The sequence below is a fragment of the Sphingomonas sp. OV641 genome (assembly GCF_900109205.1).
GTDB lineage: Bacteria > Pseudomonadota > Alphaproteobacteria > Sphingomonadales > Sphingomonadaceae > Sphingomonas.
Window position 1 is genome coordinate 1,362,480 of sequence record NZ_FNZB01000001.1, and the last position, 53,908, is coordinate 1,416,387.

Below are 53,908 nucleotides of genomic sequence, written 5' to 3' on the forward strand. Positions count from 1 at the left end.
GCAACTCGTTGCCTAGGCGAAGTTGGAGAGGGGTCGAGCGGGCCGCAGGCCCGCACGGTTTCTGACGAAACCGCCCACCCCTCTCCCAGCTACGACTAAGGCCATGCTGGCCTTAGTCTGCGCAACCCTCTCCCCTCCTGAGGAGGAGAGAGGGAGTGGAGTTGGCAATGGGCTACGAAGGTCAGGATTTCTCGGACATCGCGGGCGGCGTATCGCCAGCGTTCATCGATGCGCTCTATGCGCGCTTCAAAGCCTCGCCCGACAGCGTCGAGCCAGGCTGGCGTGCGTTCTTCGAGGGGCTGGAAACCGCCACTGCCGGGCCGAGCTGGCGCAACGAGCGTTGGCCGCTGACCAGCACCGACGATCTGACCGCGGCGCTTGATCCGACCCAGATGGAGCCGGCGCCCAAGCCCCAGAAGGGCGGCAAGCCGGCGCCTGCCCCGTCGGCAGCTCCGGCTCCTGCCCCCTCGCAGGACGAGATCGTCCGCGCTGCGGGCGACGCGATCCGCGCGCAGCTGCTGGTACGCACCTATCGCGTGCGCGGCCATCTGGCTGCCAACCTCGACCCACTCGGCCTCAACACCCAGCGCGAGCTGCCGGCCGACCTGCGCACCGAATATCACGGCTTCACCGACGCCGACATTGATCGCCCGGTCTACATGGGCGGCACGCTTGGCCTGCAATGGGCGACCATCCGCGAGGTGGTCGACATCCTGCGCGCCAATTACTGCGGCAATGTCGGCCTTGAATATATGCACATCGCCGATGTCGAGGAGCGCCGCTTCCTCCAGGAGCGCATGGAGGGCAAGGACAAGGCGATCGAATTCACTGCCCAGGGCAAGAAGGCGATCCTGAACAAGGTCATCGAGGCGGAGCAGTGGGAGAAGTTCCTCGGCCGCAAATATGTCGGCACGAAGCGGTTCGGCCTAGACGGCGGTGAGGCGATGATCCCGGCGCTCGAAAGCGTCATCAAATACGGCGGCGCGGCCGGCGTGAACGAGATCGTCTTCGGCATGGCCCATCGTGGCCGCCTGAACGTGCTCGCCAACGTCATGGGCAAGCCGCTGCGCGTGATCTTCCACGAGTTCGCCGGCGGGTCCGCGCACCCCGACGACATCGGCGGTTCGGGCGACGTGAAATACCACCTCGGCACCTCCACCGACCGCGAGTTCGACGGGGTGAAGGTTCACATGTCGCTGGTCGCCAACCCGTCGCACCTCGAGGCGGCCGATCCGGTGGTGCTCGGCAAGATCCGCGCGATCCAGACGATCGCCAACGATCTGGACGATCATTCCAAGTCGCTCCCCGTGCTGATCCACGGCGACGCTGCTTTCGCTGGCCAGGGCATCGTGTGGGAATGCTTCGGCTTCTCCGGGATCCGCGGCTACAACACCGGCGGCTGCGTCCACTTTGTGATCAACAACCAGATCGGCTTCACGACCAGTCCGCAGTTTGCACGCTCCTCGCCCTATCCATCGGATGTGGCCAAGGGCGTCCAGGCGCCGGTCTTCCACGTCAATGGGGACGATCCCGAGGCGGTCACCTTCGCCACCAAGATGGCGATCGAGTTCCGCCAGAAGTTCCACCGCGACGTCGTGATCGACATGTGGTGCTATCGCCGCTTCGGCCACAACGAGGGCGACGAGCCGGGCTTCACCCAGCCGCTGATGTACAAGGCGATCCGCAGCCACCCGCCGGTGAGCGAGATCTACGGCAAGCGCCTTGTCGAGCAGGGCGTCGTCGATCAGGCGTGGATGGACGACAACGTCAAGCAGTTCACCACCGTTCTGGAAGGTGAGTTCGAGGCCGGGGCCAATTACAAGCCGAACAAGGCCGACTGGTTCTCCGGTCGCTGGTCGGGCCTGCACGCGCCCGCCGATCCGGAAACCTCGCGCCGCAGCGTGGACACCGGCATCGAGCAGAAGCTGTTCGATTCGATCGGCCGGACGCTGACCACCGTTCCCGACGATCTCGCCATCCACAAGACGCTGGCACGCGTGCTTGATGCCAAGCGCAACATGTTCGCGACTGGCGAGAGTTTCGACTGGGCGACCGGCGAGGCGCTCGCCTTCGGCAGTCTCCTGTCGGAAGGCTATGGCGTGCGTCTGTCCGGGCAGGATTCGGGCCGCGGCACCTTCTCGCAGCGGCATGCCGTGTGGGTCGATCAGAACACCGAAAAACGCTACGTGCCGCTGTGGAACATCGAGCACGGACACTTCGAGGTGCTCGACAGCCCGCTGTCGGAATATGGCGTGCTCGGCTTCGAGTACGGCTATGCGCTGGCCGATCCGAAGACGCTGGTGATGTGGGAGGCGCAGTTCGGCGACTTCGTCAACGGCGCGCAGATCATGATCGACCAGTTCATCGCGAGCGGTGAAGCCAAGTGGCTGCGCGCCAACGGCCTGGTGATGCTGCTGCCGCACGGTTATGAGGGCCAGGGTCCGGAGCATAGCTCCGCACGCCCCGAGCGCTTCCTCCAGCTCTGCGCGCAGGACAATATTCAGGTCGCGAACTGCACCACGCCGGCGAACTACTTCCACCTGCTGCGCCGGCAGATGCACCGTCCGTTCCGCAAGCCGCTGATCGTGATGACCCCGAAGTCGCTGCTGCGCCACAAGCTGGCGGTGTCGACGGCGGCGGACTTCCTGGGCGACTCGCACTTCCGCCGCATCCTCTCCGACACCAACGGGTCGGCAGACGAGGCCACGAAGCGCCTGGTCCTGTGCACCGGCAAGGTCTCCTACGACCTGATCGAGGCGCGTGACGCGGCGGGTGACGAGAACACTCAGATCGTCCGTATCGAGCAGCTCTACCCCTTCCCGACCGAGGCTTTGGCCAAGCGGATCGCGCGCATGCCGAACCTGGAGGACGTGGTCTGGGCACAGGAAGAACCGCGCAACAATGGCTATTGGTTCTTCGTTGAGCCGTTCATCGAGGAAGCGCTGGGTGAAGCGGGCTGTGCGGTGAAGCGGCCGCGCTACGCCGGTCGTGCAGCGGCCGCCTCGCCGGCAACCGGCCTGATGAAGCGCCACCAGGCCGAACAGGGCGCGCTGATCGCCGATGCGCTCGGCCACAGCGTGCGCGAGGAAATCCGCCGCACTCGCGGCGCCGAGACGATCAAGAAGGCCGGCAAGGCAGGCGCGTAAGTTCCACACGCAACCACCCCGGCGGAGGGTCCCATCAGAGTGATACTTTGATAGGTACTCAAGGCCGGGTCCGGTTGCGGCACGGATGTAACCACGCGAAGCGATCTCCAATCGGACGCTTCGTAATTGGGCCCCGGCCTTCGCCGGGATAGAAGGAAACGGGAATGGCAACCGAAGTTCTGGTCCCCACGCTGGGCGAATCGATCACTGAAGCGACGCTCGGCGAATGGCTGAAGCAGCCCGGCGACAAGGTCGCCGCCGATGAGCCGATCGCCAGCCTCGAGACCGACAAGGTGTCGGTCGAGGTGCCGAGCCCGGTCGCTGGCGTGATGGGCCAGCACGCCGTTGCCGTGGGCGATACGGTCCAGGTCGGCGCGATGATCGCGACGGTGGAGGCCGGTGACGGCGCCCCCGCCGCGACGCCCGCGCCGCAGCCGGCTGCAACCGAGAGCCCGAAGGCGGAGGCCCCTGCCCCCGCGGCTGGCGGTTACGGCAACCACGGCGCCACGCCGACCGACAGCAACGCACCCGCCGCGCTCAGCCCGTCGGTTCGCCGCGCGGTGCTGGAGCATGGCGTCGACCCGGCGACCATCAAGGGCACTGGACGCGACGGCCGCATCACGAAGGATGATGTCGCCGCCGCCGCCTCGTCGCGCCCCGCTGCCGCGCCGGCCGCACCCGCTGCCACGCCGACCCCGTCGGTTGCGGCCTCCACCGGCCGCAAGGAAGAGCGCGTGCGCATGACGCGCCTGCGGCAGACGATCGCCAAGCGCCTGAAGGAGGCGCAGAACACCGCCGCGATGCTGACGACGTTCAACGACGTCGACATGACTGCGGTGATCGAGGCGCGCGCCAAGTACAAGGATCTGTTCGAGAAGAAGCACGGCGTCCGCCTCGGCTTCATGGGCTTCTTCGTGAAGGCCGCGACCATGGCGCTGAAGGACATCCCGTCGGTCAACGCCTCGATCGAGGGCGACGAGATCATCTATCACGATTATGCCGACATCTCGGTCGCGGTGTCGTCGCCCGGCGGCCTCGTCGTGCCGGTGATCCGCGATGCTCAGGACCTGTCGGTCGCCGGCATCGAGAAGACGATTGGCGATTTCGGCAAGCGCGCCAAGGAAGGCACGCTGAAGATGGACGAGATGAAGGGCGGCACCTTCACCATCTCCAACGGCGGCGTGTTCGGCTCGCTGATGTCGACCCCGATCATCAACCCGCCGCAGAGCGCCGTCCTCGGCCTGCACCGCATCGAGGACCGCCCGGTGGTGGTCAACGGCCAGGTCGTCGTGCGCCCGATGATGTACCTCGCGCTGTCCTACGATCACCGCCTGATCGACGGCCGCGAGGCGGTGACCTTCCTCGTGGCGCTGAAGAATGCAATCGAGGATCCGACCCGCATCCTGATCGACCTCTGATCCGGCCGGCTATGCCCGCCTGACTAGGGTTTTACTCCCGCTGGCGCCTGCGCCGGCGGGAGTTTATGTCTGGCGCATGTCGATGCGTCTCCTTGCGCCGCTGCTCGCTTCCGCTGCTCTGGCACTCGCCGCCCCCGCCGCCGCTCAATCGACCGCCCCCCTCATGGAGCCGGGCGCGATCGAACGACTGAAGCCCGGCGAATTCCTCTGGGCGCCGCAAATCGCGCCGGCCGGGCCGGTCACGATGATCATCAGCCTGAAGACGCAGCGCGCCTACGTCTATCGCAACGGCGTGCCGATTGGCGTCAGCACCGTTTCCTCCGGCAAGCCGGGCCACAAGACGCCGACCGGCGTCTTCACAATCCTGCAAAAGGATGTCGACCACCACTCCAGCACCTACAACAACGCCCCCATGCCCTACATGCAGCGGCTCACGTGGGACGGCATCGCCCTCCATGCCGGCTCGCTTCCCGGCTATCCGGCCAGTCACGGCTGCATTCGACTGCCGATGGGGTTCGCAAAGCTTCTCTACGGCGTGACCAGGCTCGGGCTGACGGTGGTGATCACCGACGACGCACTCGTGCCGGAGGTGTCGCCCGCCGCGAACCCGATGAAGGCGCCCGCGGCCGACCAGCACGCCAGCCCCACGCACTACAGCTGGAATCCCGAACGTGCCCCCACCGGGCCCGTGTCGATCATCGTGAGCGGACGCGATCGGCGCATGGTGGTGCTGCGCAACGGCAAGCAGATCGGGTCGGCCAACCTTGTGCTGCACGAACCGATCACGACGACCCAGGCCTTTACACTGAGAGCGGTCGACGATGCCGGTCCGCACTGGCTGCGCTTGCCGCTGCCCGGCGGCGGACCTCAGGCGACGGGCGAGCTGACGGCAGATGATCGCAGCAAGGGCCATGTGCCCGATGCCTTCCGCGCCAAGCTGGAAACGGTTCTGACGCCGGGCACGACGATGCTTGTCACGCGTGAGACGCTGGCGACCAGCGGCACTGGCAGCAAACTGGCGGTGCTGGTCACCGATCCGGAATAAACGCTCCCGTCGCGCGCTTCGCCCGCGCGCCGGCGGCCACGCTCCTCCTGCCATCCGCCGCACTCATCGGCATTGCGCGCCACGGCTCATGTCGTAACAGGCGGATAGTTTTAGGAGATGTCGATGCGCCGTACCCTTGCCCTGATGCTGTTGCCGATGCTGCCGCTGGTGCAGGGCGCTGCGCCCGCTCAGGCCCCCGTCTCGGCGCCCGCCGGCCAGCAGGATGCGGCGCTGCTGCAATTCCTGGACGCTGCCTATGATGCGCAGCTCGCCCTCAGCCCGGAATCGCAGACCCAGCTTGGCTTCAAGACGAACTACGATCGGCTTGACGATTATACCGACGCCGCTGCCGTGCGATCGCGCGATCTTTCCGAGCGTCAGCTCAAGGAGATGAAGGCGCGCTTCAAGCCGGAGCAGCTCGGTGAAAGTGCGCGCGTCAGCTACCGCCTGTTCGAATATGAGGTGGAGCGCGGTCGCGAGTCCTTCCGCTTCCGCAAGCATCGCTTCCCCGTGTCGACGAACGGCAGCCCGGCCGGCGACATTCCGGTCCTGTTGATCAACAACCACAAGGTTGAGAGTGTGGCGGATGCCAAGGCCTATGTCGGCCGGCTGCGCGATACGGAGCGCGTGATGCGCGAAGTGGCGGCCACCATGCGCGAGCAGGCCACCGCCGGCATCATCCCGAACAAGGTGAACTTCGCGCCCGCCCGCAACGATGCGCGCAAAGTGATCACCGGCGCGCCGTTCGATGGCGGGCCGGACTCGACCGTGATGGCGGATTTCCGCAAGAAGGTGGCGGCGCTCGATGCGCCGGACGCAACCAAGCAGCAGCTTCTCGCGGAGGCGCAGGCGGCGCTCACCGGGCCGTTCAAGCGCGGCTATGACGTGCTGCTCGTCGCGCTGGATGAGATCGAGCCCAAGTCGAAGGGCAATTTCGGCGTGTGGAGCCTTCCGGATGGCGCCGCTTATTACGAAGATCGCCTGAAGAGCTCGACCACCACCAACCTGACGGCGGATCAGATCCACCAGATCGGTTTGCAGCAGGTGGCGGCAATCCGTCAGGAGATGGAGGCGATCAAGCGCCAGGTCGGCTTTTCAGGAACGCTGGAACAGTTCTTTGACCATATCCGCACCGATCCGAAGCTGAAGTACCCGAACACGGAAGCCGGCCGCGAACAATATCTTGCCGACGCGCGCGCTGTGATCGCGGAGGTCATGAAGCTGGCGCCGCGCTATTTCAGCGTGCTTCCCAAGGCGCCGCTGGAGGTTCGCGCCGTGGAAAAGTGGCGCGAGGGTACGGCGTCCACCGCCTTCTACAATTCGCCTTCCGCCGATGGCACGCGGCCAGGCATCTATTACGTCAATCTGGTTGACATGAACCAGACGCAGAAGGTGCAGGTCGCCGGCATCTCCGTTCATGAAGGCGCGCCGGGGCACCATTTCCAGATCGCCCGCCAGATGGAGCTGACGGGCATTCCCAAGTTCCGCAAGTTCGGCGGCTATGGCGCCTATATGGAAGGCTGGGGCCTCTATACCGAGCGGCTCGGCGACGAGATGGGCGTGTACAAGGATCCCTACACCCGCTTCGGGATGCTTTCGCTTCAGGTGTGGCGCGCGATCCGGCTGGTGCTTGATACCGGCATCCATTCCAAGCGCTGGACCCGCGATCAGGCGATCGCCTATTTCAAGAACAACAGCTCGGTTTCCGACACGGACATCGCGCGCGAGGTTGACCGTTATTTCAACTGGCCGGGTCAGGCGACCAGCTACATGGTCGGACAGCAGAAGATCGTGGAGCTGCGCAACCGTGCGCAACGCGAGTTGGGTGGCCGCTTCGACATCCGCGAGTTTCATGAGGCGGTGTTGAGCCAGGGCGCATTGCCGCTCGATCTGCTGAATGAGCAGGTAACGCGCTACATCGCGGCCAAGCGCGGCTGAGCCGGAGAGCCGGCCGCGCGTGCGGCCGGCTGTTCGACCATCGCCGCTTCACGGGCGCTACCTGGGTCGGGCGAAGCCGCAACAGCTTGGGGCGAAGCGGCGGCGGTGTTTATGCCGCGTGAAAACCGCCCTGGATCTCGCCATCCTCAACGCCGTTGATCGCGGCGATCAGGCGGGGCAGGTCGCTCAGCGATGACAGCCGGCTGTAACGCGGCTCGCTGACGGGCTCTGGCGCATGTTCGTGGCTCCACGCGTTCGGCTGCGGCACGAACGCCGCCCAGGCGCCCGCCTCCAGCGCGGGGTTGATATCCGAACGCAGCGAATCTCCCGCCATGATCGCCTCCATCGGAGAGACGCCGTGCCGCTCGATCAGGCGGCGGAAGGTGCCGACCGTCTTGTCGCTGACGATTTCCACCGCGCGGAAATAGCTGCCGAGCCCGGAGGCGGCGAGCTTCGTCTCCTGATGCAGTAGATCGCCCTTCGTCAGCAGGACGAGTTCACCAATCTCCGCCAGCTTCTCGATCGTCTCGCCTACACCGTCGAGCAGGTCGACCGGGTGGCGCAGCAGGTCGCGTCCGGTTTCCAGGATCCTGGCGATACTTTCCACCGGCAGCGCATTGCCCCCCAGCTCCACCGCTGCCTCGATCATCGACAGCGTGAAGCTCTTCGCGCCATAGCCGTAGTGCTTGAGATTGCGCTCCTCCACGGCGGACAGCGTGGCGCGAGCGATGCCGGCATCGGCGAACGTCGCGATCATCTCGGCGAACGCCCGCTCGGCAACTTCGAAATGCCGCATATTGTGCCAGAGCGTGTCGTCGGCATCGAGCAGGATGAGCTTTATGGCCATGCCCTGCTGTAATTGCCGCCAAGCGGACGGGCCACGGCTAAGTTGGCGGGTGGCCCGCGGACATCTCGCCCACGCGCACCGCCAGCGGGGCGGATCAGGCAGAAGCTGCCGACCCGCCCTGTTCTTGCCAGTAGCTTACTTGTTCCGTGCCACGCACGCGCCGCCATCGGGCCCGACGGCGCCCTTGCACGTGCGGATGGTGGGAAGACGGTCGCTCACCTCGACCAGCCGGTTGGCGCCATCGGCACCGCGCACCAGATCGAACCCGTCGTACAGCATGCCGCTGGCGGTATAGGTGCGGAACACCAGCCTGCCCTGCTCCACGTCCACGATCTGGAACAGCTCGGTCGCTTCGGCCACCCGGTCGGGCTGCTTCAGCGCACGATCGTTCAGGCCGTACATCTTCGATCCCGTGACGGAAACGAGGTACACCGGCCCTTGCGGCGCGCCCTTGGCACGGGCAGCGCTGGCGGCGTCGCGACCTGCCTCTGCGGTCAGGCGGCTGTAGCAATGGTCGTGGCCCTGCAGCACCAGATCCACTTTGCGCCGCTCGAATACGGGCTTCCACGCCGCCTTCAGCACCGCGGTGTCCTTTGGCCGGGCGCAGGTGAAGATCGGCTGGTGAAACAACACCACGTTCCACGTCGCCCGGCTCGCCGCCAGCGTCGCATCAAGCCACTTGGTCTGTGCGTCGAGCGCGCCGAGGTCGAGCGCCGCCGTGCCGTCCAGGATGATGAAGCGGACGCCCTGATAGTCCACGAAATAGGTCGTCGCCTTCACCGGATCGACGCCGTTCGCCGGCAGTGCGAATTGCAGCGGCCAGTAAGGCCCCAGCTTGCGACTTTCCTTGCCGCCCGGCAGCAGCACATCGACATATTCGTGATTGCCGGTCGCGGGCAGTTGCGGAACCTGGCTGTAGTTATAGCCGCCCGCCTGGTTCCACTCACCCCATTCGTCGTCGTGGTCGAGATCGTCGCGCTGCGCGGCGAGATCGCCGGCATGAACGGTCAGCGCGATCTTTCCTTGGGAGAAGCCCTCCCGAATGACCCGCGAGGCATAAGTGAGGATGCCGTTCTGCGTGTCGCCCAGATAGAGGAAGCGGAACGGCTTGAACGTCGCCGCCGCGGTGCGGAACTGGAACCATTCGGTCCAGCCGGCTGCGCCCTTCACCCGATAGGCATAGACCCGATCCGGCTCCAGCCCGGCGAAGCGCACCTGATGATAGTTGGCAGCGCCATTGGCGCTGTCGATCGGCCGGGTGGTGCCGCTGACGGTTCTTGCGTCGCGCTCCAGTGTCGGCCCGTCCACGGCCAGCACGATCTGCGCCTCCGCGCTGGACTGTGCGCGATCGGTGCGGAACGCCACCGCCATCTCGCGCGCAGGATCGGCCCCGGCCGTCAACACGATCCGGTCCGGGATAGAACGCGGCGCATAAGGCGTGCCCGGCGTGCGCGGGATCGGTGCCGTGCCCTCCTGCGCGCCCGCGGGCACGGCGAGAAGGGCAGCGGCGGCGAGCAGCAGTGCGCGCATCAGAAATTCCCCCGAATGCCGAATTTCAGCGTGTAGGAATATTCCTCATACTGCAGCAGGCGGCGCGACACCGGCCCATTCTGATAAGCGACATATTTCGCGTTGTTGATGTTCACCCACTCACCGAAGATCTGGAAATTCGGCGTGATGCGATAGCGGGCGCTGGCGTCCAGCTGGAAATGCTCGCGCACATATCGGTCCTCCAGCGCCACGGCCTGCACTTCATCGAGGTATTTGTCTCGGAAGGTGCCGGCCAGACGGACGCTGACCGGGCCCTTTTCATAGCCGAGCACCGCATTGAACGTATGACGCGATGACGCCGGCAGCGGAATGTCGCGGAGATCACCGGTGTCACCGTCGAACGTCTGCCCGTCCGCATCGGTGAAGGTATAGTTGAAATTGGTCAGCAGGCCGTCCCACGGCGCGGGCAGCATCGAATAGGCCTGCGAATAGCCGACCTCGAAACCGCGGATCTTCGCCTTGCCCATGTTCAGCGGGATGTCCGCTTCGGTAAAGGCGATGCCGCGATAGACGCCATTGTACGGTGCGTCGTCTTCCTCGAACGTCACCGTGGTGATGTAATCGTCGATGTCCTTGTAGAAGAAACCGGCCTGAAGCACGCTCGACTTCGCAAAATACCATTCCGCGCCGACGTCGAGGTTCCAGGCGCGATACGGCTTCAGGTCCGGATTGCCGAACGCCCCTTCCAGATCGTCGCCGTCGCGCTCGATCGCGAAGCGGGGCGCAAGCTGGCCGATGCTCGGTCGCACCAGGCTCTTGAACCCGCCAAGACGCAGGACCAGGTCATTCGTCGCTTCGTAGCGAAGCACGGCGCTGGGCAGCCAGTCGGTATATGCAACGAAGAGGATCGCGGCATGACCGAGCAACAGAAAGCCGATTGGCTCATGGATCGGGGCTGGCGCCATGATCACTACGACATGTGGCTTCTGCCATCCTCCACGATGCGACCACTCCCGCTCGACAGTGCCTACCGCATTGCGCTCATTCTGGAAGAGGCGGACGCAGCATGACCGAAGCCGACGACCCCTCCTACTGGGAGTATGAGGAAAACGATTGCTGGAATTGTGGAGGCGAGGGCTTCGTGTCCTCATGCTTTGAGGAGTGGGCCTGCATGTACCCTGACGAAGGCTGCGACCTGTGAGCGAGATTAGCCTCCATCGTCCTGATCGTCGCATCTGTAATCGCGCTGGCCGTCGGACCTACCGCCCAATCGTTCTGCGTCGCGTCGTTTAGATAAATGCAAGAAGGCATTAGACCGGTCGTGGCGTTGAACAGCCCCGTAGTTGGATTGAACAAATCGATAACGCTGTCGCGAATGGCCGTGGACGCAAACCCGCCCCATGCAAGGTCGCAATATTCCACAGGGAGGCCGTACTTGGCCGTGAGGGCCTGCGCAGCACGAAACACATGGTTAGCGCCAATGTGCGCCCCGTATCCAACGCCGTTGCTATCCCCAACGCTGCATAGCGTTTTCCCGACACCATCAGCCGTGAGATAAGCCACACCCGCAATCGGTGAGCGGTTCGAGAAGGCGGTCGCGTCAAAGCCCGCCTGATTCGAGGTCGCAAAGCTGCCCGGCTTATCACGCCACCGAAACCCGTTCGGCTCATTCTCCCAATTAGAGAAAACATCGGTGCCGTTGCCGAGTAGAACAACTGTGCCAGCTGAAACCTGAGCGCGAATGAGAGCGAGATACCCGGTACCGCCATCGGTGCGGGGTACTGATTGCAACCGGGTATATCTGTTTCCGTAATGCCATGCGCGCTTGTTTACCGCGCTCGCCGGCGAAAGATTTGCAGTCGCCATGCTGCACGATGTCCAAGTGGCTGCATCGGCAGACGCCTTGGTAGTGTCGGGAACCGCAGCCGCAAATACGAAGTACGCCGGGCTTGTCGCATTGGCCGATACGTTCTGCCCGACCGCAAGCAGCGGGTTAACATGTGTGAAAGCACCTGCCAGTTCCAGCAATGCTTCATACGTGGTTGTCCCTCCCGTCACGGTGTTGTTCAAAACTCGGCTGTGAACTATCCTAACTAGCGGCGAAGGAAGTAATACATTGCCCGCGAGCACCACCGTCAATTGGCTCAGGCGCGGCTCCATGTGGTTTTCAGGGCTTACCGGGGCAGCGTGGTAGGCCGGGAAGTCCATGGCCCTGGTCGAGCCGCCGGCGGGATAAGCCGACGTGTCCGCGTAATAGTTAGGATCGAGCGCAACCGTGGAAGACCGCGGATCGGGCGGGAAGATCGTGTTGAGGACCGGCTCCGCACCGCCCTTACGGATTGTCTCGATCACCGCTTCTAGCGCACCGAGCTGCGCCATGATGCCGCCGTTGTCGTGATAGAACAGCGTGCGCGCATCGTTCATGCCGTACATGGTCAGCACGTAGGGGGTGTTGCCCGCCTGGAACGCGGTGGAGGCGTCGAGCTGGCTGGCGATCGTGACCATCGGCGCACCAGGTTGTGCGCGCGTGTCAGCCGCGTAGGTGATGCCCGTACCCGGCACGAACTCATTGAGCGCCGCCGCAGCCACATTCGCCGGAAGATGCGCGGCATCGACGTAATCCGGGTGCGCGTTGGAACTGCCAACCACCGTCACATATTTGGTGATCGCCGTGACCGTGCGGGCGCCGGTGCCGCCGCTGGCATAGGTGACATTGCCCCATGGCTTGTTCGCGAGGTCGGGATCGACCACCTGGCCGCTCGCGTCATCGTCAATGTCCCGCGTGCCGGTCAGGATGAAGCGTCCGCCGCCGGCCGAATACTGGAACGTCGCAATCTTGCCCTTGGTGAGATCGCCAGCCACCGTGTCGTTGCCGGCGCCGTCACGGCCGATCGCGCGCCGGAACCCGCCCGCCTCCAGCCACGCCGGCCCCGTGTTCGTGTCCACGATCAGGACTTCGAACGGCTGCTCGTTGTCGGCGTTCGCCACCTTCGCGATCAGGTCGTTGGGGTTGTTGCCGATCGGGAGGGCTGCGGGGGCGCCGGTGATGGCGTCGGAGATAAGCTCCGTGTTGCCCGCCGCGTCCTTGGCATCCTGCACCAGCGGATCGACCACCACGGCAAGACCCCCGCGCTGCCGACAACATGCAGGAGGAAGTGATGGCTCGCTACTACATCGACTGCGAGTTTGATGGTCACAATGGTCCGCTGCTTAGCCTCGCGATTGTTCGTGAGGATGGATTGAGCGTCCACATCGAAACCACCGAGCGCGCCAGTGATCCATGGGTGATCGAGAATGTCGTTCCGCTCATGGATCTCAACGATGCGACTACCCATCCGCTCGTGTCGTCCGAGCTAGTTGGCCGCCACATCCGTTTCTTTATCGGGCCTGATGCGGCGCCTATTATTGTCGCCGACAGCCCTGTCGATATCGGTCGGTTCTGCGCGGCGGTGATGACCAGCGATACCGGCGGGTATGAGCCCAACCAGTGGTCGTGCTTGTCCTTCGAAGTCCACGATGTGGACTGCTACCCGACGGACCTGCCGGGTGCGGTCCAGCATAACGCATGGTGGGATGCCATGGCGCTCCGGCGCAAACTTACCGGGGCAGTGGCATGACCGCCGCCTCCGAGGCCACGTATTTCGACGGCGCCCACCTCGCGCATGTCGCAGCATACGAGGAACAGCTTCGCCTGGAGCGCATCCGGCGGGAGAACCAGCGGGTGGCGCAAGCGATCCGTGCCGTGTCGCGCTTCCCGACCAGTGAGGCTTATCGCGCTGAGCTTGCCGGGCAGAACGCCGAGTGGCGCGCGACCGCCAACGCCACGATCGACCGGGGCATGTCCTCAATGAACGCGGCTCAGGCTGCGCGTTGGGAACGGGAGGCGCGCCATGGGTGACGACCCCATCATCCTCGGCGCTCCGATGCCAGCTCGGTGCGCGGGCATCCTGCTTGGCGTGCTGGTCTGCGCGCCGATCCTCTATTTTCTGGGAGCTTTCTGACATGGCGACACTCGCCCTTGATATGCCGGCAGAACAGACCGGCACCGAACTTACCGTCGCCGTTCAGGCTAACCCTGGCATCGTGCTGCTCGACACCGAGAAGTTCGACGTTTGGTATGAAAACCTGAAGGCCAGCGCGCCGACCGATGCTGACGTGACTACCCGCAAGGGGCAGGAAGCGTTGCGTTCATTCGCCGCCAAGGTGCGCAGCGAAAAGGCCGCGATCGACAAGGCGCGGCTGCGGCTGACCAAAGAATGGCGCGACATGACCGCGCAGGCCAATGAGGCTGGTAAGACGATCGGCGAGCGGCTGGAACGCTTGGCAGTCGAGGTGCGCAAGCCGCTGACCGATTGGGAGGAAGCGGAGAAGGCGCGGATTGCCGAGTGCGAAGCGACGATTGAGCGCATCATCACCGCTGGCACTGTCACGCTGGACGACACCGCCGCCAGCGTTCGTGAGCGTGGCGCTGCGATCTGGCAGGCCGAGATCGACGCTGAGCGCTTCGGCGCGCTGTTCGATCGCGCCACCACCGCCAAGGATCACACCGTCAGTTTGCTCAAGACGGCGCTGGCCCGTTTGACGCAGGAAGAAGCCGACCGCGCCGAGTTGGAGAAGTTGCGCGCCGCCGCTGCGGAGCGTGAGGCGCGCGAACAGGCCGAGCGCGAAGCCCGCGAAGCTGAAGAGATCGCCGCCGCTGAGGCTAAGGCCCAGGAAGAACGCCGGGTTGCCGCCGAGAAGGCAGAAGCCGAGCGCATCCAGCGTGTGGAACGCGAGGCTGCGGAGCGCGCGCAGCGGGAAGCTGAAGCCGCTGCGCGTGCCGAGCAAGAGCGTCGCGACCGGGAGCACGCCGAAGCCCTTGCTGCTGAGCGCCGCCGGGCCGAGCAGGCAGAGCGAGATGCGCAGGCTGAGCGCGACCGGATCGCCGCCGCCGAAGCCGCCCGCCAGAAGGAAGCGGATCGTCTTGCCGCCGAGCAGGCCAAGCGCGACGCCGACCAGAAGCACCGCACGAAGGTCAAGACTGCCGCCAAGGAGGCGTTGATCACGTGCGGCGCCGACGACGAAACCGCGCGCAAGATCGTAATTGCGATCATCGCCGGTGAAATCCCCAACGTTTCGCTGAGGTTCTGACCATGACGGACAATCCTTTTGCCTTTGATTATCGCGAGCCTGAGCCATCGACGTCGGTTGGAGGCGTTGGCGAGGCCAGTGCGCCAGCCACAATCACCCCCGGTTTTCACCAGATGGACGCCGCGACCTATCACGCGGATCCCGCCCCGACGCCAAGCCTGTCGTCCACGCTGGCCAAGGTTATCACCAGCAAGTCGCCGCTGCACGCATGGCACGCCTGTCGCCGCCTGAACCCGGATTGCGTCTCGGTCGAGCGCAAGGCATTCGACATCGGCACGGCTGCGCATCGCGCGCTGCTGGGTGTCGGCGAAGATTACGTCGCCATCCCCGGCGAACTGCTGGCAACCAACGGCGCGGCCAGCACGAAGGAGGCGAAGGCGTTCATTGCGGACGCCCGCGCGTCTGGCCGCACCCCGCTCAAGGCTGACGAGGTGGATCAGGTCGAGGCGATGCGCGCGGCTGCCGTCGCCAAGTTGAACAGCTACGGCATCCACCTTGACCCGGCGCGGTCGGAAATGGCCGCATTCGCCGAGATCGATGGCATCTGGTGCCGCGCCCTGTTCGATAACGCGCCTGAGGCGACCTACGAACCGCTCTACGACTACAAGACGTGCGAGGACGCGAGCCCGGAGGCGTGCCTCAAGTCGATCATCAACTACGGCTATGACGTGCAGGCGGCCCACTACCTCGCCGTATGGAAGGCGATCACCGGAGAGGATCGCGCCTTCACCTTCATCTTCCAGGAGAAGCCGGCACCGCATGAGGTGACGCTGATCCGCTTGTCCGGCTCGTTCCGCGATCTGGGCGAGAACCGCGCAGCCCGCGCCCGCAAGCTGTGGCGCGAGTGCGTCACCACCAACAACTGGCCCGGATACGGCAACAAGTCGGAGAACGCCCGCGCGACCAAGACGCGCCGCAAGGATGTGCCGTGGGATCCGGCGAGCGACGGCGACCTGATGTTCGAAATGACGGCGATGATCATTCTCGACCCGATCGCGCCCGGTTGCCCGGTCCACCAGATCAAGGTGGCCGATCAGTTCAAGGGGCTGCTCAACCCGCAGCGCCCGATGAGCGAGGCGACCGGCCACGCCATGGCCGAATGGGCCAAGGGGCAGGGTGGTGCGCAGAAGCAGAAGGAAGTGATGGACCTCGCCCGCGAGAAGGCGCGCGGCGGAACGGAGGTGTTCACCGCGTGGTGGCAGAGCGGCGAGGGCAAGGAAGCCCGCCCGACCGTACGCCCGATCATGGACGAGATCCAGGCGCTCTGCCGGGTGGCCGATGAACTGGCGGCGATGCCGGATGACGTGCCATTCGTGCCGGAAGGGCCGGCGGATGAGCAGCGGGGTGACGGGTTCGCTGACGAGATGCCCGACATGGAGCGCGCGTCGTGACGTGGGCCGCCGCCACACGTGCGAGGCAGGAGCGCGCCGAAGCCAAGGCCGCGAAGCTAGCTGATGCGATGCGGATCGCACGGTCGAAGAAGGACGCTGCGCGCATTGCCGGCATCCCGACGCGCACCGCTCGCCGCCTGCGCTGCCGGCTGCCCGCATGAAGACCCGCGCCACCCCGGCGCAGCGTGAGAGCCTGGCTCAACCAGGCGAGCCCGGAGCGCTTCGGGCGGATGGAGGAAATGAAATGATGCACGACATTCTGCACAGCGAAGGCTCTGACAGCATCGTCATCGTGGATCGGGCCACCGGCGACGATATCGCTGAGGTGTTTCACTGCGACCGCCACACGGTCAACCAGACGCGCGATCAGGCGCTTGAGACTGCCGCGCTTTATGCCGCTGCGCCGCTCCTGTTGGCGGCGTTGCAGGAGGTGTTTGCAGACGCTGACTGCACCGGAAAGCTGTCGTGGATGGACCGGGCGGCGTTTGCCATCGCCAGCGCGGCCCGCGTGGTGCCCGAGTGACTTCTCCCACAGGAGCAAGCAGCATGACCGAGGATAGAGCGCCATGCCCGTTTTGCGGCAACGCATCGGTCCAGCTTACATCGATCCGTGACGGCTACGAAGCGTGGTGCAAGTGCGGAGCCAGCATGACGGCGAGCAACCCCGACAGCCGGAACAAGGTGATCGCGAAGTGGAATGCTCGCACGTTCGCCTCCCAAGCATCACAGCCAGCAGAAGGGGATGGCTGGGTGATGGTGCCGCGTGAGAGATTGGCCGTGTTTCAGCGCGTCATATGCGGGGATTGGTGCCAGCCCGACCGGCATATTCCTGAGTGTGCGGAAGCGTCCGCGATGCTCGCCGCCACCCCCAAGGCCCCTGATGCGGGAGAGGTGGGGCCGTGCTTCCTGTGCGCGGGTACGTGCCGAGGGCATTCGCTTGTTGATGAGGCGACCTGGGAGCCTGAAGCCGGATCGGAGGCGCAGCGCATTCGTGATGCCGCCACCCCACCAGCCCCGAACGACGACCTGCGGGCGGCGCTGGAGGCGATCCTTAAGCTGGAAACGCGCGACGTTCACGTCGGATATGACCATGGTAGTGGCGGCGGGAATTACGTCTACGCCGATTTCATTTCGGCAGACGAAGCGTTCGCTATTGCCCGCGCCGCCCTCAAGGAGAACCGCCGTGGCTGACACCGTGAGCGTGACGCAGCTAAAGCCGTGCCCGAATCCGTGGTGCGAGCAGAGCGACCCGGTCGTCGGTGAGCGTCGCGATGTGTGGCGTGCGAAGCGACCGCTGCGAGTGCAATGCCAATGCGGCATGGCTGGTCCTGATGCCGACACTGAAGCAGGCGCCATCACCGCATGGAACACCCGCGCCTCCACGCAGCCCGCACCCGCGTTTCCGAGGGAGGAGGTGGCGGCAGAGGTTCGCGCTCTTCGTGACGCCTTGCTGTGGTATCGCGACAACGCCGCCATGTGCCGCAAGATCGGCAGCATTGGCGAACCCGCACGGAAAGCCCTTGATGCAGATGGCGGTAAGCGCGCGGATGAGGTGATGGACAACAGCCCGGTTCTCGCCGCCCTCCTCCAAGGCAAGCAGCCATGAAGCCCAACACCGCCCGCGTTCGTATCGACCGCGACACCGGCCGACTATGGCTGACCGAGGAACGGTATCGCCAGCCCATCCGCCGCGTGAAGGACATAACCGATGACGTGATCTTCGCCTTCGGTGCCGAGCTCACCGCGATCGAGGGACAGGACAAGCTCGTCTCTGGCTTTCGCATGAGCGACGGCGTGGAGATCAGGATCACTGCTGAATTGGTGGAGGGGGAGAGCGCATGAAATACTACGTCGATTGCGAGTTTGACGGCCATAACGGGCCGTTGCTCAGCTTGGCGCTTGTTTGCGACGATGGATCGAGCATCCACATCGAAACCACCGCCAGAGCCAAAGACCCTTGGGTTGTCGCGAATGTCGTGCCGCTGATGAGCGAGAACGATGCGACCACCCATCCTCTGGTGGAGCCGTATCAGGTTGGAGCGCACATTCGAGCCTTCGTGGGCAGCGATCCTACGCCAACGGTCATTGCTGACAGTCCGGTGGATATCGGACGCTTTTGCCAAGCGCTGATGACTGATGAGCGCGGACAATATGCGCCCAACACTTGGGACCGCTGGGTTTTCAGAGTCCATGATGTGGACTGCTACCCGACCGACCTGCCTGGCGCCGTTCAGCACAATGCATGGTGGGACGCGATGGCGCTGCGTCATAAGTTGGAGAGCCAGCCATGAAGCGCGAATACGTGAACGGCTTCCGCCGCATCGAGAACCCGCCCCGCACATGGCTGCGGATCAACGAGCATCAGGACAAGACACTGCCCGGAATCGGGCCAGAGGTCGAGGCCGCGCTGATCGAGGCGCGCGAACGAGAGGTGAGAGGATGAGTGCGCAACCCAAGCAGCGCTATCCGCGCAAGTCGGAGATCCAGCGCGCGATTGATGCTGGCCGGGCGTGTGGGTTGGATGTGGCCGGCTATGAGATCGGGCCCGGCGGTGTGATCCGCATCATGGAAGCGCGGGCATCCAAGCCGGCGAGCAACGACTTCGACAGGTGGCAGGATCAGCTTTGACCGTCCAATACATCCGCGATCGCAAGAAGAAGCGATGGTATGTCTATGCCTACAAGGGCGGGCCCCGCATCATGCTGCACGAAGGCCCGCGCCGCCCCACGCTTGGGCGCAAAGAGCATGAAGCGATCGCGGAAGCCCTTGCCAGTCGGGGAGCCATCAACCCAGAGACGCTCAATGCCGTTATCCGTGCGTGGCGCAATTCACCGGAATGGAAGAAGCTGAGCGACGGCACGCGTAAGACGTGGGGCCGGCACCTGGATCGCATTGAAGCCAAGTGGGGCGATAAGCCGCTCGCCGTATGGAACGATCCTCGCATGAAGGCGAAGGTGGTCGAATGGCGCAACACGTTTCAGGACAAGCCGCGCACTGCTGACATCGGCGTCACAGTGCTGGTGGCCCTCCTGAAATGGGCGATGCTCAACGGGCAGGGCATCACGATCAATGTCGCGGCGAATATCCCCCAGCTCTACAGCGGGGCCCAGCGGGAAGAGATCGTCTGGACGCCAGAGGACATGCAGCGCTTCGCAGAGAAGGCGATCGAGCTCGAGCGCGAGCATGTGATCGATGGGCTATGGCTCGCGGCTTTGACCGGCCTGCGCCGCGCCGATCTGGTCACGCTCACCTTCCAGCATGTCGGCGAGTTCGCAGTTACCAAGACGGCGCTCAAGAAAAGCCGCGGCCGGCGCCGGAAAGCAACGATCCCGATGACGCCCGATTTAGAGGCATTGCTTGCCGAGTTGCGCACCCGCGATCGTGAGGACGGCGTGGACACCGTGCTGGTCAACAGCTTCGGCCGACCGTGGAGCGGCGACGGTTTCGGCGGATCGTTCAATCGGATCCGCGATGCCGCGCGCATCGAACATGAGGATGAGGACGGCGCGCGCCGGCTCAAGCATCTCCACGATCTGCGCGGCACGTTCTGCACCATGCTGCTGAGCGAGTGCCAGCTCACCGACAAGGAAGCCGCAGACATCATGGCGTGGTCGCCCGACCGCGTGGCGCATATCCGCAAGACTTATGTTGACGACAGTCGGGTGGTCGTGGCAATCGGCGAGCGCATCGCAGGGCGCGCCCGAGCAAAACGGGAGGCAAAACAGCGATGACCAGCTTGACCGAAATGCGCGGAAAAGCTAGTGTTTGCGGGTGTAGCTCAATGGTAGAGCAGAAGCTTCCCAAGCTTACGACGAGGGTTCGATTCCCTTCACCCGCTCCATCCTCCTTTATCGCGGGGCTTCGCCTCGCGCCTGCGGATGTCATCTGAAAGCGACCGCTTGTCCCGCCCTTGTTGGTGCTGCGGCTTGTTGCTGCGTTCGTCCGCGCAAATGGAGCCTTGAGATACTTCGATGACGTCATGCCGGAAAAAGATCGAAGTCCAGATCCTGGACCCGCGGCTACGTGAATGGGGCCTTCCCCGGTATCAGACGGACATGGCGGCGGGTGTCGACCTGCACGCCTGCATCGATGAACCGCTGGTTCTGCAACCGCAGGCGCCGGCAGTGCTTGTTCCCTCCGGCATGGCCGTGTTGATGAACGATCCGGACATGGCCGCGCTCGTCCTCGCCAGGTCCGGCCTGGGGCACAAGAAGGGTCTTATCCTCGGCCAGTCCGTGGGGCTGATCGATGCCGATTACACGGCGCAGATCTTCGTCAGCGCGTGGCTTCGGACCCCGCCGGGCAGCGAGACGCTCACCATCAATCCGGGCGACCGGATTGCGCAGCTGGTGTTCGTTCCGATCATCCGCCCGGAGCTCAGCTTCGTTGACACGCTCAGCGCGACCACCGCGCGCGGCGGCGGCGGGTTCGGGTCCACGGGCTTCGGCACCACCTGATCCCTGCCGCATGAGTTCATGCCCCCTTCTTAAGACTACGGCAGCCGCCCGCGCGGGAAGCCATGCCGCACGGCCAGTCTGACGGCGGCTGCACGATGATCGGCACCGCCCCTCCCTCGCCCGCGGCCCTCACCGGCTGCCCTCTCCGGCTAGACGTGCGCGCCAACCTGCTCGATAGTGGGTGGAGCATGGGCATAAGCGGGACGGTGAAGCAGTGATTGCGATCTCCCTGATGCTGGCCTTGAGCCAGGCGGCGTCGGCTGTCGGCGCGACGCCGGCCGTTGAGCCCGCACAGGCGGGTTCTTCGACGCGTGCGCCCGTCGCTCCCCTGCCGGCCATCCCGGACGAGTTGTCGACCCTGCCGGAGTTGAAGCTGCGCCGCCCGCAACCGGATGCGACCGCCTTGTCCTTCTTCGTGCGGGATGAGGTGCGCGCCGGACGGTGCAGCGCCGACAGTCCGCTCCGCCTCGACCTGGCCGTCCTGGTCACGTCGGGCGGCCAGCTGCGCCGCATCCGCCCCAATGCGATCGGCTGCCCCACCGTGGAGCAATATGCCTCGGGCGTGGTGATGCGCATGGCGCGCGGCAATGTGTCACCACCGCTCGAAGACCGCTGGTACCGCGTGTCGTTCACCTTCGCATGGCAGTGACACTCGGCGAGGAAGAGCGCGCGCGCTATGCCCGGCAGATCATCCTTCGTGAGATCGGCGGCGGCGGCCAGCGCCGGCTGAAGCGCGCCACCGTGGCGGTGATCGGCGCTGGCGGCATCGGATCACCGGCCATCGCCTATCTCGCGGCGGCCGGCATCGGGCGTCTGGTCGTCATCGACGATGATCGGGTGGACCTCTCCAACCTGCAGCGCCAGATCCTCTTTGGTACTGCCGATGTCGGCGCCTTGAAGGCCGAACGGGCCGCCACCGCCGTTGCGCGCCACAATCCGAACGTTGCCGTGGCGGTCGCCCCCGCCCGGATCACCGCCGACAATGCCGCAGCCTTGTTGTCGGGGGCGGATGTGGTGGTCGACGGGTGCGACAATTTCGCGACCCGCCTCGCCGTGGCCGATGCCGCGCTGGCGCGGCGCATCCCGCTCGTCTCGGCGGCGGTCGGCCAGTTCGAAGGTCAGTTGGCGACGTATCGCGGCTGGGAAGCGGGCAAGCCGTGCTATCGCTGCCTGGTGGGCAGTGCGCCCGATCGGGATGAAGCGACCTGCGCGGAGCAGGGCGTGCTCGGGCCTGTCACGGGCGTCCTTGGCAGCATGGCGGCGCTTGAGGCAATCCGGGCGGTGGCGCCGTTCGGCGAAGATCCGGCCGGCCGGCTGACCTTGCTCGACCTGCTGGATCTCCGCTTCCGAACCATCCGGGTGCCAAAGGACCCGGCCTGTCCCGCCTGCGGCGGCGCTTAGTTCACCAGTTCCTTGGCGAACGCCCGAACCGCCGGGCCGATGTCGTCACGGGCAAGCGCCAGCGCAAGGTTGGCCTGGATGAAGCCCGCCTTGTCGCCGCAATCATAGCGCTGGCCGGTGAAGGTATAGCCATGGAAAGGCTGTTTCCCGATCAGCTGCGCCATCGCGTCGGTCAGCTGGATCTCGCCGCCCGCCCCCTTCACCGGATTGTCGAGGATCTTCATCACCTCGGGCTGAAGGATGTAGCGGCCCGGCGTCATCAGGTTCGACTTTGCCGTGCCCTTCTTGGGCTTTTCGATCACTTCGAGCACTTCGGTCAGCGCGCCATCGACCTTGCCCGGGGTGATGATCCCGTATTTGTCGGTTTCCTCGGGCGCCACTTCCAGCGCGCCGATCAGATTGCCGCCGACGCGGTGATAGGCTTCCACCATCTGCGCCAGAAAGCCCGGCGTGCCGACCATCAGCTCATCGGGAAGCAGCACGGCGAATGGCTCGTCGCCGACGATTTCGCGCGCACACCACACCGCATGGCCCAGGCCCAGCGGCTCCTGCTGGCGCACATACACCGGAGAACCAGGCTTCTGCCGGATATTCTCGATCAGCGTCAGGGGCTTGCCCCGCGCCTTCATCGTGGCTTCCAGCTCAAAGGAAATATCGAAATGATCTTCCAGCGCGCCCTTCCCCCGGCCGGTGACGAAGATGATCTGCTCGATCCCCGCCTCGATCGCTTCCTCCACCGCATATTGGATCAGCGGCTTGTCGACGACGGTCAGCATTTCCTTCGGCATTGACTTGGTCGCCGGGAGAAATCGCGTTCCAAGTCCGGCAACCGGGAATACGGCCTTACGCAGCGGCTTGATGGACGACATCGATGATTATCTCCCCGAGCATTTCGCCGTGGGACTTAACGAGACGCTGCGTTGCGGCAAAGCAGGAATTGCGTAGATCCGTTTAGGTCGTCCTTAATTGCTGGGTGTTAGCCCCTTCCCATGAAGACGCTGGTTATCTTTGGTACCCGCCCTGAGGCGATCAAGCTGTTCCCGGTCGTGCGCGCGCTCCAGGCGCAACCTGCGCTGCAGGTGCGCACGTGCGTGACGGCGCAGCACCGCGGCCTGCTGGATCAGGTTCTGGCGATCGCCGGCCTCGCGCCGGACATCGACCTTGATCTGATGGAGCCGGGCCAGACGCTCGATCGCCTGACCGCACGGCTGCTGACCGGCATCGGCGAGGTGCTGGATCGGGAGCGTCCTGATCGGGTCATCGTCCAGGGAGATACGGCCACCGCCATGTGCGGCGCGCTTGCGGCCTATTATCGCAAGATGCCGGTCGCGCATGTCGAGGCAGGGCTGCGGTCCGGCGACATCTACCATCCCTGGCCGGAGGAGGTGAACCGTCGGATCGTGGCGCCGATCGCCGATCTCCACTTCGCCCCCACGCAGACGGCGGCCGAGGCTCTGGCGCGTGAAAACGTCCGTGCGGGCGTGCATGTGACCGGCAATACCGTGATCGACGCGCTGCACTGGACGCGCGACCGGATCGCCGCCGATCCCAGCCTCGCGCAGGATCTGGACGATGTCGCCGCACGCTTCGCCGGCAAGCGCATCGTTCTGGTCACGACCCACCGCCGCGAGAATTTTGGGGACGGCATGGCGTCGATCGCGCGCGCGATCGCCCGCATCGGCGCGCGGCCGGATGTGGCCGTGCTCTTCCCGATGCATCCCAATCCGAACGTCGCTTCCGTCATGGATGCCGTGCTTGGTGAGCGGGCGAACGTCGCCCGCATCGATCCGCTCGATTATCCGCATTTCATCCGTGCGCTCGGCATGTGCGATCTCGCGCTCACCGATTCCGGTGGCGTGCAGGAAGAAGCGCCGGCTCTGGGCAAACCCGTGCTGGTGATGCGCGACACCACGGAGCGGCCGGAAGGCGTTGCCGCCGGCACCGCCCGGCTGATCGGCGCGGATGAAGACCGGATCGTTTCCGAAGTCTTCACGCTTCTGGATGACAAGCCCGCCTATGCCGCGATGGCGCGTGCCCATAATCCCTTCGGGGACGGCCAGGCGAGTGAACGGATCGCAAGGATCATCGCTGATGAAATCAGATAATGAACTGAACGTCGTTGTCCTCGGCCTCGGCTATATCGGGCTGCCGACGGCGGCGGTGATCGCGCGCACGGGCGCAAAGGTGCTCGGGATCGATGTCCACCAGTCGGTGGTGGACACGATCAACTCGGGCCGTGTGCATATCGAGGAAGTCGATCTCGATGGTCTGGTCTCCGGCGTGGTGGCGCGCGGCCATCTGCGCGCCTCCACCGCCATCGAGACCGCCGATGTGTTTGTCATCGCGGTGCCCACGCCGTTTGCGGACGATCGCTCGCCCGACATCGCTTATGTGCTTGAAGCCGCAACCAGCCTCGCCCCGGTTCTGAAGACGGGCGATACGGTGATCCTCGAATCGACTTCTCCCGTGGGCACGACCGAAAAGGTGCGCGACCTGCTCGCCCGCCTCCGCCCGGATCTGCGCGCGCCCGGTCTTGGCGAGGGTGCGGATTATGCGGTGGCCTATTGTCCGGAACGCGTGCTGCCGGGTCGCATCCTCGTTGAACTGATCGATAATGATCGGGTGATCGGCGGCATCACCCCGCGTTGCGCGCGCAAGGCGCTGACCTTCTACCGCCGGTTCGTTCGCGGCGCCTGCGTCACCACCAATGCGCGTGCGGCGGAGATGACGAAGCTGACGGAGAACGCTTTTCGCGACGTCAACATCGCCTTCGCCAACGAACTGAGCCTCGTCGCCGAGACCATGGGCGTGGACGTGTGGGAGGTGATCCGCCTCGCCAACCGCCACCCGCGGGTGAACATCCTTCAGCCCGGCCCCGGCGTTGGCGGTCATTGTATCGCCGTCGACCCGTGGTTCCTCGTCGCGGCCGACCCGGCGAACACGCCGCTGATCCGCACTGCGCGTGAGGTAAATGACGGCAAGACCGACCATGTGATCGCGCGCGCCGCCGCCATGATCGAGGGGAACCCGGGCGTTCCGGTCGCCTGCCTGGGCCTGGCCTTCAAGGCGAACATCGATGATTTTCGCGAAAGCCCGGCGCTGAAGGTCGCCACTGCGCTCGCGGCACGGTTCGGCAATCGCATTCGGATTGTCGAGCCTTATGCGGCGCAGCTTCCCGCCGCCCTGGCCACGACGGGTGCGACGCTGATCGACATCGATACCGCGATTGAACGCTGCCCCGTGATGATCGTGCTCGTCGATCACGACGTGTTCCGCTCCGTCCCGCTGGAGGAGCGTGACGGCAAACAGGTGCTCGACACGCGGGGCATCTGGCCCGATCAGCCGCAGCCCCGCGCATCCAGCCCGCTGCGCATGACCGGTTGACCGGCCGGCAGTTGTTGCGGGTGACCGCCTCCTTGGATAGAGGCTCCGCTCTTCCTAATATATCGGCCGCTTATGCTTTCGCGCCTTTTCACGCGCCGTCGTCCCGAACCGATCCAGGCGGAATTGCCTGAGGGCCGGCGCATCTATGCGATCGGGGATATCCACGGCCGGCTGGACCTGCTCGAACAACTGCTGGCTCTCATCGAACAGGATGATGCCGCACGCGGTCGGGCTCGGACCGGGCTCATCTTTCTTGGTGATCTGGTGGATCGCGGCCCGGATTCGGCCGGCGTCGTGGAACGCGTCCGCCGCTTGTGTGTCGAACGCCCCGACACACGCTGTCTCAGCGGCAATCACGAGGAAATCTTCCTCGGCGCGCATGAGGGGAATGGCGAGTTGGTCCGCCTGTTGCTGCGGGCCGGCGGCTTTGAGACGCTGCTCAGCTATGGGCTGGGTGCGGACGAGATCGAGCAGGCGAATATCGCTGAGCTTGCCGAGATGATCGAGCGCGCCGTGCCCGCCGAGCATGTGGTGTTCCTGCGATCGCTCGACGATTATCTGCTGGAGGGCGATTATCTGTTCGTCCACGCCGGCATCCGGCCCGGTGTGGCGGTGGAGCAACAATCGCCGCGCGACCTGCGCTGGATCCGCCAGCCGTTCCTCGATTTCGCGGGAAACCACGGCAAGCTGGTCGTGCATGGCCACACCATCACCGACGATGTGGTTCAGCGGGACAACAGAATCGGCATCGATACCGGTGCTTACCGGACAGGCCGACTCACCGCGCTGGGGCTGGAAGGTCGCGATCGATGGTTCCTTGACACCGCCGCTGACCGGCCGGAAGCTGTCGACTGATCGAAAATCGCGTTGAATTGTTGCAACACAGCGGGAAATTGGCCAACACCTACCACTCTAGTGCGCTATATCCGTTGCGTTGCGATGCGATCTCTGTCAGATCGGCGCAACGGACAAAAAAGGGAGTTCGTGATGAAGCTTCGTAACTATTTTGCGGCCGTTGCCGCTGCCTCGCTGGCGGCTGCTCCCGCCGTTGCCGCTCCGGCCTCGACCGCCAAGGTCGCTCGCGCCAGCGCTCCGGTTGCTCAGGGTGAGCAGGCTGCTGGCGGCGGCGTGATCGTTGCCGTTCTGGCGGCTGCTGCCGTGATCGCCGGCATCGTCATCATCGCCGATTCGGACGATGAAGCCGACAGCAACTGAGCTCCCGCTCTGTTGAAGAGAATAGCGGCCTTCGGGCCGCTATTTTTTTGCCTGCTTGATGCGACCCCGCCATCGTACCGAGCGGCGTTCCCCAGGATCTTGCCCCTGATCCGCAGATGGGCTCAACAAGCCGCGTCAGAAAACCGGCTGGTCCATCCGACCGCTGCGCGCCCTCTTCCGCCAGAACCGCATCCGCTCCGTAACCGCGAACGTCAGCCGAGCCGATCGTCAGCGCGCGGTTGAACGCGGGGCACCTCTTCCCGCCTGCGCAATGCCTGCGGAACTGCGACGCTAAACCAGCGCCAACCATCATGTGAGGAAATCGAGGCGCGCGGACGCCGGAAGGGTCGCGGCTCACACCTTGCCACGGCCAGGCGGCTGCGGCGCGGAAGCACCAACCGAAAAGCGCCGGCTCGGGAAGTTGGCGGGGAAGGTCGCCCTTCCCCGCCGTTCAATCGTCAGTTGCTGTCCGAATCGTCATCATCATCGTCGCTATCGACGACGAGATAGATGCCGCCTGCCACGATCGCCGCCGCCAGGATGCCCGCGACCACGCCGCCGTTCGCCACCTTCTCCGACGAATCGACCGACGCTGCTGCTCGCGTGGACTGAGCCAGCGCTGGCTTTGCAGCCGTGGCCGCCGTCGCCGCAACCGGCGTCAGGACAAGCGCACTTCCCGCCAGCCCCGTGAGTAACTTCGCAATCATTCCCTTTCTCCCGTTCAGATACGCGCAGCGGTGCGACGCAACATAGGTAACCGCCAGCAACCAATAAGTGCTGACCGGCGTTTCAGTTCCGTAAATCGTTATGGCAATGTACCGATTTTTGCGCGCGTGCGGCACAAAGGAAACAGACCTTCCCGGCCGCCCCCTTCAGAGCTGCCCATAGATCTGTCGCAAGCATAAGCGCTGCGCTTCAGCGATGCTGAAATCAAAAGCCGGAGCTGCTGAACGTAAGGGACGAACGCAAGTCGTCCTGGCAATCACCATGTTGACGGCCAATGCCAGCAAACACTTAGCGAAAGCTGGCGCACCCGACAGGATTCGAACCTGTGGCCTCTGCCTTCGGAGGGCAGCGCTCTATCCAGCTGAGCTACGGGTGCCGGAAAGGAGCGCCTAGCAGCGGTCGGCGGCGGGCGCCAGCGGTTTTACGCAGGTCGCCTTACTTGGCGAGTTCGACCGGCTGGAACGGCGCCAGCCCGCAGCTTGCGCCGCGCATGGGCGGGTTTACGCTGAACACGGTGATGATGTCCTGCGCGCACAATTGGCTGAGCGACGTGGCGTAGCTGAACCGTCGTTCGAACCCGAGCTGGGGGCAGGAGTTCGGCAGCGTGACGCGATAATAGCGGCCGCCGTTCACGCGAAAGTCGATGATCTGGTCGCTGCGTACCAGGCTTTCGCGAATGCTGCTGATCGGGATGCAGGTCTGCGGCGCGCCCGCGGGTGTTGCGGCGGGCACGGCGTTCCGATCCCGCGCGGCACCCGGCGCGGTGAGGGTCGCGATGGCGAGGGCAACCGGAAACAGGATACGCATCGACCTTCTCCTTCTGCCCTCGCCGTGGTCATTCCCCGGCGAAGGCGCTCTTCAGGCGGGAGAAGAAGCCCTGGCTCGCAGGACATTCATCCCCCGTCTCCGTCTCGCGGAACTCCTCCAGCAAGGCACGCTGACGGGTGGACAGCCGCGTTGGCGTTTCAACGTCGATCTGCACCACCAGATCCCCGAAGCCCCTGCCCTGCAGCACCGGCATGCCGGCGCCGCGCTGGCGCAGCTGCTTGCCGGACTGGATGCCAGCCGGGATGCGCAGTTCATGGTTCCGCCCGTCCAGCCCCGGGATGGTAAGCGATCCGCCGAGCGCGGCGGTGGTGAAGCTGATCGGCGCGCGCGCGAACAGCGTAGTCCCCTCGCGCTCGAACAGGCTGTGCCGCTTCACGTGAAGGAAGATATAAAGGTCGCCGGCCGGCGCACCGCGCGCACCAGCCTCGCCCTCGCCGGTCATGCGCACGCGGGTCCCTTCGTCCACCCCCGGCGGGATCTCGACGCTCAGCGTCTTGGTACGCTCGATCCGGCCATCCCCGCGGCAGTCCGGGCAGGGGTCGTCAATCACCTGACCGGAGCCGTTGCAGACCGGACAAGCGCGCTCCACGACGAAAAAGCCCTGCTGTGCCCGCACCTTGCCGTGCCCGGCGCAGGTGTTGCAGGTGTGCGGATGGCTACCGGCACGCGCGCCTGAACCGTGGCACGTGTCGCAGGCGGCCGTCACATCGACCGTGATCTCCGCGGATTTGCCGTGAAAGGCCTCCTCCAGCGTGATCTCCATGTCGTACCGCAGATCGGCGCCGCGGCGCACCTGCTGGCGACCGCCCGGGCGGCCACCCATGAATTCGCCAAAGACGCTCTCGAAAATGTCGGAGAAGCCGGAGAAATCCGCATGGCCGTTGCCTGCGCCGCCACCGCCGTTGCGAAAGGCGGCATGGCCGTAGCGGTCATAGGCCGCGCGCTTCTGCGGATCCTTCAGGCAGTCATAAGCCTCGCTGACCGCCTTGAACTTGGCTTCAGAATCCTTGCACCCGGCATTCTTGTCCGGGTGATACTTCATCGCCAGCTTGCGGTATGCGGACTTGATCGTCCCGGCATCGGCCGAACGCTCGACCTCCAGCAGTTCGTAGAAATCAACTTCGGTCATGCGGACCTCATAGCCCTCTCCCCTCCGGGAAGAGGGTTGAGAGAAGGGCAGTCATCGGCCGTTCCGACCTGCCCCTCTCCCGCCTTCACTTCGTTCGGCTGCCCTCTCCCCGGTGGGAAGAGGGCGAACCCATTACGCCTTCTGATTGTCGTCAACTTCCGAGAACTCGGCGTCGACCACATCATCTTCCTTCGGCGCATCGGTGCCGGCATCGGCGTTCGGGGAAGCCTCAGCCTGCTGCTGCTTCTCGTAGATCGCCTGTCCCAGCTTCATCGCGACCTGCGCCAGCGCCTGGCTCTTCTCGTTCATCGCCTCGGGATCACCACCCTCGACCGCCGCCTTGGCGGCATCGATCGCGGCCTGGATCTCGCCCTTCAGCGCCTCGTCCACCTTGTCGCCATTGTCGGCAAGCTGGCGCTCGGTGGTGTGGATCAGCGATTCGGCGTTGTTCTTCGCCTCGGCACCAGCCTTGCGCTTCTTGTCCTCCTCGGCGAACTGCTCGGCTTCCTGCACCATCTTCTCGATGTCGGCATCCGACAGACCGCCCGATGCCTGAATGCGGATCTGCTGCTCCTTGCCGGTGCCCTTGTCCTTGGCCGACACGTTCACGATGCCGTTGGCGTCGATGTCGAACGTCACCTCGATCTGCGGCACGCCGCGCGGTGCCGGCGGGATGCCGACGAGATCGAACTGGCCGAGCATCTTGTTGTCGGCCGCCATCTCGCGCTCGCCCTGGAACACGCGGATCGTCACCGCCTGCTGATTGTCATCGGCAGTCGAATAGGTCTGCGACTTCTTGGTCGGGATCGTGGTGTTGCGATCGATCATGCGGGTGAACACGCCGCCCAGCGTTTCGATGCCCAGCGACAGCGGCGTCACGTCGAGCAGCAGCACGTCCTTGACGTCGCCCTGCAGCACGCCCGCCTGGATCGCCGCGCCCATCGCCACGACTTCGTCCGGGTTCACGCCGGTGTGCGGCTCCTTGCCGAAGAAGTTCTTCACCGCTTCGCGCACCTTGGGCATGCGCGTCATGCCACCGACGAGCACCACTTCGCTGATGTCGCTGGCCTTAACGCCCGCATCGGCAAGCGCCTTCTTCATCGGCTCGATCGTGCGCTTGATCAGGTCATCGACCAGACGCTCCAGGTCGGCGCGGCTGATCGTCTTGACGAGGTGCTTCGGGCCATTCTGGTCGGCGGTGATGAACGGCAGGTTCACCTCGGTCGAGGCGGCCGACGACAGCTCGATCTTCGCCTTCTCGGCTGCTTCCTTCAGGCGCTGCAGCGCGAGCTTGTCCTTGGTGAGGTCGATGCCCTCATCCTTCTTGAAGCCCTCTGCCAGGTAATCGACCAGCTTGTTGTCGAAGTCTTCGCCACCCAGGAAGGTATCGCCGTTGGTGGCCTTCACCTCGAACACGCCGTCCCCGATCTCCAGGATCGAAACGTCGAAGGTGCCGCCGCCAAGGTCATAGACCGCGATGGTCTTGCCGTCCTGCTTCTCCAGGCCATAGGCGAGCGCCGCCGCCGTCGGCTCGTTGATGATACGCAGCACTTCAAGGCCCGCGATCTGGCCGGCATCCTTGGTCGCCTGGCGCTGCGCGTCGTTGAAATACGCCGGCACGGTGATCACCGCCTGCGTGACCGTCTCGCCAAGATAGCTCTCGGCGGTTTCCTTCATCTTCTGCAGCGTGAAGGCGCTGATCTGCGACGGGCTGTAATCCTTGCCGCCGGCCTGCACCCAGGCGTCGCCATTGGCGCCGCGCACGATGTGATACGGGACGAGCTCGGTATCCTTCTTGGTGATCGGATCGTCGAAGCGGCGGCCGATCAGGCGCTTCACCGCGAAGATGGTGTTGTCGCCGTTCGTCACCGCCTGCCGCTTGGCCGGCTGGCCGACCAGCCGCTCGCCATCCTTGGCGAAGGCGACGATCGACGGCGTGGTGCGCGCGCCTTCCGCATTCTCGATCACCTTGGGCTTGCCGCCCTCCATCACTGCGACGCAGCTGTTGGTGGTGCCAAGATCAATACCGATAACTTTTGCCATGAGTGCTCTTCTAGCCCCTGCTCAAACAAAAAACCTGCCGCTTCGCCCCGTTACGGCGACGGAACAGCGTTGACGAAGCGCGATATAGGTGCCGGTTCCCACGCCGCAAGGCACCTCCCCAGCTTGCCGCCGGAGACGGCGCGGCGTAGCGATCCGGCATCGTTTCGCCTGGGAGAAGCCCTTGTTCCGCACTGCCGCCGCGCTCGCCATTGCCGCTGCCGCCCTCACTGGATGTGCGCCCGAGCCGCAATTGTCCATCAGCGATGCCTGGGTGCGCCTTGCCGCGGTCGACGGGCGGCCCGCGGCCGGCTATTTCACCGTCAATGGCGGGCCGGCGGCGGCAACGCTGGTCAGCGTCCGGACGGATCTTGCCCTGCGTACCGAGCTTCACGAAAGCATGGCGGCGGCGGGCGGCGGCATGACGATGGACGCGATCGATCAGGTGCCCGTTCCCGCACGCGGTGAGGTGCGGTTCGCGCCCGGCGGCAAACATGCCATGCTGTTCGGCGTGAACCCTCAGGTGAAGCCGGGCACTTCGCTTACCCTCACCTTCACCTTTGCCGATTCGACCCGGATACAGCACAAGGCACGCGTCATCGCCGCGGGGGATCAGGCACCGTCTGTCGACTGATCGCCGATGGCGGCTGTACCGGCATCGCTGTGCAATCGCCGGGTCAGATCACTGGTCCGTAACCTTTGCGCGGCATCACTTTTGCGATGATCAAGCTTGCGACATGGCAGAACCGGGTGAGACGCCGGGTGGAAGGGCGCAGCCCCCGGCAGATCGCCGCGCTGACCCTCAAGACGCTCCGCCATGCCGCCCGCAGCTTCAGCCCCGCGGCGGCGCGGGCGCGGCGCGCGGATCAGGCGTTCGACCGGCGCTGGGGAACGGACACGGGCGGGACGATGAACCTGTCCGCGCTGAACGTCGCGCGCGATCGTGCGCTGCTCGGCTTCGGCTATCAGGCCAGCAATGGCGTCGCGTTGACGGAGGCGATGGCCATCGCCGCGGTCGACCCGGCGCGCTTCGCTTTCGTCGACTACGGCTCGGGCAAGGGCCGGGTCGTCATGATTGCCGCAAGACTGGGCTTCGCGCGCGCCATTGGCGTTGAGTTCGCGCCCGAGCTTCACACGGTTGCGCTCGCCAACGCGGATCGCTTCACGGCCGTCAGTGGCGCGCCGATCCGCTGCGACATGGTGCTGGGCGACGCCGGCAGCTTCGACCCACCGCCTGGCCCCTTCTTCGCCTATATCTACAACAGCTTCGGCCCGGTGATCCTGCGCGAAGTGCTGGCCAGGCTGGAACAGCGCGCCGGTGCCGGCGATCCCGTGTTCGCGCTTTACGTCAATCCGCGCCACCGCGAGGCGTTCGAAGACAACGGCTGCTGGCACGTCCTGACCGATCGTGGCGATTGGGTGCTCTACCGCCTCGCCGCCACCGCTGGCTGAAGCGCGCAGGGCGCTGGACCGGCGCGCCGAACTGCCTACCTTGGCGGCGATGACCATCCGGCGCCTCACCGATGGCGAGAAGCAACTCGCCCGCTCCATCTACGGCGATGCCATCGATCTGGAGCAGGTTGAGGTCTGCCACCACCGATGGTGGCCGCTCCAGCCGCGCCATGTCGTGATGGCGCCGCGCGGTCGCATCCACTTCCACCCCCACGGCGGCCTGTACCGCGACGATTTCGCCGCCGCGCCGCTTAGCGAGCAGGGCCTGTTCATCCACGAGATGTGTCACGTCTGGCAGCACCAGCGCGGCATCTTCCTGCCGCTCGCGCGCCATCCCTTCTGCCGCTACCATTACAGCGTGGTGCCCGGGTGGCCGCTCAAGCGCTATGGCATCGAACAGCAGGCGGAGATCGTCCGCCACGCCTTCCTGCTGCGCGCCGGCGCGCGCGTCGTCGGCGCGCCCGACCTTTCGACCTACGAGAGCATCCTGCCCTTCAGCCGCTGCTGAGCGGAACTCAAGGAGCAGCCGCGGCTTTCCCTTTCCGACGCGTGATCGGGGAGCAGGACCAATGAACAGGCGCAACGCGGCGATCGCAGGCGGCATCGTGGCCGGGATCGTGACCACGGCGGCGATGTGGGCGGGGCGGCGCAGCGGCGTGCTCGGCAAGACGCTCGATCGCGACGCGGTCGACTGGATCGACCGCACCACCGGCTCGCGCGAGGTGATCGGCGACGCCGGCACCAGCATGGTGGAGTTCGCCAATCACCTCGGCGCGTCCGCAGCCTTCGGCGGCCTCTATGCGCAGGTTCGGCAATGGGCGCCAAATGTGCCCCCCGCCGCGCTCGGCGCGATGTTCGGCACCGCCCTTTACGTCATCAATATCGCCGGCATCGCGCCACTCCTCGGCATCACCGAGGGCGAGGTCGAGGCCGGCCCGCGCAAGGCGTCCGAACGCTGGGCGCTTCACGTGCTCCAGTCGGTCGTCACCGCGCTCGTCGCCGAACGGCTGACGAGCGAGGGAGACCAGGCGACCACCTGACGCGCGGCGGCTGGTCCGCTCGCTCGTCAGCTCACTTCATCAGCACCAGCTCTTCCGCCATGGTCGGGTGCAGCGCCACCGTTGAATCGAACTGCGCCTTGGTCAGCCCGGCCTTCACGCATACCGCCGCCGCCTGGATGATCTCGGGGCAATCCGGCCCGATCATGTGGATGCCCACCACCCGGTCCGTCTCGGCATCGCACACCATCTTGTACAGCGATCGCTCGTCGCGGCCCGCCAGCACGTTCTTCATCGGCCGGAAGTCGGACGAATAGATCCGCACGGAGCCCAGCTTCTGCCGCGCCTCGCTCTCCGTCATGCCGACGCCGGCGATCGGCGGGTGGCTGAAGCACGCCGCCGGCACGCAATCATAGTCCACCGATGCGCCGCCCTTGCCAAACAGGTTGTCGGCGAACGCCTGCCCCTCGCGGATCGCCACCGGCGTCAGCTGGATGCGGTTGGTCACGTCGCCGACGGCATGGATCGACGGGCAAGTGGAGCAATTGTCGTCGTTCACCGGCACCGCACCCTTGGCGTCAACCTCCACGCCGGCACTCTCAAGGCCGAGCCCGTCGGTGTTGGGCACCCGGCCGGTCGCGTACATCACGCAATCCACCACCACGGGTTCGTGCCCCGTCATGTGCACTTCCAGACAGCCGTCCTCGCGCTTCTCGATCTTCTCGAAGGTCGCGTCGAAGCGGAATTCCAGTCCCTTCATCATGCTGATCTGGAGCAGCCGATCACGGATCTGCAGGTCATAGCCGCGCAGGATGTCCTTGGTCCGGTTCATGATGATGACGTGCGCGCCAAGCTGGTGAAAAATGCCCGCGAACTCGTTGGCGATATAGCCGGCGCCCGCGATCAGCACGCGGCTGGGAATGGCATCCAGGTGAAACACCTCGTTGGAGGTGATGCCATGTTCGGAGCCGGGGAACTCCGGAACATGCGGCCGTGCGCCGGTGGCGACCAGGATGTGCTTGGCCGTCTTGGTCGTGCCGTCCGCCAGGGTCACTTCATTGGGGCCGGCGATCGTCGCGCGCTGGTGGATGATCTCGGCGCCGTTGGACTCCAGCGTCGTCGTGTACGCCTTGTTGATCCGGTCGACCTCCGCCAGCACATTTTCCTGCAGGCACTTCCAGTCGAACGCGCAATCGTCCGGCACGCGCCAGCCAAAGCGCTGCGCATCCTTCAGATCCTCCGCGAAATGCGCGCCATAGACGAGCAGCTTCTTGGGCACGCAGCCGCGGATCACACAGGTGCCGCCGACGCGATATTCCTCCGCCACCGCCACGCGCGCACCATGCGCCGCCGCCACCCGCGACGCCCGCGTGCCGCCGGAACCGGCACCGATGGTTAAAAGGTCGTAATCGAAATCGGGCATCAATTCACTCCACTGGCGTCGAGCGCAGATATGAGCCCGAGGTGCTGGACGAAAGGATCGAAATCCCGATCACTGTAAAGCAGCGGGATACGATCAAGAATGCAGCGCGTGGCGATCAGCGTGTCGATCGTCTTGCGCGGGGTGATGCCGAGCGCGCGGAGCGCGCGAAAATTACGAGCGGCTTCAACAGCCACGATGTCATCGACGATCGCCAGAGCTGCAAACTCTCCGGTCAGCCGCAACAATTGGCGAAATTCACCATCGTGACGGCAGCCCTGCAACACCTCGGTTCGCACCAGATCGCCGACGAGCACTTCGCCAACCCCGATGCGCAGCGCCAACTCATCAACTTGACGCGTCGGTGCGCCGCGGAAGAAGTCGATCCAGACGCTGCTGTCGACGAGGATCAATCGACACGCATCGCTTCGAGATCACCTGACCATTCGAGCTTCCCCCGCAGCTTAAGCATCTCCCGCTGGCGCATGATCTGGACATATCGACGCAGCGCCTCTTCGACGGTCTCGCGCTTGGTCTTGGTCCCGAGTGCCTTCATCGCCTCGGCCATCAGTTCGTCATCGATCTCGATATTGGTCCGCATGTGTATGACTCCGAAGAGTCATACACATAGCGTCTGCGCCCGCTCTATTCCAGCCCGGCGCGCCGGATCAGGTCGGTGGTGGAGGGGTCGAAGTCGCCGCCACCCTTCGCTGCCGCCTTCGCCATTTCCTTGCCCAGCTCCACGCCGAACTGGTCGAAAGAATTGATCCCCAGCAGAACCCCGTTCACGAACACGCGATGCTCGTAAAAGGCGATCAGCGCGCCCAGCGTGCGTGCGTCCAGCACATCGAGCAGGATGGTCGAGGACGGTCGGTCGCCGGTATAGGCGCGCGCCGGATCGTCCGGGTTCGCCCGCCCCTTCATCAGCGCCGCACCTTGCGCAAATGCGTTGAGCAGCAACTGGCGATGATGCTCCTCCGCCAGCGTATCACCAGCCTCGATCACTGCGAGGAACTCGACCGGAACCAGATGCGTACCCTGATGCAGCAACTGGAACACGGCATGTTGCGCATCGGTCCCCACCCCGCCCCAGGTGATCGGCGCGGTCGGCCGGCCGACCGGCTTGCCGTCCACCGTCACGCCCTTGCCGTTCGACTCCATCTCGAGCTGCTGGAGATAGCTTGGCAGCAGGCGCAGCCGCTCGTCATAGGCGAAGGGCGCGCGTGTCTCGCATCCGCGCACCTGTGTGTAATAAAGGTCGGCAAAGGCCGCGAGCACCGGCGCATTCTCGTGCAACGCGGACAGGCGGAAATGGCGATCCATCTCCGCCGCCCCTTCCAGAAGCTCGGCGAACTGGTCCCAGCCCAGCTTGATCGCAGCCGGAAAGCCGATCGACGACCACAAGGAATAGCGGCCGCCCACGCCTTCGGAAAACGGCAGGATGCGCGTCTCGTCCACGCCCCATTCGATCGCCTTTTCCGGCGATGCGGTCAGCGCGATGACGCGGCCATAGGGATCCTCGACGCCATTTTCCTGCATCCAGCCAATCGCGCTGTCCGCGTTCATCATGGTCTCGGTGGTGGTGAACGTCTTGGATGCGACCACCAGCAGCGTCGCCGACGGATCGAAACGGTCGAACACATCCTCCAGCGCGACCCCGTCCACATTGGATACGATCGCCACGTCATAACGCTCGCTGTCCCGTCCCAGCGCATCGACCAGAAGGTCGGGGCCAAGCGCCGATCCGCCGATGCCGACATGCAGCACGTGGCGCACCGGGCCGAACGCCTCGGCTTCGATCGCATCGATCAGCATCCGCATACGGGCATGATATTCCGCCGCGCGCTGCACGCTTTCGGCCTTGCCTTCGCCCCGCTCGGCGGTGTGCTCCACCGGGCGATCCTCGGTCACATTGACATGCGCCCCGCCGAACATCGCATCCCGCTTGCCAGCCAGGTCCGCTTCCTTCGCCAGCTTCTCGAACGCGGCAACGGCGTCGCGCGTCAGGTGCGTCTTGGAAAAATCGAAATGGATACCGGACACGTCGAGCGACAGCTTCGCCAGCCGCTCGGGATCGTCGGCGAATAGCTGCTCCAGCCGGATCTGCGGAAGTGCCTCGATCGTCGACCAATCCGTCATTCTCACTTCTCCACGGTTCGAAGCCGGGCCGTTGCGCCCCGATTGTTACGCCTCCGCGTTAACACGGAACGCGTCCTTAACTACAAGTGTGACACGAACAGGAACACAGGGGTGATCGTTCCAGCGGCTTGACGCGCCGCACGGCATCGGCAACGCCGCCAGCATGGCCGAAACCACTCCCGCCAAGCCCGTGACCAGCGCTGCAAAGCCGCGGTCGGAAGCCAGCGACACGCTTCGCTTCCTTCTGAAGCTCGCGCTGATCGTATGGCTGTTCCGCAGCTTTGTCTTTGCGCCCTTCTCGATCCCGTCGGAATCGATGTTGCCGCGCCTCCTGATCGGTGACTACCTCTTCATTTCCAAATGGAACTACGGCTATTCGCGCTGGTCCATGCCGTTCGGCGTGCCGCCGGTTTCCGGGCGCCTGTTCGGCAGCGTGCCCGCCCGCGGCGATACCGTGGTTTTCCGGTCCAAGGGAGAGGACGACCATGACGTGATCAAACGCGTGATCGGCCTGCCGGGCGACACGATCCAGATGCGCCGGGGCCAGTTGTTCCTGAACGGCCAGGCGATCGCGAAACAGCGGATTGCCGATTTCGTGGTGCCACTCTCGCCCAATTTCGATGAGCGCCACTGCGACGCCACGTTCATCGCCCCCACGCCGCAGGGCGCCACCTGCCGCATTCCGCGCTTCCGCGAAACGTTGCCGGGTGGCCGCAGCTATGAGGTGCTGGATCAGCGGTACATTCCCGACGCGGATGACACGCAGGTCTTCACCGTGCCGGCAGGTCACGTGTTCCTGATGGGCGATAATCGCGACGATTCCGCCGACAGCCGCTTCCCCTCTGCCGAAGAGGCGCTGCCGGGCCAGGCGCAGGGCATGGGCTTCATCCCGCTCGATCGTGTGCAGGGCAAGGCCGTGATCATCTTCTGGTCGACGGACGGCTCCGCCAGCTGGCTGCTGCCCTGGACCTGGTTCACCGCCGCCCGCTGGGATCGGATCGGAGGCGGTTTTGACTGATCTTGCCGCTTGGGTTGAACGCACCTTTGATCACGCGCCACAGGATCTGCCGACTTGGGAACGCGCGCTCACCCACGCCAGCCGCGGCGACGCGCATTATGAGCGGCTCGAATTCCTGGGCGATCGCGTGCTCGGTCTTTCCATGGCGGAATGGCTGTTCGACACCTTCCCCGATGAGCCGGAAGGCGCCCTGTCCAAACGGCTGAACGCGCTGGTCACGGGCGCCGTCTGCGCAGACATTGCCCGCGCGATCGGCGTCCCTGCGCACCTGCGGCTCGGCAAGCAGGCGCGCGACGATGGCGCGAGCGACAGCGACAATATCCTGGGCGATGTGATCGAGGCGCTGCTCGGCGCGCTTTACCGCGAAGGCGGCCTTGATCCCGCTCGCGCCGCCGTGCGCCGCTTGTGGGCGGATCGCATTCACGCCGGCTCGGCCGCGCCGCAGCATCCCAAGTCCGCGCTGCAGGAATGGGCCGCCGCCAACAATCGCAAGCCGCCCGTCTATGAGGTGGTCGATCGCTCCGGCCCCGGCCATGCCCCGCGCTTCACGGTAAAGGCCGCCATTCCCAAACTCGCCGAAAGCGAGGCGCAGGGCAGCAGCAAGCAGGAGGCCGAAACCGCCGCTGCCGAGGCATTGCTGCGCGAAGTCCGGGTCGCGCCGGCCAAAAAGACGCGCAAGAAATGATGCTGGCCAGCACTTAAGTGTCCGCGGCCGATTTTATCCGGTAAAAGGCCGCTCGTGATCCGCAGACATCCACCCCGCGGCCAAATCGCTCCGCTTCTCACCGTCATTTTCTTGCGCCGGTCGGTTTCAACCGCGCGCGCCTCGATAAAGGAATTCGCATGACCCGCTGCGGCCTCGTCGCCGTTCTCGGCGCGCCCAACGCCGGAAAGTCCACGCTCGTCAACGCGCTGGTCGGCCAGAAGGTCGCCATCGTCAGCCCCAAGGCACAAACCACCCGCACGCGCCTGCTCGGCGTCGCGATGGAGGGCGATGCGCAACTCCTGCTCGTCGACACACCCGGCATCTTCGACCCCAAACGCCGCCTCGATCGCGCCATGGTCGCCGCTGCCTGGGGCGGGACCGAGGGCGCCGATGTGCTGGCGTTCGTGGTGGATGCCAAGGGTGGTCTAGGCCCCAAGGTCACTGACATCGCGGAGCAGATCGCGGCTCGGCCGGAGCCCAAGCTACTTATCCTGAACAAGGTCGATGTCGCTGATAAACCGAAGCTTTTGGTTCACGCGGAAAAGCTGAATGCGCTCGTCCCGTTTACGGCGACCTATTTCGTCAGCGCCTCGACGGGCGACGGACTTCCTGAACTGAAGCGTGCGATCGCTGCGGCGATGCCCGAGGGGCCGTGGCATTTTCCCGAAGACCAGGTTTCCGACGCAAGCGAACGGATGCTCGCCGCCGAAGTCACCCGGGAGCAGCTATACCTGCAGCTGCACGCCGAGCTTCCCTATGCCGCGACCGTCGAGACCGAAAAGTTCGTCGATCGCGCGGACGGTGCCGCGGAAATTCACCAGCAGATCCTCGTCGAGCGGCCTACCCAAAGGGCCATCGTGCTCGGCAAGGGTGGCACGCGGATCAAGGAAATCGGTGCCCGCGCCCGCGCCGAACTGGCCGTTCTGCTTGATCGCCCGGTGCACCTGTATCTTCACGTCAAGGTGAAGCCGGGCTGGGACGAGGACCGCGGGGTTTATCGGGATATCGGGCTCGACTGGGTGGACTGAACGGATTGGCGAACCGGCCAAAGTCGCTCGCCAACCTCCTGATTAGTCCGCCAAAGTCTCGTCCACCCATGCCGGCACGAGCTCGGTCGCGGGACCTAGCCGGCTCTGCGCAAACCAGCCGCTGCCGGCGGACCGGTCAAGGTTGAGCTCCAGCGTCTCCGCTCCGAAACGGCGCGCGAGTTGCACGAAACCCGCCGCCGGATAGACTGCCCCAGACGTCCCGATCGAAACGAACAGGTCGCATCCGGCCAGCGCTTCCTCGATCCGCTCCATGCCATAGGGAACCTCGCCGAAGAACACGATGTCTGGACGCAGCGCAGGTTGCTTGCACATGGCGCAAGGCTGACCCGGGGGCATCGGATCGGGCCACGGCGCCCGCGCCTCGCACGCCGCGCACAGGGCAGAGTTCAATTCGCCATGCATATGTAGCAGCCGGCGCGCGCCTGCGCGTTCGTGCAGATCATCGACGTTCTGGGTCACAATCAGCAGGTCGCCGCTCCAGCTGCGGTCAAGCCGGGCCAGCGCCTGATGCGCGGCATTGGGCTGAACCGCCGCCAAGGCCGCGCGCCGCATGTCGTAAAAGCGATGGACGAGCACCGGATCGGCCGCGAGCGCCTCCGGCGTACACACGTCCTCGACCCGGTGGTATTTCGGAACAAGGTCGTCTTCGTAAACCTCCCAATAGGTTTCGCCGCCCTTGGTGCGGAAGGTCGGCACGCCTGACTCAGCGGAGATACCTGCGCCGGTGAGGATGACGATGTTCGAGTGCTTGCTCATCCGGTTGGTATATCCGATCAGGTCAGCATGATGGACAGAGACTTGGCCCGTATTGTCATCGGCTCAGCGTTCCGAGCCTCCCGGGAACTCACGGAGCTTGTGCCTCTCCTGAAAGAGCATGATGACCAAAGCGAGGATCTGCGGCTCGGGCTTGCTTCCGCTATCGCAGAGATCGGGCAGGCCGTGCTGAACCCGCTGTTTGAAGCGTTTCCGGACATGGAAGCGGAAACTGACAACCTGATTGAGCGCTACGGTCGAGCGATCTAATCGTCAGGGGCAAGCGTCGATAATTGTTTATCGGAAGGCCACTCCTCCTCAACCCGGTGACCTTCCCACAAGCCACCCGGGCCACGGAATGTGGAAAGGCCGCTTACCGCCGAAATTCCTGCGCCGGTCAGGATCACAATGCTGTGCACATCGTTCATGTCACCAGCCAATAGTTCATGGCGGGACGACATGCGACATTGATGCATGTCAACCTCTCGACGCCCGTGGTGTCGGGCGGTATCGGGGCGTGGAACAAGCATCAAGGGAAGCACATGACCGCGATCGGCATCTACGGAAGCGCGGGACGGATGGGTCGCGTCATCGCTACCATTGCCGCGGACGAGGGCGCGTCGATTGCCGGCGGCGTGGACGCCCGCGAGGATCCCGTTCCCCTGGCGCATGACTCTGACGTTCTTGTGGATTTCTCGACACCTGCCGCGCTGGAGGCGCATCTGGCCGCGGCGGTGGATGCAGGGACGCCCATCGTGATCGGCACCACAGGCCTCAGCGCGACGCACCACACGCTGATCAACCGCGCAGCGGAGACGATCGCCGTGCTGCAAACCGGGAACACCTCCTTGGGGGTCACCCTGCTCGGCATTCTGGTGCAGCAGGCAGCGCAGCGGCTCGGCCCGGAATGGGACATTGAGATTGTCGAGATGCATCATCGGCACAAGGTGGACGCACCTTCGGGCACGGCGTTGCTCTTGGGCGAGGCGGCCGCTCGGGGTCGAAATACGACGCTGAATGAAGAGCGCGTCGACGGCCGGGCGGGGCTTGTCGGGGCGCGCACGGAAGGCACGATCGGCTTTTCCTCACTGCGCGGCGGCACGGTGATCGGCGATCATCAGGTGGTTTTCGCCGGCGAAGGCGAGCGGATTGAGCTTGGCCATCGCGGTGAGGATCGCTCGATCTTCGCTCGCGGCGCGGTCAAGGCTGCAATGTGGCTCGCGGGCCGGCCAGCCGGGCGCTATGGCATGGCGGAGGTTCTTGGCTTTTGAAAAAGGCCGACGTTTTCGAGTTCTTCCGCCGTCTTGCCGAGGCCAACCCGCATCCCGAAACCGAGCTTGAGTCGGGCAACACCTACCAGTTGCTCGTTGCCGTCGTTCTATCAGCCCAGGCGACCGACGCCGGCGTGAACAAGGCAACGCGCCGTCTCTTCGCCGAAGTGAAGACCCCGGCACAGATGCTGGCGCTGGGCGAAGACGGGCTGAAGCAGCACATCAAGACCATCGGGCTGTTCAACAGCAAGGCAAAGAACGTCATCGCCCTGAGCCAGGCGCTGATGGATCAATATGGCGGCGAAGTGCCGGCCGATCGCTCGGCTCTGGAGCAGCTTGCCGGTGTCGGACGCAAGACCGCCAATGTCGTAATGAACGTGGCGTTCGGTGCGGAGACATTTGCCGTCGACACCCACATATTCCGGGTCGGCAATCGCACCGGGCTCGCTCGCGGGAAGACGCCGTTAGCGGTGGAGCTGAAGCTGGAGAAGGCGGTGCCACAGCCGTTCCGCCTACACGCGCACCACTGGCTGATCCTGCACGGCCGCTACATCTGCAAGGCGCGGACGCCGGAATGCTGGCGTTGTCCGGTAATCGACCTTTGCGCCTTTAAGCCGAAGACCTCGCCGCCTGCCACGAAGAAGAGTGCGCCGGCGGCCGGTTAGCACATGCTGCTACCGCCACCGAACGCCCTTTCTCAGCCGCGCCGCGTCCTCTTGCGCAGGCGTCAGGATGCGAACGCGGCCTTCATCCGCTTGCGTAGCTGGTTGGGCATGAAACGACGGGCAAAGTTCGCCTGCCGCCCGGCTTTCCCGACGATATATTCCCGATCTCGGCCGTGCGTCGCCTGCCAGACAACGTCTGCCGCTTCCGTCACCGTATAGACCGGCGATTGCCCAATCGCGTCCCTGATGGTCCGGTTCGTTCCCGATGATCCGGCGTCGAGGATCGGTGTCTCGACAAAGAACGGCATGACGCATGCGACATCGATGCCGTGGCGCGTGAACTCGGCGTCGAGCGCCTCGGACAGGCCGCGCACGGCATGTTTGGTCGCCGAATAGACCGCTAGGCCAGGTGATCCGACGATCCCGGCAACCGACGCGACATTCACCAACCGACCGCGCGTCGCTTTCAGATAGTCCAGCGCCGCATAGGCGCCGTTGATCACCCCCTTCACGTTGATGTCGACCTGCAGATCCGACTCTTCGGGGCTCACTTCCTCGAACATGCCGTAACGGGCGATTCCAGCATTGTTCAGGAGCACGTCGATCTGGCCGGCATGGGCGGCGAAGCTTTCCAGCGCGCGCGCCCATTCGGCACGATCGCGCACGTCCAGGCGGACCGTGAAGGCAGCCAGTTCCTCGCCGACCCGGCGCATTCCGATCTCATCGATATCGCCGATGCCGACGGTCCAGCCCTCGCGCGCAAACCGCCGTGCGGCAGCCAGCCCAATGCCGGACGCGCCGCCTGTGATGAAGATCGACCTGCCCATATATCCTCTCCCGTGATGGACCGGCAGTAACAAGGCATCTCACGTGCCTTCATCCCCGGCCGGTCCGTTGATCCGTCAGCCTGCGCGCACCTCGCGAAATGGGATGGTGCGATCCACCTCCGGCTCCTTCGGCAAGCCCAGCACCCGCTCACCGATGATGTTGCGCTGGATCTGATCCGTGCCACCACCAATGGAGGTGAAATAGGCGTTCAGCGTCAGGAAGTTCGCATCTTCCGCGCGCGGATGATCGGGACCTTCCAGCAGACTTTCCGGTCCGAGCAACATGGTGCGCACGCGCGCTTCCTCATGAAGGATACGGCTCATCGCCAATTTGCCCAGCGACATGATCGAAGACGACGTGCCCTGCGCCAGTTCGGCCTTCGCGCGGGCCGTATTCAGCTTGTTCAGCACGCGCCACGCGATCGCCTGCGCCACATCCTGCCGCACCACCGGGTCACCAAGCCGCCCTGCCTCGCGCGCCAGGCCGAGTAGCGAATAATCGCCCTTCGGCCCCTCCGCGCCCGATCGTGGCCCGCGCGCACCGTCACCCATCACTGAACGCTCATAGGCAAGCGCGGTCTGCAGCACGCCCCAGCCGCCGTTCAGCGGTCCAAGCAGATTCTCTTCAGGGATGAAGGCATGGTCGATGAACACCTCGTTGAAGTGTGCCTCATCGGTGATCTGGCGTAACGGGCGGACCTCCACCCCCTCCTGCTTCATCGGCAAGAAGAAAAAGCTGATGCCGCGATGCTTCGGCACGTCCCAATCGGTGCGCGCGATCAGCATGCCATAATCGGCGACCCGCGCGCCGCTGGTCCACACCTTCTGCCCGGTGACGCGCCAGCCGCCCTCGACCCTGTCGGCACGCGTGCGCACCGCCGCAAGATCCGATCCTGCGCCGGGTTCGGAGTAGAGCAGGCACATGCCCACTTCGCCAGCCAGCAGCTGCGGCACGATCGTCCGCTTGAAGCTGTCGGTGGCGTGGGCAAGTGCCGTGTTCGCCCACAGGTTGGACCGGTCCTGGCCGGCCCCCGGGGCGCCGACCGCCGCAAAGGCACGCTCCACGATCTTCGCCTGATCGTTTGAAAGCCCGCGCCCGTACCATTCGTTTGCCCAACGCGGCACGGCCCAGCCAGCATCCCGCACTTTCGCCAGCCACTCGCTGCGCGGATCGCGGCCGAAGCTCTCATGATGCGCCGGTACGCCCTTCCAGTGCTCGGCCAGCCATGCCTCGACCTCGGCCCGGAGCTGTTCGTCGGTCATGCTCATGCCTGCGCCTCCAGCGCCCCGATATATGCTTCGCGCCAAACGGTGCTGTCGCCGAACAGCTGCGCGCCGGATCGGGCACGACGCAGATAGAGATGCGCCGGATGCTCCCAGGTAAAGGCAATCCCGCCGTGCATCTGGATACCGTCCTTCGCCACGCGCACGAATGCATCGGCACAGGCGAACGCCGCCAGCGCCACGGCAGCATCAGCTGTTGGTGTATCATCAGCCAGCTGACGCGCCGCATCGCGCGCGGCGGAAGTAGCGGACTCGCTCTCCAGCAGCAGGTCGGCCGCCATATGCTTGATCGCCTGGAAACTGCCGATCGCACGGCCGAACTGGTGGCGATCCGTGGCATAGGCCACGGCAAGCTCCAGCATACGCCGCGCGCCGCCAGCCTGCTCGCCGGCTAGGGCGACGATCCCGAGATCATGCGCCGCCTTGATCCGGCTGGCGTCGCCGATCCGCCGCGCCGGCCCGCGGAAGGAAACATCAGCCATGCGCCGTGTGCGGTCGAACACCGGCAGCGGCGTGAAGTCCGCATGTTCACGCTCCACTGCGAAGATGCCCTGATCGGCCGCGACAAGGATGGTGTCGGCAATCGCCGCGTCAGGCACGAAGCGCGCCGTGCCGGTGACGCACTCGCCCTCAATGCGAACGGCACTTCGGCCAGTCCAGTCGAAACGGTCGAGAAAAGCGACGGCGGCGATCTGCGACCCGTCGGCCAATCCGGGCAGGTCCGGTGCCAGCATGGTGGCGATCACCGTCGAGAGCAAAGGCGCGGGCAGCAAGGCCGCGCCCGCCTCTTCCATCACGAGGCCAAGCTCGACCGGCCCCAATCCTGCGCCGCCTGCGCTTTCCGGCGCGATCAGCCCGACGACGCCAAGATCCGCCAGCGATTGCCAGAGCGCCGGATCATGGCCGCTCTCGCTGTCCATGATCCGGCGGACATCCGCTTCCGTGCAGCGGTCAGCGAGCAAGCGCCGCATGCTATCGACCAGCGCAGCCCGGTCATCCGCGTCGAGCGTACGTGCCGATACGGAAGGGCGGACCAACGTGTCGGTCACGCCGCCTGCCTTCCAGTCTGTGCCTGGGCGCGGCGCTCGCCCTTGGCGACCTCCTTGTGCAGATCCGCGACATAGCGCGCGAAATCGACCTGGATCGTATGCCGCTGCGACTTGTAATAGTCGCCCAGTTCGCGGTCCTCGTCCTCCTTCGTGATCCGCTGCATTTCATCGACTGACGGCAGCGCGTAGCGACCGGTCATGAACCCGGCGACCAGCTTGGACTGCTGCTCCGCGAAATTGACCAGCGTCGGCAACGGCTGGGCCAGCCCCATGAAGAACAAGTCATCGATCCCTGGGATCACCATCCGCTTGAACAACGGGAAGCGATTTTGCGTGTCGGGCAGCAACCTGGGATCGTCGAAGAAGGGAAAGCTGATCTTGTACCCGGTGGCATAGATGATCGCGTCGACCGCCTCGACACTGTCATCCTCGAAGCGGACGCGCGTTCCCTCCAGCGCCTTGATGTTAGGCTTGAACTTGATGTCGCCGCAGCTTGCCCGCGTAAGAAACTCGCCGGAGACGCTGGGGTGGGCGTCAAGCGGCTCATGGTCCGGCTTGGGCAGACCGTAATCTTCCATTCGTCCGACCAGCTTCTTCACCGCCCGCCGCGCCAGCGCCTTGCCGATCTTTCGCGGAATCCAGGTTGGCATCGCCGATTTGTCCATCGGCTTGCCCCCCGCCATCTTGGGCAGCACCCACACGCCCCGCCGGGCAGAAACCCACAAGTTCTTCGCCAGGTGCCGCTGCGACAGCTCGCTGGCAACATCCATGGCGGAATTGCCCATGCCGACAACCACCACGTTCTTGCCTCGGAGATCCACGGGATCGTACGGATCGCGATAGCTGTGAACATGATAATGCGGGTTGTCGAACGTGCCGGGGTAGCTTGGCACATTGGGATCCCAATGGTGACCGTTGCAGACGAACAGCGTCTCATATTCGCGCGTCTCGCCAGTCGACAGCGTGATGAGCCATCCGCCGCCCGCCAGACGCTCCGCCCTTTTCACCTCGGTGTTGAAGGTGATCAGCGGGCGCAGCCCGAAATGGTCGACGTAATCGCGAAAATACTGCCAGAGCTGCGCGTGGCTGGGAAAGTCGGGCCAGTTCGCGGGGACGGGATAATCCTCGAACGCCAGCCGCCACTTGGACGTGTCGATATGCAGCGATTGGTAACAAGCCGACTTGCCGTTCGGGTTTTTATAGTACCAGTTTCCGCCGACATCGTCCGACATCTCGAAGCAATCGAACGAGATGCCTTCATCCTTCAGCCGCTTTGCGGTTGTGAAGCCCGAGCAGCCCGCCCCGATGATGCAGGCGCGTTTCCTCTCCGCCATGTCCCTCTCCCCGGCTGCCTCTTTTCGCAGCCATAACGAAAGTTATGATGGCCGGAAGCGAGCGCCGAATCAACCGGGCCGCACAAAGGAGAGTAGGATGCGGTTCAAGAGCAAGGTGGCGCTCATCACTGGCGGTGGTTCCGGCATCGGCGCGGCGACGGCCCGGCTGATGGCACGCGAAGGCGCGATGGTCGTGGTAGTGGATCTGGCACCTGGGGCGGCACAGGCGATTGCTGACGAAACCGGCGGCCTCGCGCTCACCGCCGACGTCGCCGATCGCGCCGCGGTAGAAGCGTTCGTCGCCCGCACCGCCGAGGAACACGGCCGCATCGACATTCTCGTCAACAATGCCGGGATCGGGTGCTTTGGCCGCACGCCCGAGCTTGAGCCGGAGACATGGGAGCGGGTAATCGCGATCGATCTGAACGCCGTCTTCTACGCCTGTCGCGCCGCCATCCCACATATGACCGGACGCAACAGCGCGATCGTCAACACTGCGTCGATTTCCGGGCTGGGTGGCGACTATGGATTCACCGCGTACAATGCGGCGAAGGCCGGCGTCATCAACTACACCCGCAGCCTCGCGGTCGATCACGCCCGGGAGGGTATCCGCGTCAACTGTCTCTGCCCGGGCCTCATCGCCACGCCGCTCACCGCCGGCGCGAAGGCGATCCCCGGCCTCGAAGCAGGCTGGCACGATACCATCCCGATGGGGCGCGCTGGCACGCCGGAGGAAATGGCCGAGGTGATCGCCTTCCTCGCCTCCGACGCCGCCTCCTATGTCACCGGCGCCGCGTTCGTCGCAGACGGCGGCCAGACCGCCTGGACCGGCCAGCCCAACCTCTACCGCTACGCCGCCGCGGCGGCGGAAGGCGCCGCCGCATGACCTCCAGCTGGTCTCCGCCCGCGGACAGCGGCATCACGATCCGGGACGTGACGGTGAATGGCCATACGTTCGAGGTGGCGGAGGCCGGCAGCGGCGATCACCTGATCCTGTGCCTTCACGGCTTCCCGGAGCTGAATTTCTCCTGGCGCTACCAGATGCCGCTGCTGGCTGAGATGGGCTACCGTGCTTGGGCGCCCAATCAGCGTGGCTATGGCGCGTCTTTCCGCCCCAAAGGCGTCGCGAACTACACCCCCGACAAGATCGTCGAGGACGCCGCGGCGCTGTTCGACGCGAGCGGCGCGAAGAAACTTACGCTGATGGCACACGATTGGGGCGGCGCAATCGCCTGGCTGTTCGCGATCTGGAAGAAGCGCCCGATCGAGCGGCTGGTCGTCATGAACCTGCCTCACCCCGCCTGCTTCGCCGAAGCGCTGAAGCACGGGCCGCAGCGCAAGCGCAGCTGGTACGTCGCCTTTTTCCAGCTCCCCGTCGTCCCCGAATGGTCGCTCGGCCGCAACGATGCGAAGGGCATCCGCGAGGCGTTCCGCGGCATGGCGGTCGACAAGAGCCGCTTTCCCGACGACGTTCTTGATGTCTACGCCAAAGCCGCGCAGCGCCCCGGCGCGCTCACCGCGATGGTAAATTGGTACCGCGCCGCCGCCCGCCACCGGCGATCGATGCCGACCGGCGACGGCAAGGTCGACGTGCCGACGCTGATCGTCTGGGGTGAGGAGGACAAGGCGCTCGGCCTCGAAACGCTCGACGGCACTGACCGCTACGTGCCGGACCTGACGATCCGGCGGCTGTCCGGCGTGTCGCACTGGGTGCAGCAGGAAGCGCCGGAGGCGGTGAACGCGATCCTAACGGAGTGGCTGCCGAGGGCGTGACAGCAGGCCACACCCTCGCGCCACCTCATCCGTCATTTCCGCGAAGGCGGGACCCCGTTCATGCAGCGTTCGTTTTCTCCGCGAGGTGCGGACTTATGGATCCCCGCCTCTGCGGGATGACGACGAACAAGATGTGGGCGCTATCGCCCATTTGTAGCCATTCGCGCGAACGGTCAGTATCGGCTGATGACCATACGAACCGCCGTGCTCGCGATTGTCGCCTCCTTGCTGGCCGGGGCCTTAGTAGGGGCAAGCTTAGCCACGGCCTGCGCCAAGCCGTCCCGATCTGACGACCCGTTTCTGCGAGCGCGAGATTATGCGCTAAGCCACTATGCCAAAGACTTTCCGAAGGGGACCCAACTGTACTACTTCGGTTTCGAAGCGGGCGACGTCTGGCTTGTCGAGCTATCAGACCCTCAAACGATTGGCGGCGGTTCCCGATTTCTCGTTTTCCGCAACAGCGATCGAGTGGAGTTCGCCGGAAGAACCCAATGACTTACCTAGCTCGGAGGCGGGCGGGGCAGTCGATGTCCACCGGCCACCCAAATCAGCCCACGCCTCACCCCATCAGCGCCAGTGCATCGCAATCGATTGCCTGCGCGCATCCGCCGCGCGCCATCGCCAGGAACATCGCGTCCCCACGCTCGGTCCGCTTGGTTGAGGCCGAGGCGAACACCGCGGTCGACACGCCCGACAGCAAGGTCAGCCGGTAATCGCGGTACAGCGCGTCATAGTCATAATCCCGCACGCCATAGCCGCGCAGGCATTCCAGATAATATTCCAGCAAATGCCGCTCATGCTGCCGCCGATCTTCGATCGAGATCGCCAGTCCCATGAAATAGGCGACGTCCACCGCGCCTAACCCGATTGCCGGCGATTGCCAGTCGAGCACGGCCAGCGGCACCTCGCCCCCGCGCGCGTCGAACAGCATGTTGTCGAGCCGGAAATCGCCGTGCGTCAGCGTGAAGCTGGTCGGCTCCTGCACCGGCGCGCTCGCCATAAGAGCGCCATAGCGATCGCAAACCGCCATATATTCGGGCTCCAGCACGCCGTCATAGCGGCGGTGGAACTCGGCCAGACAATCGGGGAAGACCTGGATCACGAACTCGCGCGCGCCGCTGACATTCAGGAACGCATGGTCGCGCAGGCTGGCGTCGTTCCAGCGCGGTCCGTGCAGCGCCGCCGCCTGCTCCATCGCGCGCTCGGCATCGGCGATGTCGCATCCGGTCAGCTGATTGCCCGGCCGCGCTGGCGTCAGATCTTCCAGCAGCAGCGCGAAGGCGCCGTCGGACGGATCATGCTCGGCCGAGACGCACCCGGGCGAGCGGATCGCAACGGTATGCGCCACTTCGCGATAGAAACCGACCTCGCGCTCGTACAGACCGAAGCCTGCACCGGTCTGTCGGCTGGTCGGATCCGCGCTGGCGAACTTGCCAACGAACGATCCCGGCGCGCCCTCGTCCGCGTCATAGCTCACTTCGAACCGGATCGAATCGCCCAACATTCCCACGCCCACCGGGGTCGCGCTGACCGCCGTCACGTTCGCCTCGCGCAGCACGCCGGCGCCGCGCAGCCGCTTGGTCAGCCACGCCGCATCGACTGCCGTCGCCTCCAGATCGCGCGCCATCAGCAGCCCCCGTCGCAGCGGATGACGGTGCCGGTGACGAAGCTGGATGCCGGGCTGGCGAGGTAGAGGGCACTGGTGACGATCTCTTCCGGCCGCCCCGGCCGGCCCGAGGCGCTGTCGGTCTTCTCGCGCGCCTCATCGGTCCACGCCTTCGAAATGTCGGTCAGGAACGGCCCGGCGGCAATCGCATTGACGCGCACCTTCGGCCCGTATTCACGCGCCATGCTGGACACCATCGCATTCAGCGCCGCCTTCGCCCCGGCATAGGGCACCACCATCGGCGTGGGCCGCAGCGAGGCAATGGAGGAAGTCGCGAGGATCGCTCCGCCTTCGCCGCCGTTCGATTCTGGTTGGGCCATCCGATGCGCCACATTGGCCATCAGCCGGAACGGCCCTTTGAAGTTCAGCCCGACCACGCTGTCGAACAATGCCTCTGAGACTTCATGGCTGGGCACCAGCGGCCCCATGCCGGCATTGGCGACCAGGATATCGAGCCGACCGAACGTCTCCCATGCCGCATCGGCCAGCCGATCCATCTCATCCCACTTGCCCGCATGCGCCGGGATGGCGGCGGCGCGGCGGCCCTTCGCCTGCACCTCGGCGACCACCGCCTCGCACGCTTCGGCCTTGCGGCTAGACACGATCACGTCCGCGCCCGCATCCGCGAAGGCCAGCGCCATCTCTCGACCGAGCCCGCGCGAGCCCCCGGTGATCAGCGCGACCTTGCCCGTCAGATCGAACAAGGGGTGCGGTTCCGCCATGCATCTTCTCCTGGTGTCGCCGATCGTAAGCCGGCTGACTTATCTGTTGTTATGCCGATTGCGCGCGGCGCTGCAAGCCGGTCTCGCTGCCACTATATGAACGGGCGATGGGACGGGTTAAGCGCAAGATCGCCATGGCCGCCGCGGAAGCGCGCAGTGAAACACCGTTACCAGCCGCCTGCGCTTTGTGTCGCCGGCCACTTGGCTCGCGGATCGAGTGGCATCACGTCGTCCCAAAAAGCAGAGGCGGGACGCAAACCGCACCGGTTCACCCGATCTGCCATCGGGCGATCCATGCTACTGTCGACAATAAAACATTGGCACGTTTGGCGAACATGGAAGCGGTACGCGCCTTGCCAACGATGGCGCGCTTCCTCGGCTGGATCGCGAACAAGCCAGCGGACTTTCACGCGCCCACCTACCGGCCACGATAGCGAATTTGGTTCACTTGAGGCCGGCGGACCGGATCCGCTCGCCAGCGCAGAGCATCACTCGGTCGCCAGCAAGGTATCCGCGCGCACGAGCGATCGCAGCGCCAGCCCCGCAGTCGCGGCGCGCTCCACCGCAAGCTGCGTCGGAGCTGATATGGTGGCCAGCATCGGGCATCCCGCAAGCACCGCCTTCTCCACCAGCTCGTAGGAGCAGCGGGACGTCAGCAGCGCAAAGCCGCCGTCCCATCCCTGTCCCCGCAGCAGCATCGACCCGATCAGTTTGTCGAATGCATTGTGGCGCCCAACGTCCTCATAGGTCGCGCGCACCTCACCAGCGCGCGAGCAGGCGGCGGCGGCATGAACCGCACCGGTCCGCGCGTTGAGCGGCTGGTGATCCCGCAGCGCGTGATAGGCCGCGAACACCGCGGCATCGTCGCCGTTCCAGCGTGCGGCGGCGGGCAGCGGTCGCAATGCCTGAGCCAGCGTCTCCACGCCGCAAAGGCCGCAGGATGCGTCCGAACTGCGGTGACGTACGCGCTGCGTGATCCGCTCCGCCACACGCCGTGCCAGCGTGATGCGGGCAAGGATCCCCTCTCCCGCATCCTGAACGTCGATGGCGCGGAGGTCATCCGCGCCATCGATCAAACGCTCGCCAAGCGCAAAACCGGCTGCCAGCTCCTCCACCGAAGAGGGCGTTGCCATCAGCACGGCATAGGCCAGGCCGTTGCACTCGATCGCGATCGGCACCTCGTCGGCCAGCGCCCGCGACACTGGCCTGGTCGGCCCTGTGGCAGGCACCTCGATGAAGTGGCGTTCAACCGCCGCCGGCCTAACCTCGCCTGTCATGCTCGGCACCGTGGGCTGCGCATGAGTGCGGCGCAAGCCGTCAACCGGCGAGTTCGTCCTCCAGCGCCGCAATCAGCGCGCGGCTGAACGCGGGAATGTCGTCCGGCTTGCGGCTGGTGATGAGGTTTTGGTCGATCACGACTTCCTCATCCACCACTTCCCCGCCGGCATTCTCCAGATCGGTGCGCACGGACGGCCAGCTCGTCACGCGGCGGCCGTCCACCACATCCGCCTCCACCAGCAGCCAGGGCGCATGGCAGATGGCGGCCACGATCTTGTCGTCGTCCATGAACTCCCCGACGATCGCCACGGCGCGATCCTCCATGCGCATCTTGTCGGGGTTGCCGACCCCGCCCGGCAGCAGCAATGCGTCGAAATCCTCGGTGTCCACCTGATCCAACGTAAGGTCCGGGGTGATCGTCCGCGTCGGATCGGTATCACCTTTCACACCCTGGATCGGATCGGTCTTGATCGAGGCCAAGGCCACCTGTGCGCCCGCGTCGAGCAGCGCCTGACGGGGCTCGAACAGCTCGGCATCTTCAAATCCGTCAGTGGCAATGATGAGCACGCGGGCGTGGGACAGATCGGTCATGTCGGGGGAACTCCTGTTTGCAGGTCCCCCTCACAACCGGCGGCGCATCTGCCCGTTCCGGAACCGCTGCGACCGTCCGCGCATTTCCCGCGATATGTGGAGGTTGGCCGGTGCCGTCGACAAAGATTGTGTATCATGACGATGAGGAACCCGGGATCACCCGGAAGAAGATGCGTCATGGGTGGGGCTATTTCGACGCTGAAGGCAATCGCATCACCGATCGCGACGAGATCGACCGGCTGAACGCGATCGGCCTGCCGCCGGCCTATCGAGATGCGTGGTTCTGTCCCGATCCGAACGGACATATTCAGGCGGTTGGCTGGGACG

At 65.0% G+C, this 53,908-nt stretch carries 61 protein-coding genes and 2 tRNA genes (1 of these 63 running past the window's edge); 40 read left to right on the plus strand and 23 right to left on the minus strand.

Features of this window, described 5'->3' with window-relative positions; all coding sequences use genetic code 11:
• The first annotated feature begins 167 nt into the window (after positions 1–167).
• The 4 genes from BMX36_RS06420 (at position 168) to BMX36_RS06435 (ending at position 7,547) form a co-directional block, all read left to right on the plus strand.
• Entirely contained in the window at positions 168–3,146 is a 2,979-nt protein-coding gene (locus BMX36_RS06420; RefSeq protein ID WP_093064040.1) for a 2-oxoglutarate dehydrogenase E1 component, read from the plus strand.
• Between the two features lie 164 nt (positions 3,147–3,310).
• Complete coding sequence (odhB, locus tag BMX36_RS06425; RefSeq protein WP_093064041.1) at positions 3,311–4,564, plus strand: 2-oxoglutarate dehydrogenase complex dihydrolipoyllysine-residue succinyltransferase; 1,254 nt, start codon at positions 3,311–3,313, stop codon at positions 4,562–4,564.
• 82 nt (positions 4,565–4,646) lie between these two features.
• Complete coding sequence (locus BMX36_RS06430) at positions 4,647–5,609, plus strand: L,D-transpeptidase (RefSeq protein ID WP_093065320.1); 963 nt, start codon at positions 4,647–4,649, stop codon at positions 5,607–5,609.
• Positions 5,610–5,726: 117 nt separating this feature from the next.
• The gene (locus tag BMX36_RS06435; RefSeq protein ID WP_093064042.1) at positions 5,727–7,547 is read left to right on the plus strand and encodes a DUF885 domain-containing protein; all 1,821 of its coding nucleotides are present in this window, start codon (positions 5,727–5,729) and stop codon (positions 7,545–7,547) included.
• A gap of 109 nt (positions 7,548–7,656) precedes the next feature.
• On the opposite strand, the gene BMX36_RS06440 is transcribed toward BMX36_RS06435, so the two are convergent.
• From BMX36_RS06440 to BMX36_RS22060, 4 genes are all read right to left on the minus strand, one after another.
• Positions 7,657–8,394, minus strand: coding sequence for an HAD family hydrolase (locus tag BMX36_RS06440; protein ID WP_093064043.1), 738 nt, complete (start codon positions 8,392–8,394; stop codon positions 7,657–7,659).
• Between the two features lie 135 nt (positions 8,395–8,529).
• Positions 8,530–9,924 carry a purple acid phosphatase family protein gene (locus tag BMX36_RS06445; protein WP_093064044.1) on the minus strand — a complete coding sequence of 465 codons (1,395 nt, stop codon included), beginning with the start codon at positions 9,922–9,924 and terminating at the stop codon, positions 8,530–8,532.
• Entirely contained in the window at positions 9,924–10,850 is a 927-nt protein-coding gene (locus tag BMX36_RS06450; RefSeq protein WP_256210680.1) for a TonB-dependent receptor domain-containing protein, read from the minus strand. The genes BMX36_RS06445 and BMX36_RS06450 overlap by 1 nt, the downstream gene beginning before the upstream one ends.
• 124 nt (positions 10,851–10,974) lie before the next feature.
• On the minus strand, positions 10,975–13,002 hold the full coding sequence (locus BMX36_RS22060; protein ID WP_256210681.1) for a hypothetical protein: 2,028 nt from the start codon (positions 13,000–13,002) through the stop codon (positions 10,975–10,977).
• 41 nt (positions 13,003–13,043) lie between these two features.
• On the opposite strand from BMX36_RS22060, the gene BMX36_RS06455 reads away from it, so the two are divergent.
• From BMX36_RS06455 to BMX36_RS06525, 17 genes are all read left to right on the plus strand, one after another.
• Positions 13,044–13,502 (plus strand): hypothetical protein, encoded by a 459-nt coding sequence (locus BMX36_RS06455; protein ID WP_143058520.1) that lies wholly within the window; start codon positions 13,044–13,046, stop codon positions 13,500–13,502.
• Positions 13,499–13,783 (plus strand): hypothetical protein, encoded by a 285-nt coding sequence (locus tag BMX36_RS06460; protein ID WP_093064047.1) that lies wholly within the window; start codon positions 13,499–13,501, stop codon positions 13,781–13,783. Before BMX36_RS06455 ends, BMX36_RS06460 begins: the two co-directional genes overlap by 4 nt.
• On the plus strand, positions 13,687–15,015 hold the full coding sequence (locus tag BMX36_RS06465; RefSeq protein WP_256210682.1) for a coiled-coil domain-containing protein: 1,329 nt from the start codon (positions 13,687–13,689) through the stop codon (positions 15,013–15,015). The genes BMX36_RS06460 and BMX36_RS06465 overlap by 97 nt, the downstream gene beginning before the upstream one ends.
• Positions 15,016–15,017: 2 nt before the next feature.
• Positions 15,018–16,406: a PD-(D/E)XK nuclease-like domain-containing protein gene (locus BMX36_RS06470; RefSeq protein WP_093064049.1), complete on the plus strand. Its 1,389-nt coding sequence runs from the start codon at positions 15,018–15,020 to the stop codon at positions 16,404–16,406.
• Positions 16,403–16,567 (plus strand): hypothetical protein, encoded by a 165-nt coding sequence (locus tag BMX36_RS21640; RefSeq protein WP_177179038.1) that lies wholly within the window; start codon positions 16,403–16,405, stop codon positions 16,565–16,567. The genes BMX36_RS06470 and BMX36_RS21640 overlap by 4 nt, the downstream gene beginning before the upstream one ends.
• Before the next feature lie 83 nt (positions 16,568–16,650).
• Complete coding sequence (locus BMX36_RS06475) at positions 16,651–16,929, plus strand: hypothetical protein (protein WP_093064050.1); 279 nt, start codon at positions 16,651–16,653, stop codon at positions 16,927–16,929.
• 23 nt (positions 16,930–16,952) lie between these two features.
• Positions 16,953–17,597, plus strand: a complete 645-nt coding sequence (locus BMX36_RS06480) for a Lar family restriction alleviation protein (protein ID WP_143058521.1) — start codon at positions 16,953–16,955, stop codon at positions 17,595–17,597.
• Positions 17,590–18,012: a Lar family restriction alleviation protein gene (locus BMX36_RS21645; protein WP_093064052.1), complete on the plus strand. Its 423-nt coding sequence runs from the start codon at positions 17,590–17,592 to the stop codon at positions 18,010–18,012. Before BMX36_RS06480 ends, BMX36_RS21645 begins: the two co-directional genes overlap by 8 nt.
• The gene (locus BMX36_RS06490) at positions 18,009–18,248 is read left to right on the plus strand and encodes a hypothetical protein (RefSeq protein ID WP_093064053.1); all 240 of its coding nucleotides are present in this window, start codon (positions 18,009–18,011) and stop codon (positions 18,246–18,248) included. The genes BMX36_RS21645 and BMX36_RS06490 overlap by 4 nt, the downstream gene beginning before the upstream one ends.
• Positions 18,245–18,697 carry a hypothetical protein gene (locus BMX36_RS06495; protein ID WP_093064054.1) on the plus strand — a complete coding sequence of 151 codons (453 nt, stop codon included), beginning with the start codon at positions 18,245–18,247 and terminating at the stop codon, positions 18,695–18,697. The genes BMX36_RS06490 and BMX36_RS06495 overlap by 4 nt, the downstream gene beginning before the upstream one ends.
• Positions 18,694–18,849 carry a hypothetical protein gene (locus BMX36_RS21650; protein WP_177179039.1) on the plus strand — a complete coding sequence of 52 codons (156 nt, stop codon included), beginning with the start codon at positions 18,694–18,696 and terminating at the stop codon, positions 18,847–18,849. The genes BMX36_RS06495 and BMX36_RS21650 overlap by 4 nt, the downstream gene beginning before the upstream one ends.
• On the plus strand, positions 18,846–19,034 hold the full coding sequence (locus BMX36_RS06500; RefSeq protein ID WP_093064055.1) for a hypothetical protein: 189 nt from the start codon (positions 18,846–18,848) through the stop codon (positions 19,032–19,034). Before BMX36_RS21650 ends, BMX36_RS06500 begins: the two co-directional genes overlap by 4 nt.
• Positions 19,031–20,137 (plus strand): tyrosine-type recombinase/integrase, encoded by a 1,107-nt coding sequence (locus tag BMX36_RS06505; RefSeq protein ID WP_093064056.1) that lies wholly within the window; start codon positions 19,031–19,033, stop codon positions 20,135–20,137. Before BMX36_RS06500 ends, BMX36_RS06505 begins: the two co-directional genes overlap by 4 nt.
• Positions 20,138–20,173: 36 nt before the next feature.
• Positions 20,174–20,247 (plus strand) — tRNA-Gly (locus tag BMX36_RS06510).
• A gap of 130 nt (positions 20,248–20,377) precedes the next feature.
• Positions 20,378–20,863 (plus strand): dUTP diphosphatase, encoded by a 486-nt coding sequence (dut, locus tag BMX36_RS06515; RefSeq protein WP_093064057.1) that lies wholly within the window; start codon positions 20,378–20,380, stop codon positions 20,861–20,863.
• Positions 20,864–21,095: 232 nt separating this feature from the next.
• Positions 21,096–21,512 carry a hypothetical protein gene (locus BMX36_RS06520; RefSeq protein ID WP_218142139.1) on the plus strand — a complete coding sequence of 139 codons (417 nt, stop codon included), beginning with the start codon at positions 21,096–21,098 and terminating at the stop codon, positions 21,510–21,512.
• Entirely contained in the window at positions 21,503–22,264 is a 762-nt protein-coding gene (locus tag BMX36_RS06525; RefSeq protein WP_371262820.1) for a HesA/MoeB/ThiF family protein, read from the plus strand. The genes BMX36_RS06520 and BMX36_RS06525 overlap by 10 nt, the downstream gene beginning before the upstream one ends.
• On the opposite strand, the gene galU is transcribed toward BMX36_RS06525, so the two are convergent.
• Positions 22,261–23,133: a UTP--glucose-1-phosphate uridylyltransferase GalU gene (gene galU, locus BMX36_RS06530; RefSeq protein ID WP_066776328.1), complete on the minus strand. Its 873-nt coding sequence runs from the start codon at positions 23,131–23,133 to the stop codon at positions 22,261–22,263. The genes BMX36_RS06525 and galU overlap by 4 nt on opposite strands.
• Positions 23,134–23,253: 120 nt before the next feature.
• On the opposite strand from galU, the gene wecB reads away from it, so the two are divergent.
• The 4 genes from wecB to BMX36_RS06550 all read left to right on the plus strand — a co-directional run bounded on the left by wecB (position 23,254) and on the right by BMX36_RS06550 (position 26,863).
• On the plus strand, positions 23,254–24,369 hold the full coding sequence (wecB, locus tag BMX36_RS06535; RefSeq protein ID WP_093064059.1) for a non-hydrolyzing UDP-N-acetylglucosamine 2-epimerase: 1,116 nt from the start codon (positions 23,254–23,256) through the stop codon (positions 24,367–24,369).
• Complete coding sequence (gene wecC / locus BMX36_RS06540; protein WP_066776323.1) at positions 24,356–25,648, plus strand: UDP-N-acetyl-D-mannosamine dehydrogenase; 1,293 nt, start codon at positions 24,356–24,358, stop codon at positions 25,646–25,648. The genes wecB and wecC overlap by 14 nt, the downstream gene beginning before the upstream one ends.
• A gap of 72 nt (positions 25,649–25,720) precedes the next feature.
• Positions 25,721–26,503 carry a metallophosphoesterase family protein gene (locus BMX36_RS06545; protein ID WP_093064060.1) on the plus strand — a complete coding sequence of 261 codons (783 nt, stop codon included), beginning with the start codon at positions 25,721–25,723 and terminating at the stop codon, positions 26,501–26,503.
• Positions 26,504–26,635: 132 nt separating this feature from the next.
• Positions 26,636–26,863, plus strand: a complete 228-nt coding sequence (locus tag BMX36_RS06550) for a hypothetical protein (RefSeq protein ID WP_066776319.1) — start codon at positions 26,636–26,638, stop codon at positions 26,861–26,863.
• 458 nt (positions 26,864–27,321) lie between these two features.
• On the opposite strand, the gene BMX36_RS06555 is transcribed toward BMX36_RS06550, so the two are convergent.
• From BMX36_RS06555 to dnaK, 5 genes are all read right to left on the minus strand, one after another.
• The gene (locus tag BMX36_RS06555) at positions 27,322–27,570 is read right to left on the minus strand and encodes a hypothetical protein (RefSeq protein WP_066776317.1); all 249 of its coding nucleotides are present in this window, start codon (positions 27,568–27,570) and stop codon (positions 27,322–27,324) included.
• A gap of 318 nt (positions 27,571–27,888) precedes the next feature.
• Positions 27,889–27,965: transfer RNA gene (locus tag BMX36_RS06560), tRNA-Arg, on the minus strand.
• Positions 27,966–28,024: 59 nt separating this feature from the next.
• Positions 28,025–28,396: a hypothetical protein gene (locus BMX36_RS06565; protein ID WP_093064061.1), complete on the minus strand. Its 372-nt coding sequence runs from the start codon at positions 28,394–28,396 to the stop codon at positions 28,025–28,027.
• Positions 28,397–28,424: 28 nt separating this feature from the next.
• Positions 28,425–29,546, minus strand: a complete 1,122-nt coding sequence (gene dnaJ, locus BMX36_RS06570; protein WP_066779677.1) for a molecular chaperone DnaJ — start codon at positions 29,544–29,546, stop codon at positions 28,425–28,427.
• 132 nt (positions 29,547–29,678) lie between these two features.
• Positions 29,679–31,589, minus strand: coding sequence for a molecular chaperone DnaK (dnaK, locus tag BMX36_RS06575; protein WP_093064062.1), 1,911 nt, complete (start codon positions 31,587–31,589; stop codon positions 29,679–29,681).
• A gap of 181 nt (positions 31,590–31,770) precedes the next feature.
• Between dnaK and BMX36_RS06580 the strand changes: the two genes are divergently transcribed.
• The 4 genes from BMX36_RS06580 (at position 31,771) to BMX36_RS06595 (ending at position 34,078) form a co-directional block, all read left to right on the plus strand.
• Positions 31,771–32,220 (plus strand): copper chaperone PCu(A)C, encoded by a 450-nt coding sequence (locus BMX36_RS06580; RefSeq protein WP_093064063.1) that lies wholly within the window; start codon positions 31,771–31,773, stop codon positions 32,218–32,220.
• Positions 32,221–32,306: 86 nt separating this feature from the next.
• A complete protein-coding gene (locus BMX36_RS06585) occupies positions 32,307–33,038 on the plus strand; it encodes a class I SAM-dependent methyltransferase (RefSeq protein ID WP_143058523.1) in 732 nt (243 codons plus the stop codon).
• 49 nt (positions 33,039–33,087) lie between these two features.
• Entirely contained in the window at positions 33,088–33,546 is a 459-nt protein-coding gene (locus BMX36_RS06590; protein ID WP_093064065.1) for a vgr related protein, read from the plus strand.
• Between the two features lie 61 nt (positions 33,547–33,607).
• Positions 33,608–34,078, plus strand: coding sequence for a hypothetical protein (locus BMX36_RS06595; RefSeq protein WP_093064066.1), 471 nt, complete (start codon positions 33,608–33,610; stop codon positions 34,076–34,078).
• A 31-nt stretch (positions 34,079–34,109) separates the two neighbouring features.
• Here the strand turns inward: BMX36_RS06595 and gorA are convergent, their stop codons facing one another.
• From gorA to pgi, 4 genes are read right to left on the minus strand one after another with little or no spacing between them, the layout of a single operon-like run.
• Positions 34,110–35,459, minus strand: a complete 1,350-nt coding sequence (gene gorA, locus BMX36_RS06600; RefSeq protein WP_093064067.1) for a glutathione-disulfide reductase — start codon at positions 35,457–35,459, stop codon at positions 34,110–34,112.
• A complete protein-coding gene (locus BMX36_RS06605; RefSeq protein WP_093064068.1) occupies positions 35,459–35,869 on the minus strand; it encodes a type II toxin-antitoxin system VapC family toxin in 411 nt (136 codons plus the stop codon). The genes gorA and BMX36_RS06605 overlap by 1 nt, the downstream gene beginning before the upstream one ends.
• Complete coding sequence (locus BMX36_RS06610) at positions 35,866–36,057, minus strand: type II toxin-antitoxin system VapB family antitoxin (RefSeq protein ID WP_093064069.1); 192 nt, start codon at positions 36,055–36,057, stop codon at positions 35,866–35,868. The genes BMX36_RS06605 and BMX36_RS06610 overlap by 4 nt, the downstream gene beginning before the upstream one ends.
• A gap of 44 nt (positions 36,058–36,101) precedes the next feature.
• Complete coding sequence (gene pgi, locus BMX36_RS06615; protein WP_093064070.1) at positions 36,102–37,595, minus strand: glucose-6-phosphate isomerase; 1,494 nt, start codon at positions 37,593–37,595, stop codon at positions 36,102–36,104.
• Positions 37,596–37,758: 163 nt separating this feature from the next.
• On the opposite strand from pgi, the gene lepB reads away from it, so the two are divergent.
• The 3 genes from lepB (at position 37,759) to era (ending at position 40,347) form a co-directional block, all read left to right on the plus strand.
• A complete protein-coding gene (gene lepB, locus BMX36_RS06620) occupies positions 37,759–38,613 on the plus strand; it encodes a signal peptidase I (RefSeq protein ID WP_093064071.1) in 855 nt (284 codons plus the stop codon).
• Positions 38,606–39,298, plus strand: a complete 693-nt coding sequence (gene rnc / locus BMX36_RS06625; protein WP_093064072.1) for a ribonuclease III — start codon at positions 38,606–38,608, stop codon at positions 39,296–39,298. Before lepB ends, rnc begins: the two co-directional genes overlap by 8 nt.
• A 158-nt stretch (positions 39,299–39,456) precedes the next feature.
• Positions 39,457–40,347 (plus strand): GTPase Era, encoded by an 891-nt coding sequence (era, locus tag BMX36_RS06630; RefSeq protein ID WP_066779774.1) that lies wholly within the window; start codon positions 39,457–39,459, stop codon positions 40,345–40,347.
• A gap of 42 nt (positions 40,348–40,389) precedes the next feature.
• Here era and BMX36_RS06635 read toward each other — a convergent pair whose 3' ends face one another.
• A complete protein-coding gene (locus BMX36_RS06635; protein WP_093064073.1) occupies positions 40,390–41,124 on the minus strand; it encodes an NAD-dependent deacylase in 735 nt (244 codons plus the stop codon).
• A 42-nt stretch (positions 41,125–41,166) separates the two neighbouring features.
• Between BMX36_RS06635 and BMX36_RS06640 the strand changes: the two genes are divergently transcribed.
• The 3 genes from BMX36_RS06640 (at position 41,167) to nth (ending at position 43,057) form a co-directional block, all read left to right on the plus strand.
• On the plus strand, positions 41,167–41,391 hold the full coding sequence (locus BMX36_RS06640) for a hypothetical protein (RefSeq protein WP_218142140.1): 225 nt from the start codon (positions 41,167–41,169) through the stop codon (positions 41,389–41,391).
• Positions 41,392–41,663: 272 nt separating this feature from the next.
• Positions 41,664–42,392 carry a 4-hydroxy-tetrahydrodipicolinate reductase gene (gene dapB, locus BMX36_RS06650; protein ID WP_066779776.1) on the plus strand — a complete coding sequence of 243 codons (729 nt, stop codon included), beginning with the start codon at positions 41,664–41,666 and terminating at the stop codon, positions 42,390–42,392.
• The gene (gene nth / locus BMX36_RS06655; protein ID WP_093064076.1) at positions 42,389–43,057 is read left to right on the plus strand and encodes an endonuclease III; all 669 of its coding nucleotides are present in this window, start codon (positions 42,389–42,391) and stop codon (positions 43,055–43,057) included. Before dapB ends, nth begins: the two co-directional genes overlap by 4 nt.
• 62 nt (positions 43,058–43,119) lie before the next feature.
• Here the strand turns inward: nth and BMX36_RS06660 are convergent, their stop codons facing one another.
• From BMX36_RS06660 to BMX36_RS06675, 4 genes are all read right to left on the minus strand, one after another.
• Entirely contained in the window at positions 43,120–43,884 is a 765-nt protein-coding gene (locus BMX36_RS06660) for an SDR family oxidoreductase (protein ID WP_093064077.1), read from the minus strand.
• Between the two features lie 75 nt (positions 43,885–43,959).
• Positions 43,960–45,153 (minus strand): acyl-CoA dehydrogenase family protein, encoded by a 1,194-nt coding sequence (locus BMX36_RS06665; RefSeq protein ID WP_218142141.1) that lies wholly within the window; start codon positions 45,151–45,153, stop codon positions 43,960–43,962.
• Positions 45,150–46,217, minus strand: a complete 1,068-nt coding sequence (locus BMX36_RS06670; protein ID WP_218142142.1) for an acyl-CoA dehydrogenase family protein — start codon at positions 46,215–46,217, stop codon at positions 45,150–45,152. The genes BMX36_RS06665 and BMX36_RS06670 overlap by 4 nt, the downstream gene beginning before the upstream one ends.
• On the minus strand, positions 46,214–47,551 hold the full coding sequence (locus BMX36_RS06675; protein WP_093064079.1) for a flavin-containing monooxygenase: 1,338 nt from the start codon (positions 47,549–47,551) through the stop codon (positions 46,214–46,216). The genes BMX36_RS06670 and BMX36_RS06675 overlap by 4 nt, the downstream gene beginning before the upstream one ends.
• A 97-nt stretch (positions 47,552–47,648) precedes the next feature.
• On the opposite strand from BMX36_RS06675, the gene BMX36_RS06680 reads away from it, so the two are divergent.
• The 3 genes from BMX36_RS06680 (at position 47,649) to BMX36_RS06690 (ending at position 49,819) form a co-directional block, all read left to right on the plus strand.
• Positions 47,649–48,437: a meso-2,3-butanediol dehydrogenase gene (locus tag BMX36_RS06680; RefSeq protein ID WP_093064080.1), complete on the plus strand. Its 789-nt coding sequence runs from the start codon at positions 47,649–47,651 to the stop codon at positions 48,435–48,437.
• Positions 48,434–49,324, plus strand: a complete 891-nt coding sequence (locus tag BMX36_RS06685) for an alpha/beta fold hydrolase (RefSeq protein WP_093064081.1) — start codon at positions 48,434–48,436, stop codon at positions 49,322–49,324. Before BMX36_RS06680 ends, BMX36_RS06685 begins: the two co-directional genes overlap by 4 nt.
• Positions 49,325–49,510: 186 nt before the next feature.
• Complete coding sequence (locus BMX36_RS06690; protein WP_093064082.1) at positions 49,511–49,819, plus strand: hypothetical protein; 309 nt, start codon at positions 49,511–49,513, stop codon at positions 49,817–49,819.
• A 64-nt stretch (positions 49,820–49,883) separates the two neighbouring features.
• Here the strand turns inward: BMX36_RS06690 and BMX36_RS06695 are convergent, their stop codons facing one another.
• Both BMX36_RS06695 and BMX36_RS06700 read right to left on the minus strand, forming a co-directional pair.
• Positions 49,884–50,951 carry an oxidoreductase family protein gene (locus BMX36_RS06695; RefSeq protein WP_093064083.1) on the minus strand — a complete coding sequence of 356 codons (1,068 nt, stop codon included), beginning with the start codon at positions 50,949–50,951 and terminating at the stop codon, positions 49,884–49,886.
• A complete protein-coding gene (locus tag BMX36_RS06700) occupies positions 50,951–51,712 on the minus strand; it encodes an SDR family NAD(P)-dependent oxidoreductase (protein WP_066779728.1) in 762 nt (253 codons plus the stop codon). Before BMX36_RS06700 ends, BMX36_RS06695 begins: the two co-directional genes overlap by 1 nt.
• A gap of 134 nt (positions 51,713–51,846) precedes the next feature.
• On the opposite strand from BMX36_RS06700, the gene BMX36_RS22070 reads away from it, so the two are divergent.
• Complete coding sequence (locus tag BMX36_RS22070) at positions 51,847–52,146, plus strand: HNH endonuclease (protein WP_082746220.1); 300 nt, start codon at positions 51,847–51,849, stop codon at positions 52,144–52,146.
• 54 nt (positions 52,147–52,200) lie between these two features.
• On the opposite strand, the gene fdhD is transcribed toward BMX36_RS22070, so the two are convergent.
• Together fdhD and BMX36_RS06715 are read right to left on the minus strand one after the other, a co-directional pair.
• Positions 52,201–52,989, minus strand: coding sequence for a formate dehydrogenase accessory sulfurtransferase FdhD (fdhD, locus tag BMX36_RS06710; RefSeq protein ID WP_093064084.1), 789 nt, complete (start codon positions 52,987–52,989; stop codon positions 52,201–52,203).
• Positions 52,990–53,029: 40 nt separating this feature from the next.
• Positions 53,030–53,581 (minus strand): type 1 glutamine amidotransferase domain-containing protein, encoded by a 552-nt coding sequence (locus tag BMX36_RS06715; RefSeq protein WP_066779730.1) that lies wholly within the window; start codon positions 53,579–53,581, stop codon positions 53,030–53,032.
• Positions 53,582–53,751: 170 nt separating this feature from the next.
• On the opposite strand from BMX36_RS06715, the gene BMX36_RS06720 reads away from it, so the two are divergent.
• A protein-coding gene (locus BMX36_RS06720; RefSeq protein WP_082746224.1) for a DNA topoisomerase IB crosses the window boundary here: on the plus strand, positions 53,752–53,908 show its 5' end (the start). Its footprint extends 794 nt past the window's final position; 157 of the gene's 951 nt are visible here — the first part of the coding sequence; its start codon is at positions 53,752–53,754; its stop codon lies off the right edge, out of view.

Excerpts from the sequence above, each read along its gene's own strand:
- BMX36_RS06420 (WP_093064040.1), top strand. The coding sequence starts at position 168 with ATGGGCTACGAAGGTCAGGATTTCTCGGACATCGCGGGCGGCGTATCG.
- odhB (WP_093064041.1), top strand. The coding sequence starts at position 3,311 with ATGGCAACCGAAGTTCTGGTCCCCACGCTGGGCGAATCGATCACTGAA.
- BMX36_RS06430 (WP_093065320.1), top strand. The coding sequence starts at position 4,647 with ATGCGTCTCCTTGCGCCGCTGCTCGCTTCCGCTGCTCTGGCACTCGCC.
- BMX36_RS06435 (WP_093064042.1), top strand. The coding sequence starts at position 5,727 with ATGTCGATGCGCCGTACCCTTGCCCTGATGCTGTTGCCGATGCTGCCG.
- BMX36_RS06440 (WP_093064043.1), bottom strand. The coding sequence starts at position 8,394 with ATGGCCATAAAGCTCATCCTGCTCGATGCCGACGACACGCTCTGGCAC.
- BMX36_RS06445 (WP_093064044.1), bottom strand. The coding sequence starts at position 9,924 with ATGCGCGCACTGCTGCTCGCCGCCGCTGCCCTTCTCGCCGTGCCCGCG.
- BMX36_RS06450 (WP_256210680.1), bottom strand. The coding sequence starts at position 10,850 with ATGGCGCCAGCCCCGATCCATGAGCCAATCGGCTTTCTGTTGCTCGGT.
- BMX36_RS06455 (WP_143058520.1), top strand. The coding sequence starts at position 13,044 with ATGGCTCGCTACTACATCGACTGCGAGTTTGATGGTCACAATGGTCCG.
- BMX36_RS06460 (WP_093064047.1), top strand. The coding sequence starts at position 13,499 with ATGACCGCCGCCTCCGAGGCCACGTATTTCGACGGCGCCCACCTCGCG.
- BMX36_RS06470 (WP_093064049.1), top strand. The coding sequence starts at position 15,018 with ATGACGGACAATCCTTTTGCCTTTGATTATCGCGAGCCTGAGCCATCG.
- BMX36_RS06475 (WP_093064050.1), top strand. The coding sequence starts at position 16,651 with ATGATGCACGACATTCTGCACAGCGAAGGCTCTGACAGCATCGTCATC.
- BMX36_RS06480 (WP_143058521.1), top strand. The coding sequence starts at position 16,953 with ATGACCGAGGATAGAGCGCCATGCCCGTTTTGCGGCAACGCATCGGTC.
- BMX36_RS06490 (WP_093064053.1), top strand. The coding sequence starts at position 18,009 with ATGAAGCCCAACACCGCCCGCGTTCGTATCGACCGCGACACCGGCCGA.
- BMX36_RS06495 (WP_093064054.1), top strand. The coding sequence starts at position 18,245 with ATGAAATACTACGTCGATTGCGAGTTTGACGGCCATAACGGGCCGTTG.
- BMX36_RS21650 (WP_177179039.1), top strand. The coding sequence starts at position 18,694 with ATGAAGCGCGAATACGTGAACGGCTTCCGCCGCATCGAGAACCCGCCC.
- BMX36_RS06500 (WP_093064055.1), top strand. The coding sequence starts at position 18,846 with ATGAGTGCGCAACCCAAGCAGCGCTATCCGCGCAAGTCGGAGATCCAG.
- dut (WP_093064057.1), top strand. The coding sequence starts at position 20,378 with ATGACGTCATGCCGGAAAAAGATCGAAGTCCAGATCCTGGACCCGCGG.
- BMX36_RS06520 (WP_218142139.1), top strand. The coding sequence starts at position 21,096 with ATGCTGGCCTTGAGCCAGGCGGCGTCGGCTGTCGGCGCGACGCCGGCC.
- BMX36_RS06525 (WP_371262820.1), top strand. The coding sequence starts at position 21,503 with ATGGCAGTGACACTCGGCGAGGAAGAGCGCGCGCGCTATGCCCGGCAG.
- galU (WP_066776328.1), bottom strand. The coding sequence starts at position 23,133 with ATGTCGTCCATCAAGCCGCTGCGTAAGGCCGTATTCCCGGTTGCCGGA.
- wecB (WP_093064059.1), top strand. The coding sequence starts at position 23,254 with ATGAAGACGCTGGTTATCTTTGGTACCCGCCCTGAGGCGATCAAGCTG.
- wecC (WP_066776323.1), top strand. The coding sequence starts at position 24,356 with ATGAAATCAGATAATGAACTGAACGTCGTTGTCCTCGGCCTCGGCTAT.
- BMX36_RS06545 (WP_093064060.1), top strand. The coding sequence starts at position 25,721 with ATGCTTTCGCGCCTTTTCACGCGCCGTCGTCCCGAACCGATCCAGGCG.
- BMX36_RS06550 (WP_066776319.1), top strand. The coding sequence starts at position 26,636 with ATGAAGCTTCGTAACTATTTTGCGGCCGTTGCCGCTGCCTCGCTGGCG.
- BMX36_RS06555 (WP_066776317.1), bottom strand. The coding sequence starts at position 27,570 with ATGATTGCGAAGTTACTCACGGGGCTGGCGGGAAGTGCGCTTGTCCTG.
- BMX36_RS06565 (WP_093064061.1), bottom strand. The coding sequence starts at position 28,396 with ATGCGTATCCTGTTTCCGGTTGCCCTCGCCATCGCGACCCTCACCGCG.
- dnaJ (WP_066779677.1), bottom strand. The coding sequence starts at position 29,546 with ATGACCGAAGTTGATTTCTACGAACTGCTGGAGGTCGAGCGTTCGGCC.
- dnaK (WP_093064062.1), bottom strand. The coding sequence starts at position 31,589 with ATGGCAAAAGTTATCGGTATTGATCTTGGCACCACCAACAGCTGCGTC.
- BMX36_RS06585 (WP_143058523.1), top strand. The coding sequence starts at position 32,307 with ATGATCAAGCTTGCGACATGGCAGAACCGGGTGAGACGCCGGGTGGAA.
- BMX36_RS06590 (WP_093064065.1), top strand. The coding sequence starts at position 33,088 with ATGACCATCCGGCGCCTCACCGATGGCGAGAAGCAACTCGCCCGCTCC.
- BMX36_RS06595 (WP_093064066.1), top strand. The coding sequence starts at position 33,608 with ATGAACAGGCGCAACGCGGCGATCGCAGGCGGCATCGTGGCCGGGATC.
- gorA (WP_093064067.1), bottom strand. The coding sequence starts at position 35,459 with ATGCCCGATTTCGATTACGACCTTTTAACCATCGGTGCCGGTTCCGGC.
- BMX36_RS06610 (WP_093064069.1), bottom strand. The coding sequence starts at position 36,057 with ATGCGGACCAATATCGAGATCGATGACGAACTGATGGCCGAGGCGATG.
- pgi (WP_093064070.1), bottom strand. The coding sequence starts at position 37,595 with ATGACGGATTGGTCGACGATCGAGGCACTTCCGCAGATCCGGCTGGAG.
- lepB (WP_093064071.1), top strand. The coding sequence starts at position 37,759 with ATGGCCGAAACCACTCCCGCCAAGCCCGTGACCAGCGCTGCAAAGCCG.
- era (WP_066779774.1), top strand. The coding sequence starts at position 39,457 with ATGACCCGCTGCGGCCTCGTCGCCGTTCTCGGCGCGCCCAACGCCGGA.
- BMX36_RS06635 (WP_093064073.1), bottom strand. The coding sequence starts at position 41,124 with ATGAGCAAGCACTCGAACATCGTCATCCTCACCGGCGCAGGTATCTCC.
- dapB (WP_066779776.1), top strand. The coding sequence starts at position 41,664 with ATGACCGCGATCGGCATCTACGGAAGCGCGGGACGGATGGGTCGCGTC.
- BMX36_RS06660 (WP_093064077.1), bottom strand. The coding sequence starts at position 43,884 with ATGGGCAGGTCGATCTTCATCACAGGCGGCGCGTCCGGCATTGGGCTG.
- BMX36_RS06665 (WP_218142141.1), bottom strand. The coding sequence starts at position 45,153 with ATGAGCATGACCGACGAACAGCTCCGGGCCGAGGTCGAGGCATGGCTG.
- BMX36_RS06675 (WP_093064079.1), bottom strand. The coding sequence starts at position 47,551 with ATGGCGGAGAGGAAACGCGCCTGCATCATCGGGGCGGGCTGCTCGGGC.
- BMX36_RS06680 (WP_093064080.1), top strand. The coding sequence starts at position 47,649 with ATGCGGTTCAAGAGCAAGGTGGCGCTCATCACTGGCGGTGGTTCCGGC.
- BMX36_RS06685 (WP_093064081.1), top strand. The coding sequence starts at position 48,434 with ATGACCTCCAGCTGGTCTCCGCCCGCGGACAGCGGCATCACGATCCGG.
- BMX36_RS06690 (WP_093064082.1), top strand. The coding sequence starts at position 49,511 with ATGACCATACGAACCGCCGTGCTCGCGATTGTCGCCTCCTTGCTGGCC.
- BMX36_RS06695 (WP_093064083.1), bottom strand. The coding sequence starts at position 50,951 with ATGGCGCGCGATCTGGAGGCGACGGCAGTCGATGCGGCGTGGCTGACC.
- BMX36_RS06700 (WP_066779728.1), bottom strand. The coding sequence starts at position 51,712 with ATGGCGGAACCGCACCCCTTGTTCGATCTGACGGGCAAGGTCGCGCTG.
- BMX36_RS22070 (WP_082746220.1), top strand. The coding sequence starts at position 51,847 with ATGGCCGCCGCGGAAGCGCGCAGTGAAACACCGTTACCAGCCGCCTGC.
- fdhD (WP_093064084.1), bottom strand. The coding sequence starts at position 52,989 with ATGACAGGCGAGGTTAGGCCGGCGGCGGTTGAACGCCACTTCATCGAG.
- BMX36_RS06715 (WP_066779730.1), bottom strand. The coding sequence starts at position 53,581 with ATGACCGATCTGTCCCACGCCCGCGTGCTCATCATTGCCACTGACGGA.